Below are 49,873 nucleotides of genomic sequence, written 5' to 3'. Positions count from 1 at the left end.
AACACAGCCTCCGCCGCCCTGGGGCACGACGCTGCGCGGGGGCGGGCCGCTGCCCGACAGCGGGCGCAGATAGCCGTCGGCGTAGCCGGTCGAGCAGATGGCAATCCGGGTGTCGCGTTCCAAGAGCGCGGTGGCGCCGTAACCAGACGTCTCGCCCTTGGGGCTAGTGCGGATCTGCACGATGCGCGCTTCCAGCGTCACCACGGGGCGCATGGGATTGGCGACGCCGGCCAGCGCCTCGCCGCCATACATGGCAATGCCCGGACGGCTCAGGTCGCCGCCATTGCTGATCGTGTGAAAAATGCCGGAGGAATTGGACGCGCTTGATTCAATGCCTGCAAAAGCGGTGCGAAGCGTTTGAAATGACTCGATCTGCTGCCGGGTGAGACGATGGCCGGGTTCATCGCCTGTCGCCAGATGCGTCATCACCAGCACCGGCATTTCGCGGCCAGCGGCAGCAAAGTCGAGTGCTTCGGCCATGGTCAGTCCCAGCCGGTTCATGCCGGTATCCACGTGCAGGGCATAGGGTAGCGTCAATCCGCTCGCGGCATTGGCGCGGCTCCACAGGCCGATTTCGTGCAGCGAGCCGAGGACGGGGATCAGTCCGGACGTTTCGAACACCGGGCGCGCGTCGGCAAACAGGCCGTTCAGAACGAAAACCCGTGCATCCGGCGCGGCGGCCTTGACCCGCAGGCCTTCCTCGACCAGCGCCACGAAGAATGTCCGGCAGCCGGCGTCGCGCAGGACAGGCACGACATGATCGATGCCGAGCCCGTAGGCGTCGGCCTTGACGACGGCGCTCGCCTGCGCCGGTTTCGATTTTTCCGCAAGGAACGTCCAGTTGGCCACGAGCGCATCGAGATCGATGGTAAGCCGCCCGCCCGCAAGACGGGGATCGGCGCCTGCGGTGGTGACGTGAGGTTTTGTGCTGTTCAATTGATTACTCGAAGCGTTCTGGCAGGTGTGAATCTTCCGCAAGGTCGGTGAACCGGGTGAATTCCGCCTGGAAGGCCAGCTTCACCGTGCCCGTCGGGCCGTGACGCTGCTTGGCGATGATGACTTCCGCCTTGCCCATGGCCTCCTTGAGGTCGGCCTGCCATTTGAAATGCTCCTCGGTGCCTTCCTTCGGCTCCTTGTTCTTGATGTAGTATTCGTCGCGATAGACGAAGATCACAACGTCGGCGTCCTGCTCGATCGACCCGGATTCGCGCAGGTCGGAGAGCTGCGGCCGCTTGTCTTCGCGGCTTTCCACCTGACGGGAGAGCTGTGACAGCGCGATGATCGGCGTGTTGAGTTCCTTGCCGAGTGCTTTCAGGCCCGTGGTGATTTCGGTGATTTCCTGAACGCGGTTTTCCGAAGCCTTTTTGGACGAGCCCTGCATCAGCTGGATATAGTCGATGACCAGAACGTCGAGGCCGCGCTGGCGCTTCAAACGCCGGGCACGGGCGGCCAGCTGCGCAATGGAAATACCACCGGTCTGGTCGATATAGAGCGGCACCTTCTGCATGTGCTGCGAGCAGGCGACGAGCTTTTCGAATTCGGCCTCGTTGATTTCACCGCGGCGGATTTTCGATGAACTGATCTCCGACTGCTCGGAAATGATACGCGTCGCCAGCTGTTCCGACGACATTTCGAGCGAGAAGAAGCCGACAACGCCGCCATTCTTGGCCTTGATCGTTCCGTCCGCCAGCTGCTCGGACTCGTAAGCCGCCGCGATATTGAAGGCGATGTTGGTGGCAAGCGAGGTCTTGCCCATGCCGGGTCGTCCTGCAAGCACGATCAGATCCGACGGCTGCAGGCCGCCCATGCGGTTGTCGAGCGCATGAATGCCGGTTGAAACGCCGGACAGGTGACCATCGCGCATGAAGGCGGCGTTGGCCATGTCGACAGCGGTTTTCACCGCATCGGTAAAGGTCTGGAAGCCGCCATCGTAGCGGCCGGTTTCCGCCAGTTCGAACAGGCGGCGCTCGGCATCCTCGATCTGGCCCTGCGGCGCCACGTCCACCGGCGCGTCATAGGCGATATTGACCATGTCCTCGCCGATGGTGATCAGCGCGCGGCGCGTGGCAAGATCGTAGATGGCGCGGCCGTAGTCCTCGGCATTGATGATGGTCACGGCTTCGGCGGCAAGGCGCGCCAGATACTGCATCACCGTCATCTCGCCGACTTTTTCCTCCACGGGCAGGAAGGTCTTCAGCGTCACGGGATTGGCCATCTTGCCCATGCGGATCATGTCCGACGACACGTCGAAAATCTTGCGGTGCAGCGGTTCGTAGAAATGCACCGGCTTGAGGAAGTCGGAGACCCGGTAAAACGCATCATTGTTGATGAGAATGGCCCCGAGGAGCGCCTGTTCGGCCTCGATATTGTTCGGCGCCTCGCGGTAGAGCTTGTCCGCGTTTTCCCGTACCTCGATGAATTTGCGTGCTGCCTCAGCCATGGTATTTTTTCCCGTTCGAATTAACTATGGCCTGCGCCGCGAATCCTAGGCAATGCAGGTAACAACCTTAGACCCCGCTATCCACAGAGGGGAAAAAGATTGGCCACGTCTCTTGCGCGATTCGCATTTGCTGATTCTAGGCTATTCGGCAGCCCGTGGGGAGGCTTAAGCGCGTTCTCCTGCCGATGTCCACCGCGTACTTGCCAGAATGCGCGATCACGATGCGAAAACCGGGCGCGATTCATGCTCTGGCCCGCCGCGATCAGCACAATCACGGCGGGCCAATGGGTTTGCGGCGGCGGGCGTCAGCGTCCGGCAGCCGATTCCCGGTTGTCGACCTGGGTATTGGCGCAGCTGCGCTCGCTTTCCAGCCGCTTCAGGCGCTTTTCTTCCTTCTCGATATAGGTGCGCGTCAGCGGCACCGATTCCTGCCGGTGCGCCAGCTGGATCTGGAACACCATCAGGTTCTGCCAGCGGAAGGCCGATTCCGACGCGGCGAGATAGAATTCCCACATGCGGCAGAAGCGCTCGTCATAGATCGCCTTGGCCTTGTCGCGGTTCGCCATGAACCGCTCGCGCCAGATGCGCAGTGTGTCGGCATAGTGCAACCGCAGGATTTCGATGTCGGTGATGACCAGCCCCGCCTTTTCGATCTGCGGAAGCACTTCCGAGAGCGCGGGGATATAGCCGCCCGGAAAGATGTACTTCTGGATGAACGCATTGGTATAGGACGGCCCGTCCGACCGTCCGATCGAATGCAGGAGGAAAACCCCGTCCTTCTTCAACAGCCGCGCCGTATGCTGGAAATACTCGGCGAAATGCCCGACGCCGACATGCTCGAACATGCCGACGGAGACAATCCGGTCGAAACTGTCGTCGATGGTCCGGTAGTCGCGCAGGTCGAAGCGAGCCTGTGTCGACAGGCCCTCGTCGATGGCCCGCTTGTTGGCGATGCCATGCTGTTCGTGCGAGAGCGTGACGCCCAGCACATTGGCATCGAGATGACGGGCGAGGTAAAGCCCGAGACCGCCCCAGCCGCAGCCGATATCGAGGGTCTTGTGGCCCTTTTCGACCAGAAGCTTGGCCGCGATATGCCGTTTCTTCGCCAGTTGCGCCTCTTCGAGGGTCGCGTCTGGATGCTCGAAATAGGCGCAGGAATACTGCATGTCCGGGTCGAGAAACAGGCGGTAGAGCTCTTCCGACAGGTCGTAGTGCCGCTGCACATTGCTGGATGAACGGGTGAGATTGTTCATCTGGTGCAGGCGGCGGGTGGCACGGCGAATGCCCTCCAGCGCCAGCATCCATGGCTCGCGTGCCGCGGTGGCGCCGGTGTTTTCAAAGATGATCTTCAGGACGTCGTAGATATCGCCGTCGAGAACATCGAGTTCGCCGTTCATATAGGCTTCGGCGAAATGCAGGGAGGGATCGAAGGCAATCCGCCGTTCGGCCGCAGCCGTGTTGATGCGGAAGTGGATCGGATCTCCGGTCCCGTCACCAAAGGTGCGCTTCTGGCCGGATGAGTCAGTAATCGAAAGTGTACCAGTGTGGATGAGCCGCGAAAGCGCAGCCCTAAGAATGGCATTCATGAACAATCTCCATCATTGACGATAGAGCTCGGCCATTATGAGGCTCGGGATTGAGCCAAGGTCGGGCGTGGGTAGGATAAACAAATTTACCCGTTTTTTTGATTCTGCAAAGCAAAAAAACACCCGGCATCTCTGCCGGGTGTTTCATGGTAGAGCAAACACCACTCCTGCGAGCGGTTTTTGCTTTGAAATCAGGCGTTTTCTTCGCCTTCTTCGTCTTCGTCGAAGAATTCGTCGGAAAGCGGTGCTTCTTCAATGCCATAGATCGCTTCGGCGGAGGTGAGGTCTTCACCCTTTACCTGACGCTCGGCTTCATCGGCCGTACGGGCAATGTTGATCGTAACGGTTGCTTCAACTTCCGGATGCAGAACCAGAACGATCTTGTGCAGGCCGATCGTCTTGATTGGCGTGTTCAGTTCAACCTGGTTGCGGTTGATCGAGAAACCTTCCGCCGTGATCAGGTCGGCAATGTCGCGGGTCGTTACTGAACCGTAGAGCTGACCGGTTTCACCGGCGGAGCGGACTGCAACGAATGTCTTGCCGTCGAGCTTGTCGGCGATTGCCTGGGCTTCGGTCTTGCGCTCGAGGTTGCGGGCTTCGAGCTGGGCGCGCTGGCCTTCGAACTTCTTCTTGTTGGCTTCGTTGGCACGAAGCGCCTTGCCCTGCGGCAGAAGGAAGTTGCGGGCAAAGCCGTCCTTTACCTTGACTGTTTCACCCATCTGGCCGAGGCGGCTGATGCGTTCGAGAAGAATGACTTCCATGTGAGTTTTCCTTTCAAGTTCAATTGTCGTTATTGGGTGGGGTATCGGTATTCACAGCCTTCGAAACCGGCGCGTTGCGCGATGTGTCAAACAGACCGGCGAGAAGGAAGACGAGAAGCGCAAAAACAAAGAGAAACACGGCGAGATAGGCAAACCACAGGGCAAACGGTCGCCAGGTGGCGCCGCGCGTGCGGGCATGCAGCATGCCGAAGCCGGCCAGGACGAACCCGGCGCCGAGGGCACCGGCAACCGCCGTTGCCGCGTAGCCGGGACCGCCCGGCAGGAACGCAGCGGCGCAGGCGACGGCAAACACGACAAGCGCCGGGCGCGGCATGCGCAGGGCACGCGGCCAGTCGTCCCGCGGGCGGCGCAGCTTGCCCGAGGCAGCCGTCAGGCGCAGGGCGATGTAGAGATTGGCGATGATGATGCACAGCCACGCGGCGGGCTGCAGGGCCGGCAGGACGCGCACGACGAACTGCGCCATGCTCTGCGTCAGGTCGGCATTGGCCGCCAGTTCCGGATTGCTCACGGCCAGCTGCTGGGTCAGCGACTGCGCCAGCTGGCGGGCAAAGTCTTCGCTGAAGCCGATCATGACGCCGATGACGATGAAGCCGGCGGCGACAACAAGCGCCAGCCGCAGCAATGTATCGGCGAGGGGATACCAGACATAGACGTCCTTCGGTCCGCCAATCTCGGCGGCCGGACGGGCAAGGCCGGTGAAATAGGCGCCGACGGCGGCGGGCAGGGCGGTGATGAGCACGACGACGATGGCGGCCGTCGGGGCGGCGATGACGGACACGGCAACAGCTACGGTAAGCGCGGCGATGAAGCCGCAGGCCGTGCCCCAGCCCAGCGCCGCGACAAAAATCGGCAGCGGCGAAAACAGCAGCAATATCATGGCAAGGCTGGAATTCACGATAACACCGGTCGTCAGCAGCGCAGCCGCAAGGCCCGCCAGCACACCAATGCCGATATCTGTTCCAGTCAGTTTCATGTCACTCGCTGTCCTGCTTGTTGAAGCAGTTAGAGGTGGTTTTTCAACCGATCCCTCAACTTGGGTTTTCTAGTATGCCTGACCACGCCCATCGCGGAAGGCTTTATTGCCCCGCAGGGCAGAAGGCGGCGGGACGAAATCCTGCCGCCTCCGAGTGTCTTACTTCACAACGTATGGCAGCAGGCCGAGGAAACGGGCGCGCTTGATCGCCTGGGCGAGTTCGCGCTGCTTCTTCTGGCTGACAGCTGTGATACGGGAAGGAACGATCTTGCCACGCTCGGAAATATAGCGCGACAGGAGCTTGATGTCCTTGTAGTCGATCTTCGGCGCATTGGCACCCGAGAACGGGCAGGTCTTGCGGCGGCGATGGAACGGACGGCGGGTCGGGATCTGATTGATATCAACCATTATTCTGCTCCTTCACCGGCTTCGTTGTCACGCGGGCGGCGTGGACGGCGCGGACGATCGTCATCACGGCCACCGAACTTGTCGTCGCGTTCGCGGCGATCGTCACGGCGTGCAAGCATGGCCGACTGGCCTTCTTCGTGCTCTTCAACGCGAATGGTCATGAAGCGCAGAACGTCTTCATTGATGCGCTGCTGGCGCTCAACTTCGGCAACGGCGGCTGCCGGAGCATCGATGTTGAGAAGCGAGTAATACGCCTTGCGGTTCTTGTTGATGCGATAGGTCAGGGCGCGGAGGCCCCAGCTTTCAATACGCCCGACTTTGCCGCCATTGGCCTCGATGATACCCTTGTACTGTTCTACAAGCGCATCGACCTGCTGCTGCGAAATGTCCTGTCGAGCAAGGAACACATGTTCATAAAGAGCCATTGTCTTTGCCTTTCTTCGTTAATATTGCCCGGAATCAACGGTAAACCTCTGCGAATCTCTCTGCCGGGTGACCGGGGAAGAAAGGACGCTGATGGAGACGATCGAGAGCGGAGACACGGGAGGCTGAAGCTTTTACGCTTCCACGGATCGAAATCCGGCCCTCCGTTCAGCCCCCAGCTGACGCCGAGCAATGAACGGGCGGCTTATACGGGCAAATGGCAAGAGACGCAACCCGCCATGGACGTTTTATATTGCAACGCGACATGCCGGGCGGTTTATGGGGATTTGTAACGCGTGGTGCGTGGTTCGACAAGCTCACCATGAGGGAGGCCGGTGATTGCAGCCCATCCAGTTCCCTCATGGTGAGCTTGTCGAACCACGCACCGCTGTTTTGCCACCCCAAATAAAAAACACACCAACTTATCCAACACGTCCCGTCCTCGCTTATTCTTCTCGTGTCCTTTCCGGCGGGAATGCTTCCGGAAACCTTCGCAAGTCGGGAAAGGATCGGCGCTTCGGCTTCACAGGGAGGAAAACCTGTGCGGCCGGGGAGGTTTGCCTCAATGGTTGCGCATTGGGTAAAACCCTCAAAAACGCCGGAGCGGGTGGTCCCCAGGATCGCAAGCATAGCATACCACATACCCCAAGACCCGCGTTCCAGGGACCGCCCGTCTTTCCCTCCTTCAACAGCCAGACGCGAAAGCGGGCGTGGCGCTGAAAACCCGTTATTCCGCCTATTATAATGTGCATGTGCGGCCGCTAGGGCGCATGAAAGCTTGACTTCGGGCTTGCCGATAGGCACATCGCGCGGCAGATTGACGACGATCAAGCAGAAATCCGGAGGCACGCCCCATGTCCATAGCATTCACCTTCCCCGGTCAGGGCAGTCAGGCCGTCGGCATGGGCAAGGCATTGGCCGACAATTTTGCCGAAGCCAGGGCGGTGTTCGACGAGGTCGACGATGCGCTTGGTGAAAAGCTCTCCGCCATCATCTGGGACGGCCCGGAAGAAACCCTGACACTGACCGCCAATGCGCAGCCGGCCCTGATGGCGGTGTCCATCGCCGTCATCCGCGTGCTGGAAGCGCGCGGCATATCGATCAGGGACAAGGTCGCCTATGTCGCCGGTCATTCGCTCGGCGAATATTCGGCGCTGTGCGCTGCCGGAACATTCTCGCTCGCCGATACGGCGCGGCTCCTGCGCATCCGCGGCAATGCCATGCAGCAGGCGGTTCCCGCCGGAGCCGGCGCGATGGCCGCCATTATCGGGCTTGAGCACGAGGTTGTCGCCGCTGTCTGCGCCGATGCCGCGCTCGAAGGCCCGGTGCAGATCGCCAATGACAATGGCGGCGGCCAGATCGTCATTTCCGGCTCGAAGGCGCCGGTCGAGGCGGCCGCGGCGCTGGCGACGGAACGGGGCGCCAAGCGCGCCATCATGCTGCCGGTCTCCGCACCTTTCCATTCCGCGCTGATGGCACCGGCCGCCGATGCCATGCGCGAGGCGCTGGCAAATGTGGCCAAGCACGATCCTGTCGTGCCGCTGATCGCCAATGTGCGCGCGGCTCCGGTGACGTCGGCCGATGTGATCGCGGCGTTGCTGGTCGAGCAGGTGACGGGCCAGGTCCGCTGGCGCGAAACGGTCGAATGGTTCGGCGCCAATGGCGTAACGACACTCTACGAGATTGGTGCGGGCAAGGTTTTGACCGGCCTTGCGCGCCGCATCAACAAGGACATTTCCGGTGTCGCCGTCGGCGCGCCGGATGATATTGACGCGGCCGTTGCCGCGCTGAACGTGTGAACGGAAGGGATTGAGCAATGTTTGACCTGACAGGCCGCAAGGCTCTCATAACCGGCGCCAGCGGCGGTATCGGCGAATCCATTGCCCGGGCGCTGCATGCGCAGGGCGCCATTGTCGGCCTGCATGGCACGCGCGTCGAAAAACTCGAGGCGCTGGCAAACGAGCTTGGCGAACGGGTCAAGATTTTCCCGGCCAACCTGTCGAACCGTGATGAAGTGAAAGCGCTGGGCGAAAAGGCCGAAGCTGATCTCGAAGGCGTCGAAATTCTCGTCAACAATGCCGGCATCACCAAGGACGGCCTGTTCGTGCGCATGAGCGATGCCGATTGGGACAATGTGCTGGAGGTCACCCTGACCGCCGTGTTCCGCCTGACCCGCGAACTGACCCATCCGATGATGCGCCGCCGCTATGGCCGCATCATCAACATCACCTCGGTTGTCGGCGTGACCGGCAATCCGGGCCAGACCAACTATGTCGCGTCCAAGGCCGGCCTTATCGGTTTTTCCAAGGCGCTCGCGGCTGAGATCGCCAGCCGCAACGTCACGGTCAATTGCGTTGCGCCCGGTTTCATCGAATCGGCCATGACGGACAAGCTGAACGACAAGCAGAAGGAAGGCATCATGTCCGCCATCCCGATGCGCCGCATGGGGACAGGCGAAGAGGTGGCATCCTCCGTGGTCTATCTCGCCAGCAACGAGGCTTCCTACGTCACCGGCCAGACGATCCACGTCAACGGCGGCATGGCGATGATCTGAGCCAGGTCAGGCCAGCCAGTATTCCAAAGCCCCGGGCGGAAACGTCCGGGGTTTTGTTTTTCACGGCACCAGGGTCCTGACCCTGAAGGGCCTGACCCTAGACTATTGTAGAATTGATCTTTGCCCGAATTATTTCGACCATCAAAACAATTATACCAAGAACATTTCGAGGAGGAAATTGTTTTGAAAAAATCCCTGTTGAACGCTTTCGTTTTATCTCTCATTCCGATTTTCACGTCCGCCTGCAACAACGACGAAAAATCAGCAAGCGCTGGTACGGGAACCTATTCGGCCGGCGCGACGGCTGAAGGCAGCCAAAACACCGCTGTTCCGGAGATCATGCAACCTCCCGCAGGGGGCGGTGAGCCTAAGCCGAACAATGCGGATGCCCGGAAAGCAGACACAGGCAGCGACGAACAGCGTGCAGTTGACCCTGCCGATGTTCGTGCCGCCAATCTCGTTGCGCAAATGTCGCTCGATGAGAAGCTGCAATTCATCCGCACGGATCACAAAAATATGGGTGAAACCGGCGGGGGCGGGGCTGGGCACATTCCGGGGCTGCCACGACTCAATATTCCGGAGCTGACGATAGTCGACTCATCGACGGGCTCGGGCGCGACAAAGTTCGCCAGCACGACTTTCCCGGCAACGCTTGCTGTTGCGGCAAGTTGGGATGAAAAACTTTCTTATGATTACGGTGTTGAAATCGCCAAACAACTGCGCGCGCAGGGTTATGGCATGGGGTTGGGTGGCGGCGCCAACATGGTCCGCGATCCACGTTCGGGTCGCATGTTTGAATATCTGGGAGAGGATCCGGTCCTTGCAGGCAAGCTTTTGGCATGGCGTACAAAAGGCACCCAGAGCCAGCAGGTAATTGCAACGATCAAACATATGGTGGGTGATGAACAGGAGGCTTATCGCACGACAGGCAGCAGCGCGATCGGCGAACGCACGCTGCGAGAGATTTACATGCTGCCCTTCGAGATTGCCGTTCGGGAGGCCGAGCCGGGCAACGTCATGTGCTCATACAACAAGCTCAGACTTGATAAATATCCCGCTGATATATTTGCTTGCCAGCATTATCACACGTTGACAGAAATTCTCAAGAATGAGTGGGGGTTCAAGGGGCAGGTTCAGACTGATTGGAAAGCCATACATTCTACCGCTGACGCGATCAATGCTGGTGTCGATGAGGAAGAGGATTATCTGGCGGCTGAGTGGTTTCTTCCCGCTAAAGTGAAGCCGCTTCTGAATGACGGAATCATCTCCATATCCCGTCTGGATGATATGGTACGGCGCAAGCTGCGAACGATGATTAAGGTCGGTGTTATGGACAATCCGCCAGTCGATAACAAAGTCAAAGACTTTGAACCAAAAATCGATTTCGAAAGCGGTGCAGCAGTCGCGCAAAGAGTGGCTGAAGAATCGATCGTTCTGCTTAAAAATCAGCAATTAGACCAGCCAGCCAGTGCCGCACCCAATACACACCTCCTGCCATTGAACGCAGTGAAACTGAGAAAGATCGCGGTTATTGGCGCCCATGCCGATGACGCAGTCTTGTCAGGTGGTGGTTCTGGAAGTACCAGGCACCCAGTTTGGGGCAGTTACGACACGTGCGGGGACGTGAAACTACATGAAGGACGTTCAGGATGCTTCTGGTGGCCTGTTCCGTGGGCGCTGGTACGAACGTCGATCGTTCGGGCAATCAAGGATGCCGCACCGAATACTGAAGTACGTTATGGCGGACACGACGACCGTCTACAGCCGTTTCGTCCCTACACGGCACAAGAAATAGATGCTGCCGTCGAGCTGGCGAAAACATCAGACGTGGCAATTGTCGTTGTCGATCAGCCCTCAGGTGAGGGAGTGACGTCGCTCTCGCTCAGTTTGAGCGTTGTTCGCGATGGCAAAGACAAACCCAGCAATCAAGACGACTTGGTAACGAAGGTAGCCGCTGTCAATAAAAACACGATCGTCATTATCGAAAGTGGAAATCCTATCCTGATGCCTTGGATCGAAGATGTGGCAGCTGTTGTGGAAGCTTGGTATCCTGGTGAAAACGGCGGACCGGCTATTGCGAATATCTTGTTCGGCAAGATCAACCCTTCAGGAAAACTGCCGATTACCTTTCCGAAAAAGGAAACTGACACCCCGACAGGTGGTGGAAGCTGGCCTGAAAATCCGGTTTATTCCGAAAGACTTGAGGTCGGGTACCGCTGGTACGATGCGAAAAGCGTAGCGCCGTTGTTTGAATTCGGCTTTGGTCTGTCTTACACCAGTTTTTCGTATTCGGATTTGCGGGTGGACACGGACGGCACGGACGGCACGAAAACAGTATCCTTTTCCGTTGAAAATACCGGTACGGTTTCCGGAAAAGAGGTGCCGCAAGTCTATATTCAGTTTCCTTCAACGGCAGAGGAGCCACCTAAACGGCTTGTCGGTTGGGAAAAAGTGGATCTGAAGTCTGGTGAAAAGAAAAAAGTGACTGTTAAAATTCTGCCTCGAATGCAGAGCATCTGGGATACTGACAAGGAAACATGGAAACTGGTGCCGCCCAGCAAAATTATGGTGGGTGCTTCATCCCGCCAGATCAAACTGGAGCTTTGAACGGGAAGAACCACCGGTCAAGTCCGCTGGTCGCCTGCTTGTGTCGACAGAACCATCCCGCCCGGCTGCACCTTTGCGCCGGGCGTTTACGTCGCAATCACATTTATGCGATTGAGACCGTGAATAAAGCGTGATAAGTCGCGCACCAAGTCAGGGTGTCAAATCGATTTGATGCCTTTTCCATTCCGTGAGGAAGAAGTGGCTGGGATGAGGGGTTTTAGCTGTTAAACAAGGCTGACCTGCCATCTTATTGCTTGATTAGAGTCATCCGTGCCGCTAACCAAGGCATGGAGAAAAACAAACAGGTTGAGGTTTCCACATGAGTGATACTGCAGAACGCGTCAAGAAAATCGTTATTGAACATCTGGGCGTTGATGCCGAGAAAGTCACCGATGGTGCGAGCTTCATCGACGATCTGGGCGCAGACAGCCTTGATACTGTCGAGCTCGTGATGGCTTTCGAAGAAGAATTCGGCGTTGAAATTCCTGATGATGCTGCCGAGACAATTCTGACAGTCGGCGATGCCGTCAAGTTCATCGATAAAGCACAAGCCTGATTTTCATTCGGCCCGGCAGCGCAGGAATTTTGACAGGCGGCAGATTGCCTTTGTCGGAACCTGCGCAGGGCCCTTGGAAAATATCATGCTGAATATGACATTGAAGGATCGGCCATGAGGCGCGTTGTCATAACCGGCCTTGGGCTGGTTTCTCCTCTTGCATCCGGTGTTGAGCACACATGGTCCCGCCTCCTGGCTGGCCAGAGCGGTGCGCGGCGGGTCACAGAGTTTGAAGTTGAAGATCTGCCTTGCAAGATTGCCTGCCGCATTCCAGTCGGCGATGGCTCCGATGGCACATTCAATCCGGACGATTGGATGGAACCGAAGGAACAGCGCAAGGTTGATCCCTTTATCATTTATGCCATGGCTGCCGCTGACCAGGCGCTTGCCGATGCCAAATGGGCACCGGAAAGCGACGAGGACCAGATCGCCACGGGTGTTCTCATCGGTTCGGGTATCGGCGGTCTCGAGGGCATTGTCGAAGCCGGCTATACGCTGCGCGACAAGGGTCCACGCCGCATTTCGCCGTTCTTCATTCCCGGACGTCTGATCAATCTGGCTTCCGGCCAGGTCTCCATCAAGCACAAGCTGCGCGGCCCGAACCATTCGGTTGTCACCGCCTGCTCGACCGGCGCGCATGCGATCGGCGATGCATCGCGTCTCATCGCCTTCGGTGATGCCGATGTGATGGTTGCCGGTGGAACGGAATCACCCGTCAGCCGCATCTCGCTGGCCGGCTTTGCCGCCTGCAAGGCCTTGTCCACGGCCCGCAACGATGATCCGACAGCGGCCTCGCGTCCCTACGACGATGACCGCGATGGTTTCGTCATGGGCGAAGGTGCCGGTATCGTCGTGCTGGAAGAGCTGGAACATGCGCTGGCCCGCGGGGCGAAGATTTACGCCGAGGTTATCGGCTACGGCCTGTCCGGCGATGCCTACCACATCACCGCTCCGTCCGAGAGCGGCGAGGGTGCGCAGCGCTCCATGGAAATGGCGCTGAAGCGCGCAGGCATTACCCCGGATCAGGTCGACTACATCAATTCGCACGGCACATCGACGATGGCCGATACGATTGAGCTGGCGGCCGTTGAACGTGTTCTGGGCGATGCCGCTCCGAAAGTGTCGATGTCGTCGACAAAGTCTTCCATCGGCCATCTCCTGGGTGCAGCCGGTTCGACCGAAGCCATCTTCTGTGCGCTGGCCATTCGCGACAATGTCGCTCCGGCCACGCTCAATCTGCACAAGCCATCGGTCGAGACAAAGATCGATCTGGTCCCGCACAAGCCGCGGCATCGCACCGTCGATGTGGCTCTTTCCAATTCCTTTGGTTTTGGCGGTACCAACGCTTCGCTGGTTTTGCGGCGTTATCAACAGTGATTGAAGCAGTGGCGGAAGCGTTTTCGCGCTTTCGCCATATTCGCAATCAAAATAATACCGGTTCCAACCGGAAAAACATGCTCGAGGTGCCCGTGTGAGCTCAGATCAGCAGTCTGAAGAGACGAACGGTTCAGCCGCCGCCAGCGCGCCGGAGCGCAATCCGATTGTCCCGCAGTCGGCATCCGAGGCCCTGCGCCCCGAACCGGGCACGCCGCCGCCCGCACCCCGGCGCCGCTCGCGCCGGGCGCGCAGCCAGATCGTTGTCTTCGCCAATTTCATGCTGTCGCTCGTGGTGCTTCTGGTGATTGCCGCCGCTGCCGCGGTCTATTTCGGCAAGGTCGCCTTCAACGAACCCGGCCCGACGGAAGTCACCACCAATTATGTCGTCAAGAACGGCAGCGGCATCGTCGAAATCGCCGATGGCCTCGAACGCCGCGGCATCATCACCGATGGCCGCGTGTTCAAATATGGCGTTCAGGCCTATGGCTTTCAGCGTGACATGAAGGCCGGCGAGTACGAGATCAAGGCGCACGCCTCGATGCGTGACATCATGGACCTTCTGCGCAGCGGCAAGTCTGTCCTGCATTCGCTGACCGTTCCCGAAGGCCTGACCGTCGACCAGATTCTGCAGCGTGTCAGCGAGGACGATGCGCTGGTGGGAGCATTGCCGGCGGTCGTTCCGGCGGAAGGCACGCTGTTCGCCAACACGCAGCGCTTCTCCCGCGGCATGACGCGCGAGGAAATCATCAAGAAGATGCAGGCCGACCAGAAGAAACTGGTCGAGGATATCTGGGCGCGCCGCGACCAGAGCATTCCGCTCAAGACCATCGAGGAATTCGTCACGCTGGCGTCCATCGTCGAGAAGGAGACCGGCAAGGCCGATGAGCGTCCGCGCGTCGCCGCCGTGTTCATCAACCGCCTGAACAAGCGGATGCGCCTGCAGTCCGATCCGACGATCATCTATGGCCTGTTCGGCGGCAAGGGCAAGCCGGCCGACCGCCCGATCCTGAAATCGGATCTGGAGAAGCCGACGCCCTACAACACCTATACGATCAATGGCCTGCCGCCCGGTCCGATTGCCAATCCGGGTCGCGATGCGCTGGAAGCGGTTGCGCATCCCTCGCAGACCAAGGACCTCTACTTCGTGGCTGATGGAACCGGCGGGCATGTCTTCGCCGAAACGCTGGATGACCACAACGACAATGTGAAGCGCTGGCGCACCGTCGAGAAGAACCGTGTCGACGAGGCTGCCAAGGCCGCCACCGGCGACAAGAATGCCAAGCCGTCTGCGGCGGACGACAGCGCGCCGACACAGGAATAATATCGGAAGGCCTGGTTTCGATCAGGCCTTTGTCCTTTCGGACTTTGGGGGAAAAATGTCATTGCAAAGCATGACGGGTTTTGCCCGTCACCTCCGGAACAGCGCCGGGGCGCAGATTTCATGGGAAATCAAATCGGTGAACGGCAAGGGGCTCGATGTGCGGTTCCGGCTGCCCGCGGGGTTCGAAGCCGTGGAGCAGAAGGCGCGCGCGCTGTTCAGCCAGCATTTCAAGCGTGGCAATTTCCAGGCGGCCCTGACCGTTGACCGCAGCGCCGGCGATGCCAGGGCGCTCATCAACGAACCGCTGCTGAGGGAATTGGCAGGGATCGCCGCCCAGCTGCGTGCGGACTTCGGTCTGGCACCGTCCACCCCGGAAGGCCTGATGGCGCTGCGCGGCGTTCTGGAAGCGCCGCAGGACGTGTTGACGGATGAAGACCAGGCCGAGATCGAAGCGGCCGTGCTGGCGGTCCTCGACGAGACGCTGGTGCAGCTTGCGCGCAACCGCGAGACCGAGGGCAAGGCGCTCGGCGATATACTGAGCACCCAGATCGATGCGGTGGAACGGCTGACCGGGGAGGCGCGGCGCGATCCGAGCCGGACGCTCGACGCCGTCCGGTCGAGATTGGCGGCACAGGTTGCACTGCTGCTCGATGCATCTCCGGCTCTCGATGAAGCGCGGCTGCACATGGAGGCGGCGTTTCTCGCCACCAAGGCCGATATCCAGGAAGAGCTGGACCGTCTGGAGATGCATGTGGCCGCCGCCCGCACGCTGCTGCGCGATGGCAACGGTGTTGGGCGCAAGCTGGATTTTCTGACACAGGAATTTAACCGCGAGGCGAATACACTCTGCTCCAAGTCCAATGCGGCCTCCATCACGTCGATTGGACTTGACCTCAAGGCGGTTGTGGATCAATTGCGCGAGCAAATACAGAATCTGGAGTAAACATGCTCAACGCCTCAAACAGCATCAAGCGCCGCGGCCTCATGCTGGTGCTGTCGTCGCCATCGGGTGCCGGCAAGTCGACCATTGCCCGTCTGCTGCTCAACGACAAGGAAAAGCTGGAACTGTCCCTGTCGATCAGCGTCACCACCCGTCCGCGCCGCGCCAGCGAGATCGACGGCGTGCATTATCATTTTATTTCGGTGCGCGAATTCGAGCGCCTGCGCGACAGCGATGAACTGATCGAATGGGCCGAGGTGCATGGCAATTTCTATGGCACGCCGCGTGAGGCGGCGGAAAACGCCCTTGCCGACGGGCAGGATATGCTGTTCGACATCGACTGGCAGGGCGCGCTGCAGTTGCAGGACAAGATGAAGGGCGATGTCGTCAGCATCTTCATTCTGCCGCCGTCCATGGCCGACCTGAAGCTGCGGCTGCACCGCCGCGCCGAAGACACGAAAGAAGTCATCGACATGCGCCTGCACAATGCGCGCAACGAGATCGAACGCTGGCGTTCCTATGATTACGTCATCGTCAACAAGGATCTGGACCGTGCCTATCACGAGGTCCAGTCCATCGTGACGGCCGAACGCCTGCGCCGGGACCGGTGTCCCGGCCTGTTCGATTTCGTCAGTGCTCTGTTGGATGAAAAGCTAGATTGACGGTGCAGGTCATCTGATATCTGCAGGAACATTGTGCGTGGTTCGACAAGCTCACCATGAGGGAGAGTGAGGATTGCAGGGAGCTTTATTCTGCAATGTTTCCGGCTAACCCTGCAGCCCACCCATCTCCCTCATGGTGAGCTTGTCGAACCACGCACAATGGTTATGCAAGATTTACCAACGTTTTCCCCTAACCCACACCTAAACCGCGTTGGCCAGCGCTACAAACTCATCAATGGACAGTGTTTCGGCGCGGCGTGTGGGATCAATCCCGACTTTGGCCAGCAGCGCTTCACCGCCGAGTGGCTTGATGCTCTGGCGCAGCATCTTGCGGCGCTGGCCGAAGGCCGCCTGCGTGACACGGCCGAGCATGGTCGCATCGCAGGCCAGCGGGCTTGCGCGCGGAACAAGGTGGACCACCGAGGACGTCACCTTCGGTGGCGGGGTAAAGGCCTGAGGCGGCACGTCGAAGGTTATTTTTGCCTCCGTGCGCCAGCCCGCCAGCACGCCGAGGCGGCCATAGGCATCAGAGGCCGGCTTTGCCACGATGCGCTCGGCCACTTCGCGCTGGAACATCAGCGTCAGCGAGGCATAGAAGGGCGGCCACGGCTCGCTCAAGAGCCAGCCGATCAACAGCTGCGTGCCGACATTGTAGGGCAGGTTGGCGACGATCTTGACCGTGCCGTCCCCCGCCAGCGCCTTGAAATCCGTCTCCAGCGCATCGCCTGATATGACTTGCAGGCGGCCGGGATAATGATCGGAAATTTCCTGCAGTGCCGCCAGGCAGCGCTCGTCGCGTTCAATGGCAATCACATGGGCACCCTGCGCCAGCAGGGCGCGGGTCAGGCCGCCGGGGCCAGGGCCGACCTCGATGACGGTCTGTCCCTTGAGATCGCCGGCCTGCCGCGCGATCTTGGCGGTCAGGTTGAGATCGAGCAGGAAATTCTGGCCGAGGGATTTTTTGGCCATCAGCTCGTGCCGGTCGATCACATCGCGCAGAGGGGGGAGGCTGTCGATGCTCATGCGGCGTTGTTTTCCGGGCTGGAGCGATGGGAGGCGAGTTCACCCGCCAGGCGCAATGCGGCGATGAAGCTGTCCGGCTTGGCCTTGCCCGATCCGGCGATATCGAATGCCGTGCCGTGGTCGGGCGAGGTGCGCACGAAGGGCAGGCCGAGCGTTACGTTCACGCTGTCGTCGAAGCCCAGCGTCTTGGCCGGGATGAGCGCCTGGTCGTGATACATGCAGATCGCCGCGTCATAGCTGGCACGCGCCGCCGCGTGGAACATCGTGTCGGCCGGCAGCGGCCCGCGTGCATCGATGCCCTCATTGCGCAGGATTTCAACCGCCGGGCGGACGATCTCTTCGTCTTCCAGGCCCATGGCGCCGCCTTCGCCCGCATGCGGATTGAGCCCGGCAATGGCAAGGCGCGGATTGGCGATGCCGAACTGGCTTTTCAGCGCCTGCGCCGTGATGCGTGAAATGGTGACGATCCGGGCGGTATCCAGCACTTCGGGAACACGGGCAAGGGCAATGTGGATGGTCACGGGAACCGCGCGCAGCAGGGGCCCTGCCAGCATCATGACGGGTGTGACCTCGCGGCCGAGCTGTTCACTGGCCAGATGCGCCAGGAATTCCGTATGGCCGGGAAAGCGGAACCCCGCCTCATAGAGCGGCTTCTTGGCGATGGGGCAGGTGACAACGGCACTGGCACGGCCGGAAAGCGTGTATTCGACTGCGCGCTCGATCGCCTCGATCGTTCCGGCGGCATTTTCGGCGAGCGGAATGCCGGGGCGGTCGATTTGCCGGTTTTGCAGGGGAACAACCGGCAAAGCCCGCCCGAAAACCCTGTCGGCATCTTCCGGCGTGGTGATTTCGATGGGGCAATCCATGCCGAGCCGTGCCGCACGTGCGGCGATGAGCTTTTCGTCGCCAAGCAGAAAAAACGCAGGCAGACGCATCGACGCGCGCAATGCCCATGCGGCAAGCGCTATGTCAGGTCCGATTCCGGAGGGATCACCGGAGCTTACGGCGAGGATGCTGCTCATGGGAAGGCAATACCATCATCGATTGACGATGGATGCCTTTTTCCGGAGATCATCGAGATATTGCTTGTTGACCGCTTCCGCCGTGGCATCGGGCTTCTGGTTGGCCGCTGCCGCTTCCTGCGAGAAAACAAGGCGGGCGACGCGATCATCGGAAAGCTGGCGCGTTGCGCAGACACCGAGGAATTCGACGCCCTTGTCGGTGTCGAGCGTGGTGGTCGCGTGCCCGGCGGAGGTGGCGGTGACCTGCTTCGACCATTCCGGCGGCAGTTCCTGTTCGACGAAACGGCCGAGATCGCGGACGGTCACGTCCAGTATGCCCTTGGCCATATCGCGCGTTGAGTCACAGCCATTGAACTTGGCGCGCAGCGCATTGGCCTCGTTGCGGCGCTTGGCGATGTTGCCGCGATCGGCGGCCGGAACAACGAAAATGACCTGCTGCAATGTGAATTCGGTCGAGACGGGCTTCTTGCCGCCGTCCTTCAGCATACGCTGCACGGCATCCTGCTCGGACACGCGGCTGCCGCCCTGCGACCGGTTGCGGGTGCTGAGGGCACGGCCCCAGCCCATCTGCAGGCGGATATATTCCTTGAAATGGTCGGCAGTCACACCGGCCTTGTCGAGGACACCGGTGAGCTGGGCAAGGGTCATCTTGTTGTTGGTGGCAAAGCGCTCGAAGGCCTGATTCACTTCGGTGTCGGAAACGACGATGTTCAGCCGCCGCATTTCCTGGCGTTTCAACATGTCGTCGGTGAGTTCCTCCCGCGCCATCTGCGGCAGGTTGCCCTTCTTGTGCTGCAGCTTCAGAAAGGCCGCGCGCCGGGCAATGTCATAATCGGTAATCGGCATTCCATTGACGATTACCTTGACGTCGCTCGCTTGAGCAGGCAGCGAAATGCCGGCCGCCAGGCCCGAGCCCAAAGCGGTAACAATCGCCGCCGCAAGAATGTGCTTCCTCACCATCATGTTCCACATTATCCGATCATTATGGATCTCTTTTGACCATTTTGACAAAAATGACCGGTAAAATCCATTCCTGTGAGATTCATTTCCGTCTTATTGCCGTTTTACTAAGGCAAAAGCATGACTGGCCGCAAGGGCGGCCAGTTGAAAAGAAATAATCAAATGCCGCCAATATCGACAGGCTTGCCGAATTCCCACAGCGTACGGAAGGAAATCTGGAAACCGTACGTCGTTGTCGTGTCGCCGGCCGTACCAGTGCTGGTGATGGGCCGTTGCTGCGTATAGTACATCTGGTAGGTGAAGCACTCATCGTCATAGGCAATCGCTGCCGTACGCTTCACCAGCGTGTCATGCACGATATCGTAGGTGCCCGAGCCGAGAAGGCGCCAGTTCGGTGTCAGCTTGGCCGTGCCGCCAAGGGTGACTTCCTGCCTGTCCTCGGTGAAGCCATAGGTGGGCTGAGCGCCGATGAATGCGTATTTCCCGAAAACCGAGCCGTATTTGCCGGCGCCCGTCGCTGCGACTTCGGCACGATGAACCTCGAACGTATCCTTGTCGAAGCGGCCGCCCGTCGTCAGCGTATAGGCGCCGTAGTTGGCGCCGATCATCGCAACATAGTCGGAACGTGCTGTTTCCAGTCCCGACTCCGCGCCCGCATTGACAAAATCCTGCGAGGCAAAGGAATTCACGCCGCCAAGCTGGAACGATTGACCGGCAATGCCGTTGAGCGACAGGCCGTTGTTGAACGTGCCGGAATAGCGAATACCCAGATTGGCGCGTGTGCCGCCCTCGACGCGGTCGTAACCCGAGAACTTGTCCCGTTCGAACAGGCTTGATGCATCGAAGACGAAGCTTTGCGCATCTTCGTTCGGCATCTGGCCGGCATAGGGCTCGTTGTTGCGGATAAAGAGCTGTGCCGTCGGTTCAAGCACATGGGTTGAATTGGCTGCCGTGAACAGGATCGGGTATTTGGCTTCGAGCCCGGCGGTTGCCATGCCGCGGAAGGCCTGGTCGCGGGTGACGCCAACGGAATTCGAGTCGACATACATGCCATCGCCGCGCAGCGCGAGAATGGGTGTCAGGACAAGGCCGCTATCGGTAATGAATGTACGCTTCCACTCGACTTCGCCGGTGATGCGGCCGTCATTGCCCTTGATGCCCGAGAGATAGCCGGAGCGTGTCAGACCTGTCGACGCCGTGCCATCTTCCTTGTCGCGATACAGCGCCTGCACGTTCAAGTTGAAGTTCAACTCGCCGCCGGCAAGAGGCTGGGTGGGGATATAGGCATAGTCGAGACTTGGCAGAACCCAGGGCTGCTTGTTCTCAGACGAAGCCGAGTTTGAATCCGAGTAACCTTCCTGAACGTGAAACTTGTAGAGCCGCAGGTCAAAATAGTTTCGGTCATGCAGGCCGGTCAGGTAGATCTGGTCGGTCTTGTTGTAGTCCGCATAGCCTTCGAGGCCATAGCGATAGGCAAAGGCCTTGTCCGACTGCACCATCGCATCCCAGCCGAGGGTCCAGCGCGGGTTGATGTGAATAGCGCCTTTGGAACCGATCATGCCGCGGCCGGTATTGTCGTGGTCTTCCTGATCGTTAGTCGCGTCGAACTCACCGGGCTTCTGCTGGCTGATGCCGGCGACACGGATGCTGTACTCGCCGTTTTCCAGGCGATGGCGCCATTCCGCGTCGGCCAGGAAGCCCTGCTTCGTATAGCCGGTGCCGGTCAGGGTCAGGTCATAATTGGGTGCAAGCGCCCAGAAATAGGGAACGCTGACGCCATAGCCGAGATTCGTCTCGTATCTGTAACTCGGCATCAGGAAGCCGCTTTTGCGCTTCACGGTCGGATCGGCGATTTCAAACGCCGGCAGGAAGGCCAGGGGCATGCCGAACAGCTCGAAGCGTCCGCGTTCGAACCGGATGGTCTTGTTCTTGCCGTTCCAGACGATCTTCTGGGCGCGCACCTGCCAGAGCGGGGCCTTGCCCGGCTTGTCGCGGCAGGGCTCGCAGGCGGTATAAATACCGTTGTTGAACTTGGTGATTTCGCCGCCGATGCGTTCGGCGCTTTCCGCCGCGAAGCGCGTGTTATCCGCAGCCTCGACGCGCAGCGTGTTGACGAAACCTTCCTTGAAGTCATCGGTGACATCGAGATTTTCCGCATAGATGCGGTTGCCGTCCTTTTCGACGATCTCGACCTTGCCGACGGCCTTCAGGCGGCCGGTCTTCTGGTCATAGGTGACCTGACGGGCAACGAGGCGGTTGCCGTCATATTCGATCTTCACGCCGCCGACGGCTGAAATCGTCTTGGCATTGATATCATAGACGAGTTCATCCGATTCCAGCAGCATCTGCGCATTCGGATTCGTCTTGAAATTACCTGCGAGGGCATCATTTGTCTGGGCCAAGGCCGGGAACGAAATCCCGCCTGCAAGGCATAGCACGGCCGTCCCGCACATAAGCCGTGCGAGCCACGTCGGCAACACCGAGCGCGTTACATTCAATCCCACTCTAACCATCCTCCTTGTGCAGCAGAAAGGAGACCCCAAAAAAAGTTGCGATCAGGACCGGAGTCCAAGCGGCAACGAAAGGCGGAACGAATCCCGCATTTCCGAATGCCTTGACCACAACTGTGACGACATAAAGCACGAAGCCCGCGAGGACGCCACCCAGAATCATCGTCCCAGATTGGCCAAAGCGAACAAATTTCAGCGAAACCGTCGCGGCGATTAGGGTCATCGCCATTAAAAGGGCAGGCAAAGCCAGCAAAGACTGGAAATGCATGTCAAAAGCATTGGCTGGATAGCCAAAAGAGCGAGCTGCGGCAATTTTGTTACGCAGCTCAAAAAAAGGAATTGTCTCGGGCCGGGCCAGACTTTCTTCAACGAATTCAGGCCGAAGATGCGTTGCGATGCGGACATCGCCCGGTGAAACAGGTGTCTCGCCCAGCACGAATTTCGTCACGTCCGTCAACTGCCAGTAGCCGTCTTCCAGGTCAGCGGTTTTGGCGTCGAGACGCTCGATAATGTCCTTGTTCTTGTCCAGCCGGATGAAGGAAGCATCGACCAAACGCAACCCGCGGTTGACGATATTCTTGGCACCGATGATGGTCTCGCCTTCATCGGTTTTCTGGCGCAGCCACGGCACGCGATCGTCGGTTGTATCGTTGGTTTTTCCACTGCGCCAGGCCGCCTGAACAGCCTCGCTTTTCTCAAAGCCATAGGCGGCGAGGGGATTGACGATCAGGACGGCGAGAAGGCCGAACAAAAACGCACCGGTGCAGGCGGGCAGGAGAAACTGCCAGGCCGAGACACCGACGGAGCGTGCCACGACAAGCTCGTATTTCCGGTTGAGCGAGATCAGCGTGGTCATTGCCGAAAACAGCGCGATGAACGGAAACACCTGCTGCATGATGTAGGGAATGCGCATCACGGACAGGCCGAATGCCTGAATGGAGGAATATTCCGGCAGGGCGGCCAGCTTGCTCGACAGCTCGGTGAAATCGAGGATGAGGGCGAGCGCAAAACTTCCCATGAGGAAATAGCAGGTGATCGTCACGTAGCGGAGAAAGAAGTAACGTCCGAGTGTCCAGCCTATCATTCGTCACGCGCTCCACGTCCGGAGCGGGGATTTAGCAGCTTTGTCTTGGCACCTGCAAGGGCCGCCTGTGGTGACGAAAACCCGTTCTTGAAGAAGTCGGCCAGCTTTGCCGGCATGCCGATCTGACGATTCGTCGCCAATGCATAGATGGCCGACAGGGTAACAAGAACCGGGAAAACAAAGAGGAAGGGAATGACGCTTTCATTCTTTTCCGAAGCCTGTCCGCTGGAATAGCTGATCCAGAAGACGATCAGGCTCAACGTGATCGCCGTGAAGGAGGCCGAAATGCGCGCCTCCCGATGCGAACGCGAATCCGCGGCGGCGGCCAGCGAAATGAAGGCGAAAACGATGGGATACATCCAGTCGGTCAGCCGTTTGGCCAGCTCCGAGGTGTAGCGCAGCGGTTTCTGCTGATAGACCGTATCGTTCGGGTCCGGGTTCATCAGATAGTTCAGCGGACGATCCTTCGGGAAGATGGTGACGTCCTTGTCGTCCGATGGCAAAAATTCAGCAAGATCAAGAGCATAGGTGTTGAACTTGATGATCGACACATCGCCGGTCTTCACGTCGCGGCGGTCGATTTCGCCGTCCTTCATGACCAAAAGGCTCTGGTTGCCCTTGTCGACGACGAGGCCGTCCTTCGAATAGTAGAGGAGGTCGGTCACCGGATCGCGCGAATCGGACACGAACAGGCCCTTGATGGCGCCGTTGGCATCGCGGCTTTCAATCTGCAGATAAAGATCCTTGTCCAGCCGCTGGAACGAGCCCTGCTGCACGACGAGATTGATCACGTCGGAGCGGGCGTCGGCCAGCATCTGCCGCATGCTCATCTGCGAATACGGGGCGATGAAATTGGCGATGACGAATGAAAGACCGGCGACGACGACGGCAAAGAGCAGGACGGGCCGGATGACCGTGGAGCGCGGCGCGCCCGAGGCATTGATGACGACGAGTTCCGAATCCTGGTTCATCGTCGACAGCGTCTGCGTCACGGCAATGACCAGCGCGAACGGCATGACGACGGGAAAAGCGGCGGGAAGCAGGTTGGAGCTGAACTTCAGGATGTAGAAGAAGCTCTGGCCGCTGGTGGTCAGGAAGTTGATGCGGCCGAGGACCTGGACGATCCACGTAATGCCGACCGCTGACAGGAGGACTGCCAGAAACATGACGACGATGCGTCGCAAGATGTAATACTCAATCAGGCGCATGTCATGTTTCGCAAAAGAGTTCCGCCACCTTGTTTGTCGACTTGCCGCTCACGGATGAACGACCATTTGATGTATGCCATGCAATCCATGGCATTATTTTGCCGCACTATGGGACGAACCCGTTATATGTTCAATCTAGTCAGGCTTGGCTAAAAATAGGCGAAGAAAGCTGGTTAACAAGGTGTTAGCGCCCGATACCTATCGTTACCCACTTCATTCATCAACTTTGATGAATTAGGAAGTCACAATTTGTTCAATCTGGAGATATCATGTCCAAACGACCATCCATCAGTTTTGCAAAGTTTGCTGCCGTCGAAAACGGAACCGCAATTTTGCTTCTGGCAGCCGAAGGCAAGGCCGCGCAGGAAGCCGAATCTGTCGTCGGGCAGGCGTTGCTGTCGCGTATCATCGATGTCTCGGATTTCAAGGGAAAACTTGCAGCGAGCCTGAGCACGCTTGCACCCAGCGGCACCGAGCTTGACCGCCTGGTGCTGGTCGGCGCCGGCGATCCGGCCAAGCTGAAAGCCGATGACTGGCTGAAACTGGGCGGTTCGGCCTTCTCGAAGATCGGCAAGGCCAAGCATGTTTCCGTGGTTCTGGCGTTGCCGGGTGCGGACGTGTCGGGTGAAAATGCCGCGGATTTTGCGCTCGGCATCCTGCTGCGCGCCTATACGTTTGACAAGTACAAGACGAAGAAGGGCAGGAATGACGAGAGCCGGGACGACAAATCCTCGGCCAAGATCACCCTTCTCGTGGCCGATCCGCAGGCGGCAAAGAAGGCCTTTGCCAATGCCGAAGCCGTGGCGGAAGGCGTTATCCTGGCGCGCGACCTCGTCAATGAGCCCGCCAATATTCTCGGACCGGTTGAATTTGCCGAACGTATCGAGGAACTGAAGAAGCTCGATGTGAAGGTCGAGATTCTCGACCCCAAGGACATGAAGAAGCTGGGCATGGGCTCGCTGCTCGGTGTCGCCCAAGGGTCGGTGCGCCCGGCGCGGCTTGCGATCATGGAATGGCAGGGCGGCAAGGGCAAGGAAGCGCCCATCGCCTTCGTCGGCAAGGGCGTGGTGTTCGATTCCGGCGGTGTCTCGATCAAGCCAGCCGCCGGCATGGACGAGATGAAGGGCGACATGGGCGGCGCGGCCGCCGTCACCGGCCTCCTGCACACGCTGGCAAGCCGCAAGGCCAAGGTCAATGTGGTCGGCATCGTCGGCCTCGTTGAAAACATGGTCGACGGCAATGCCCAGCGTCCCGGCGATATCGTCACCTCCATGTCGGGCCAGACCATCGAGGTGCTCAACACCGACGCGGAAGGCCGGCTGGTGCTGGCGGATGCACTTTACTATTGCAACGAGCGTTTCCAGCCGAAATTCATGGTCAACCTCGCCACGCTGACCGGTGCGATCATGGTTGCGCTCGGCCAGTCGCATGCGGGGCTGTTCTCCAATGACGACACGCTGGCGGCGCAGCTGTTCGATGCGGGGCAGTCGACCGGTGAAAAAGTGTGGCGCATGCCGCTCGGCGCGGAATATGACAAGCTGATCGATACCAAGAACGCCGACATGAAGAACATCGGCACCCGCTTTGGCGGCGCCATCATCGCAGCGCAGTTTTTGAAGCGGTTTGTCGGGGACACGGCCTGGGCGCATCTGGATATCGCCGGTACCGCCATGGGCACGCCGGCCAGCGAGTACAACCAGTCGTGGGCGTCCGGTTTCGGCGTCCGCCTGCTTGACCGGCTGGTCCAGGACAATTTCGAAGGCTGACGAGACTGTGGTGCGTGGTTCGACAAGCTCACCATGAGGGAGGGCGTGGATTGCGGGGAGCCTTGTTCCGCGACGCTCGCGATTGGCATTGCAACCAAACCACATCCCTCATGGTGAGCTTGTCGAACCACGCACCACGAGACACCCACTCTTTGACGAATCGGTCAAGGACTGCTTGAACGAAGTGACACTGGCGCGTTTTTGAGCCAAGAGAGACAATGACCGAAATCCTCTTCTACCACCTGACTGAATCGACACTGGAAAACGCGCTTCCGGGTCTGGTCGAGCGCTCGCTGAGCCGCCAGTGGAAGGTGGTCATCCAGACCGGATCGCAGGAGCGGCGCGACAGTCTCGACAATCATCTGTGGACCTGGTCGGATGCGTCCTTTCTGGCCCATGCCACGGATCAGGAGCCGCACCCGGAGGAGCAGCCGGTCATACTGACCACAGGCGAGGGCAATCCGAACGGGGCCACGGTGCGCTTTCTGGTGGATGGCGCGGTTCCGGCGCATGTCGAAGCCTATGAACGGCTGGTGCTGATGTTCGACGGGCACGACCAGATGCAGCTCGAACAGGCGCGAGAGCAGTGGAAGCAGTTGAAGGCCGGGGGGCACACGCTGACCTATTGGCAGCAGAATGCCGAGGGGCGCTGGGAAAAGAAGGCCTGAGAGATGCGCAAGCTGCTGCTGTTGCTCCTGCTCGCCGGTGTGGCGCTTGGAATTGGCTATCCCTGGTACGCCTATAATTTTTCCGGCAGCGATCTGGGGTCGTGGCGGGTGTTTGACCGGCCCGGCCCCTACAAGCCCGTGACGGTTTCGCTGAAGGCCAGCGATGGCCCGGTGCGAATCTTTGCCGACATGCAGCCGCTGCGCAGTTTCATTCCGGCCGAAGGGCGCACCGCCCTGACCTCGGTCGTATCGCGGGACGGCCGGGACGTGCTGGTCAAGACGCTTTCCTATGTCAATGCGCAGGCCGCCAACCGGGGATCGCCGCAGGGGCCGCGTTTCTATCGCGACCGGATCGGCGATATCGATCCCGTGGTATCGGGTGATTATACCATCAGGATCGGACCCGGCGATGCCGATGGCCTCGAAGTGGCGCAGGTGGATATCGTCCTGCGCAAAGGGGCGGTGAGCACCGACAAGCGCTTCGTTCCGGCTGGCCTGACCATGATCGCCGCCAGCATTTTCGGCCTGATCCGCCTGGGACGCCGCAAGGCCAACCCCAACAGCACGCCGCCAGCGCCCAAATGGGGACGATGATCGTGTCGCCGAGCAATGCCTGCCCGACACTGCTAACGCCGCGCCTGCGCCTGCGTCCGTTCGAAAGCCGCGATGAAGCCGGGCTGCACGCCTGCCTCGCGAACGAAACGCTGACGCAGTATTGGGGCTTCACCGCCTGCACGACGATGGAAGAAACGCGGCGATGCCTGCGCATCCTGGCAAAGACCACATCCCCCTACGATTCGATGGCCTGGGCGGTGGCCGACAGGACCACGGACGAGTGCATCGGCATGGTGAACTATCATCACCGCGAGGTCAGCAATCACCGGCTTGAAATCGGCTACATCCTGCGCCGCGAGTGGCACGGGCAGGGGCTGATGAGCGAGGCGGTCAAGACCCTGATGGATTACTGCGTGGCCCATCTGAAGGCGCATCGCATCACGGCGATCATCCATCCCGACAACACCGCTTCGATCCGGCTGGCCAAACGGCTCGGCTTTCAATGCGAGGGCGGGCCGATGCGCGATTATTGGCGCGTCGGGAAAGGCTATATGAGCCCGATGCTCTACAGCTTCATTGCCAGCTGAGGGCTGTCGCCCGGCCTTTCCGTGATCCGGTAGGCGCAGCGCCGGGCGCCCTTCAATATATGCTCGAAGCGCCTGATCTCGACATCGGGACCGAGCGCCGCCTGAAACACATCGAGCTCCGACCGGCACAGTTTCTGGCATGCCCTGGCGGCCACGCAGATCGGGCAGTGGTTTTCCACCAGAACCAGCGCACCCGCCGCATCCCGTGTGGTTTCCGCCATGTACCCTTCGGCGGAGCGTATTTCCGCCAGACGCTGCACCCGTTGCTCGAGGGAGCCCGCGTCGGCGAGTTCCGTGCGATAGTGGTCGAGCGTGGCGGCTTCGCGGTGCGCGATCAGCTTGTCGAGCCCCGCATCGCCAAACACGGCTGACACGGACGCCAGGATATCGGCCGTCAGCGCCGCATGATTGTCGGGAAACTGCCCGTTGCCTTCCTCGGTCAGGTGCCAGAAGCGTTTCGGGCGGCCAACGGTCTCGCGGCTGTCTTCAAAGGCGACGAGGCCATCCTCATGCAGCCGCCCAAGCATCTGCCGCACCGCGACGGAGGTAATGCCGAGACGATCCGCCAGGGACGCGGCGGTCTGCGCGCCGGCGACTTTCAGGGAATAGAGCATGCGATTTGTCGTTCGATCCTGCATATCGGCAATGTAACAAAATTCTTTTTAAAAAGCGATTGCTTATTTTATTAAGCGGAATATAAAAACATAAAACTTATTTAATTGAGGTGACGCCATGCAAGACCCCGACGATACAGCCAGCGATGCCCGTTGGTCCGAGCTGCTGACCCCGCAGTTTTCCGCCGCAACCACGACGCTTTGCCTCGGCGTGGCGCTGTTTGCCTTCAACGGGTTTCTCGTTTCCACCTCCCTGCCGACGGCGGTGCGCGAGATCGGCGGGCTGAAGCTGATTTCCTGGGCCTTCACGCTCTATCTCGTCCTGTCCATTGTCGGCGGTGCCAGCGGCGCGCTGCTGAAGGGCAGGCTCGGCCCGCGCCGGGCGCTGGTCGGCGCTGCCATCGTCTTTCTCGCGGGCACGCTGATCGCCGCCTTTGCCTCGTCGATGACGGAAGTGCTTGTCGGCCGCGCCCTGCAGGGGCTGGGCGAGGGCGTGATCGCCGCCATCTGCTATGCCCTCATTCCCGACCTGTTCCCGTCGCGCCTGGTGGCAAAAGTGTTTGGCGCCGAAGCCGTCGTCTGGGCCATTGCGGCCTTTGGCGGTCCGTTGGTTGCCGGGCTTTTGACGGAAACTGTATCCTGGCGCGCGGCATTTCTGGTCAATGTTCCCATGGCGTTCATTTTCATTGCGCTGGTGTTCCGCATCGTGCCGCGTTCGGCGGCCGAAGCCGCACCGCTGTCCGTGCCTTTCCTGCGGCTGGGCGCGATTGGCGGCGGCATCATGCTGGTGGCGCTTGCCGGCATCATGCAGACTCTGACGCTGGAAGTCCTGTGTGTCACCGGCGCTGCGGCCGTTCTTGTTGCCGTCGTTGCGGTTGACCGCCGCAGCCGCACGCCGCTGTTCCCGTCCGATGCCTTTGCCCTGACGTCGACGGTTGGCATCGGCCTGTGGATCGTGCTGCTGATGCCCGTCGCCCAGGCGTCCACCTCGGTCTATCTCGTCATGACCCTGCAGAGTCTCTGGGGTTATGGCCCGACCATGGCCGGTGCGTTCAGTGCCAGCTTTGCCGTGGCGTGGAGCACCATTGCCATTCTGGTGGCCAATGTGCAGGACCCGCGCCGCCGGTCGCGGATGATCCGGCTCGGACCGGTACTGCTGGTGACGGGACTTGCGGTGCTCGTGCTCGGTTTTTCCGCCGATCTGCCGGGTGTGGTTCTGGTCGGCCAGATGAGCATCGGCGCCGGGTTCGGGGTCAGCTGGGGCTTCCTGAGTCAGAGCGTGATGGAATCGGCGCGCGACGGCGAGCGTGACCGGGCCTCGGCCCTGCTGCCGACCCTGCAATCCGCCGGTTATGCCATCGGTGCTGCGGTGGCCGGTCTGGTCGCCAATGCCGCCGGCTATCCCCAGGCAACAAGCCCCGAAGCCTTGCGCGACGCGACGATGATCATCTTTGCGGTCTCGACGATGATCGGTCTTGCCGCCATGATCGCCGGTTTCGCCCTGCCGTTGCGCAGGAAGACGGTGTTCGCGGCTGATCTGCCGTAGCGGCACGAAAAAGCCCGCCCTGACGAGGGGCGGGCGACAGTTCCGGACGATCCGGAAAATCCAGGAGAGGGGAGGATTTCGACCTGCAAATCCCCTCTCTTGCGATTTTTGCCGTTGGTGAGAAGGGGTGATGGTGCGTGGTTCGTGGTTCGACAAGCTCACCATGAGGGAGGTGGTTTGGTTGTAAAGCTAGTCACAGGCGTTGCAGAATATGGCTCCTTGCAGCCCACCCACCTCCCTCATGGTGAGCTTGTCGAACCACGCACAATGGCAATGCAATCTCTTAGATTCTCAAATTTTGCTATGGTTCTTTGAAAGTTGTGGCAAGCGCTCGTATTCCAACGCAATAAGGGCCTGTTTCTTTACGCGCGACCAACCTTTGATTTGCCGCTCCCGTGCTATGGCATCAAGGATACGGTCATAAGTCTCAGTAAAGACGAGTTGGACCGGGCGGCGATATTTTGTGTATCCATCGCAAATGCCCGCATTGTGCTCCCAAACGCGCGCTTCAATCTCCTGTTTTGTCAGTCCCGTATAATAGAATCCATCCGAGCACAGCAGAATATAGACCGTGACCTCCATGCCAGCCTCTCAACATTTGAGGCAGAATGCTAGAAGACCGGGTCACGGCAGACAATTCAACAAGAGTTGCATATAGCTCGTGCGTGGTTCGTGGTTCGACAAGCTCACCATGAGGGAGGTGGTTTGGTTGTAAAGCTAGTCACAGGCGTTGCAGAATATGGCTCCTTGCAGCCCACCCAGATCCCTCATGGTGAGCTTGTCGAACCACGAACCACGCACTGAGGGGTAACGCTCCCGTTACAGATCGGCCATCGCCTCTTCATATTCGGTCGACAGCGTCAGCCATTCCTCTTCCGCCCGGGCGAGCGAGGATTTGGCATAGCCGATTTCCTTGCCGATCTGCGTCGCCTTGGCCGGCTCGCGGCTGTAGATGACCGGATCGGCCAGCTGGTCCTGCAGGGTCTCGATCTTCTTCTGGAAGCGCTGCACCATGGCATCGGCTTCCTGGATCTTCTTCTGCAGCGGCTTCAGCGCTTCGCGCTTCTGCGCCGACAGCTTGCGCTGCTCGGCCTTGCTCAGCTTCTGTCCGTCATCGACGTTGATCTTGCTGTTGCCGGAGCGCTCGGCCTTGGCATCGGCCAGAACCAGCGAACGATAGGCGTCGAGATCGCCGTCATAGGGCGCAACCGCACCGTCACGCACCAGCCAGAGCCGGTCCATGGTGGCTTCGATCAGATGCCTGTCGTGCGCAATCAGGATGACGGCGCCGTCGAAATCGTTGAGCGCATGCATCAGCGCTTCACGGCTGTCGATATCCAGATGGTTGGTCGGCTCGTCCAGGATGAGCAGGTTCGGCCCCTGGAAGGTTGAAAGACCCATCAAAAGACGCGCCTTTTCACCGCCGGAAAGGTCCTTTGCCGCCGTGTTCATCTTCACCGTGGCCAGGCCCATCTGCGAGACGCGGGCCCGCACCTTGGATTCCGGCGCATCGGGCATCAGCTTGCGCACATGCTCGATGGCATTGTCCTCGGGCACCAGATCATCGAGCTGGTGCTGGGCAAAGAAGGAAATCTTCAGGTTCGGCGCCACCGTCATCCGGCCGCTCTGCAGCGCGAGACGTCCGCTGATCAGCTTGGCCAGTGTCGACTTGCCGTTGCCGTTCGAACCCAGCAGCGCAATACGGTCATCCGCATCGATACGCAGGTTGAGATGCTTGAGCACCGGCTTGCCCGGTGTGTAGCCGACTTCACCGCTTTCAACGGCGATGATCGGCGATGCCACGACCTTTTCCGGCTCGGGAAAATGGAACGGCGCCACATGGTCTTCGATCACCGACGAAATCGGCTTCAGCTTCTGCAGCGCCTTCAGGCGGGACTGTGCCTGCTTGGCCTTGGACGCCTTGGCGCGGAAACGCTCGACGAAGGCCTCCATATGTTTGCGGTGCGCTTCCTGCTTGGTGCGCTGCTTCTGCTGCAGCTCCAGCGCCTCGCTGCGCAGGCGCTCGAACTGGTCGTAATTGCCCTGCCACAGCGTCAGCTTGGTCTGGTCGAGATGAATGATCGAATTGACGGCTGAGTTGAGAAGGTCGCGGTCATGGCTGATCAGGATGACCGTGTGCGGATAGCGGCGGACATAATCCTCCAGCCACAGCGTGCCTTCCAGATCGAGATAGTTGGTCGGCTCGTCCAGCAGCAGAAGGTCCGGCTCGGCGAAGAGCACGGCCGCCAGCGCCACGCGCATGCGCCAGCCGCCGGAGAAGGATGAGGCCGGGCGCTTCTGCGCTTCGGAATCGAAGCCGAGGCCGGAGAGGATCGCACCGGCGCGCGCTTCGGCCGAATGCGCGTCGATATCGACCAGGCGAATGTGGATTTCGGCGATGCGGTGCGGGTCCGTGGCGGTTTCGGCCTCCGCGAGAAGGGCGGTGCGCTCCTGGTCGGCGGCCAGCACGATCTCGAGCAGGGAATCTTCCGTTCCCGGCGCTTCCTGCGCCACCTGGCCGATGCGGATGTTCTTGGGCAGGAAGAAATCGCCGGTTTCCGCCGGCATCTCGCCGGTGATCACCTTGAACAGGGTGGATTTGCCCGCGCCATTGCGCCCGACCAGACCCGCCTTCGTGCCCGACGGCAGGTTGAGGTTGGCGTGATCGATCAGCAGGCGTCCGGCCATACGCACGGATATGTCGTTGAGAATAAGCATGGCCGCGCTTTTGCACGGGAAATGCGCTTTTCGCAAGCCGTGCATGCAGCAGATATCGCCCGATTGCGCGGGAAAGTGGGGTTAGGCGATATCTGTGTCCGATTGGGCACGTTCGAACGGAGCGGCGGGCATGCGAAAATACTGTTGCAGCAAATTGACTTTCTGCCGAAATGCGTCAGTCTTGCTGCCATAATATCCAAACAGAGGCGCCTTTCCATGGGAATCATTCTGCACGAACTCGTCGGTACGGATCTGAACAGGCCATTCAGCCCGCATTGCTGGAAAACCGTGATGTCGCTGGCCCATAAGGGCCTGCCGTTCAACCGCAATCGCGTGTCGTTCAAGGGAATTCCGGCGCTCGAAGGCGCGTTCTCGCCAAAGGTGCCCATCATCCGCGATGGCGACAAGCGGGTGGCGGATTCCTTCGAGATCGCCCTGTATCTGGAAGACACCTATCCCGACCGGCCGTCGCTGTTCAAGGGCGAGGGTGGCCGGGCCATGGCCCGCTTCGTCGAGGGCTGGTCGCAGATGACGCTGCATCCCTATCTGAATCTCGTCATCCTCATGCCGGTGCACGATATTCTTGATGCGCCGAACCAGGCCTATTTCCGCGAAAGCCGCGAGAAAATCTTCGGCCGTCCGCTGGAGGAGGTGGCTGCCGAACGTGACGCCAGGCACGACGCCTTCACCAAGAGCCTCGAACCCCTGCGCAAGATGCTGCTGTCGCAGCCGTTCATCGGCGGCGAGGGCCCGCTGTTCAGCGATTACATCGTGTTCGGCGCGTTCCAGTGGGTGCGGGTGCTGACGCCGTTCAAGCTGCTGGATGAGAAGGATCCGGTGCATGACTGGTTCGAGCGCTGCCTCGATCTGCATGGCGGCATTGCCCGCGAGATCAGCGCTGCTGCATAGGTCTGCAATTTGGGCATCAGGGTTGTGCGTGGTTCGACAGGCTCACCATGAGGGAGATTGAGGATTGCAGGGAGCCATATTCTGCAACATCTGAGATGAGCTTTGCAATCAAACCACCGCCCTCATGGTGAGCCTGTCGAACCACGCACCATGCCATTGCCTGTTTCTCGGCACAGCCCCTTGGCAAAGGGGCTGCCTGACGCTATAGAGCCGCCATCCAATTCCCCTAACGACAAGGTTTTATTCCATGGCGATTGAACGCACTTTCTCGATGATCAAGCCCGACGCGACGCGCCGCAACCTGACCGGTGCCATCACACAGAAGCTGGAAGAGGCTGGTCTTCGTGTTGTTGCTTCCAAGCGCGTCTGGATGAGCCGCCGCGAAGCCGAAGGCTTCTACGCCGTTCACAAGGAACGTCCTTTCTTCGGCGAACTCGTTGAGTTCATGTCCTCCGCACCGACCATCGTCCAGGTTCTGGAAGGCGAAAACGCCATTGCCCGCAACCGCGAAGTCATGGGCGCCACCAACCCGGCCAATGCCGATGAAGGCACCATCCGCAAGACATTCGCCCTGTCGATCGGCGAAAACTCGGTTCACGGTTCCGATGCGCCTGAGACAGCCGCTGAAGAAATCGCCTACTGGTTCTCCGGTACGGAAGTCGTCGGCTGATTGTTTCAGCTGAGACAGCAAGAAGCCGGGATTTTCCCGGCTTTTTTGTTTTAAAGGGCCGTGAATTCAGTCCTGCCGCGCCAGTTGCGCAATGGTTTTGCCCGATGCATCGCGCAAGGTGAGTTTGCCGCCGACGACCGAAAAGGAACGGGTGCGTTCCAGCGCCGCAAAGAACTTGTGTTCCTGATCCATCAGGGCAGGCGGGCAGAGTTTGCGCGTTGCCGCCGCCGGCTTGAATGTGAGCTTGCGGCCTTTGACCACAGCCTTGCTCATGAAGCGGTTGCAGCCGCCGGAACCGCTCACCGCACCGTCACGGCCGATCAGCAGGGTTGTCTGGGCGAAGTCGATGACGCCGCCGCCATTGATGTCTTCCGCCAGCCAGGACACATTAGTAATGACCGGCACGCGGCTTTCGCTGTGTGCCTTGAACGACAGGCCGAACAGCGCGATCACGCCGATGAAGCCGATAATGAGCGAGAGAATGGCAAGCCGTCTCATTCCTTTGCCTCGTGCCAGCGCTTGAGCGCCGCCGCATCGGTCGATTTGGCCTCGACCCAGCCGCTCGCCGCACCGCTGGCAAGGTGTTCCTTCTTCCAGAAGGGGGCGGCATTCTTCAGATAATCCATCAGGAAGGCGGCAGCGTCAAAGGCGGCGCGGCGATGGGCGGAGGCAGCCACGACCAGCACGATGTTCTCGCCCGGCCGGATCATGCCATAGCGGTGGATGACCGTGAGCCCCGTCAGCGGCCAGCGGCCGAGCGCTTCGCCGGCAATGCGGGTGATTTCGCGGGCGGCCATTTCGGGGTAATGCTCGATTTCAAGCGCCTGGAGCGTCCCGGCTTCATCCCGGCACAGCCCGCTGAAGGTGACGACGGCGCCAATGTCATGGCGTCCCGATGTCAGGCGGGCAATTTCAGCGGCCGTATCGAAATCGTCGCTCTGGATGGCGACGCGCGGTCTGATCGCGCCGGACATGGCTTCAGCCGCCGGTCATGGGCGGGAACAGGGCAATCTCATGCGCGCCGCCAATCGGCGTCTTGTGGTCGACATGTTCCTGGTTGATGGCCACGCGGATGACGTCCTGATATTCCAGCGCCGCCTCATATTCCTCGCCGCGGGTTTTGAGATGGCTCAGGAGATCGCCGACGGTCACGATGGAGGGCGAAAGTTCGATGATCTCCTCGCCCTTGCCGATCCGTTCGCGCACCCAGGCAAAATAAACAAGTTTTACGCTCATGAGCCTAGTCTACCACATGTTTGAGGCCGGCGCGGAAATAGTCCCAGCCGGTATAGAGTGTCACGAGGGCCGCCACCCACAACAGGGCGATGCCGAACTGCGTGGTATGCGGCACGATCTTGTCGCCGGCGGGTCCCGCCAAAAGGATGGCCACGGCAAACATCTGGATCGTCGTCTTCCATTTCGCCAGCTGGCTCACCGGCACGCTGACCTTCAGTTCCGCCAGATATTCGCGCAAGCCCGAAACGAGAATTTCGCGGCACAGGATGATGATCGCCGCCCACAGCGTCCAGCCGGCAATGGTTCCGTCTGCCGCCAGCAGCAAAAGGCAGGCCGATACCAGCAGTTTGTCGGCTATCGGATCGAGCATGCGGCCGATGGTCGAGGTCTGTTTCCAGATGCGTGCGAGATAACCGTCGAAGAAGTCGGTGATGCTGGCAATGGCGAAAATCGCCAGCGCGCCCCAGCGCGCCGCATCGCTGGATTGCAGGCTGCCTTCAAGGAAAAAGCACAGCACGACCAGCGGCACCGCAAGAATGCGCCCATAGGTCAACAGGTTCGGCAAGGAGTAGGCGTTGTTCTTGGGCATATTTCCAACCAATCAAATCAGTGCCGATCAAACGGGCTTGTCCGCCAAACGTCAAGCTCATCATTCCGGAGTCGGGCGCAATTGTGTCCCGATTTCAATAAGTAAACCAAACTAGGTGCGAAAATGATCGCGAATGGTGATGGCCATTGCTTCCGATATCCCGTCCACCTTCATCAGATCCTCGACAGCAGCCTGCGATACAGCTTTAGCCGTGCCAAACTGATGAAGCAGTGCACGTTTGCGTGAAGGGCCGATCCCGGCGATCTCATCCAGCGGATTCTTGACCATTTCCTTCTTGCGCTTGGCGCGGTGCGTGCCGATGGCAAAGCGGTGCGCCTCGTCACGCAGCCGCTGCAGGAAATAAAGGACGGGATCGCGCGGCGGCAGGGTGAAGGACTGCTTGCCCTCCATGAAAAACCGCTCGCGCCCGGCATCGCGGTCCACGCCCTTGGCAACGCCGATGGCCGTCACCTTGTCGGCAATCCCCATCTCCTGCAGAATGCCGCGCACCGCGCTCATCTGGCCCTGACCGCCGTCGATCAGGATGATGTCAGGCCATGCGGGGAAGGCATCGGACTCCTCGTCGAATTCATCGATCTCCTCATCCGCCGGTGCATCCGGCATGTCCTTGTTTTCCGGCGTGCCGTGTTCCTTGACGAGGCGGCTGAACCGGCGCTCGATCACTTCGCGCATCATGCCGAAATCGTCGCCCGGTGTGATCTCCGTCGAGCGGATATTGAACTTGCGGTACTGGTTTTTGACAAAACCCTCCGGCCCCGCGACGATCATGCCGCCGATGGCATTGGTGCCCATGATGTGGGAGTTGTCATAGACCTCGATGCGGCGCGGTGTTTTTTCCAGACCGAAGGTTTCGGCGACCCCCTTGAGCAGGCGCGATTGCGACGAGGTTTCGGCAAGCTGGCGGCCAAGCGCCTCGCGGGCATTGCTGAGCGCGTGTTCGACAAGATCCTTCTTCTCGCCGCGCTGCGGCACGGTGATCGTCACCTTGCGGTCGGATTTCGCCGTCAGGGCGACGCCGAGCAGCTCCTGATCCTCGACCGTTTCCGACAGCATGATCAGCGAGGGGCAGGGTTTGTCGTCGTAGAACTGCGCCAGAAAGGCGCCGAGCACCTCGGCGCTCGACAGCGACGAATCGGCCTTGGGATAATAGGCGCGGTTGCCCCAGTTCTGGCCGGTGCGGAAGAAGAACACCTGAATGCAGGTGGTACCGCCGTCCTGGTAGATGGCAAAGACATCGGCCTCTTCAACCGATTGCGGGTTGATGCCGGAATGCGACTGGACGTGGGAGAGAGCAGACAGGCGGTCGCGATAGACCGCCGCGCGCTCGAAATCGAGTTCGGCGGAGGCTTCGCGCATGGCATCGGACAGATGGGTTTTTACCGCCTGGCTCTTGCCGGACAGAAACGCCTTGGTCTCGGTGACCAGCTCGTCATAATCCGCTTCGCTGATTTCACCGGTGCAGGGACCGGAGCAGCGCTTGATCTGGTAGAGCAGGCAGGGGCGTGTGCGGTTTTCGTAGAACGAATCGGTGCAGGTGCGCAGCAGGAAGGCGCGTTGCAGCGCGTTGATCGTGCGCCCGACAGCACCCGCCGAGGCAAAGGGGCCGAAATAATCGCCCTTCGAGGAGCGGGCGCCGCGATGCTTGAAAATGCCGGGTGCCAGCCGCCGGTCGGTCTGCTTGGGCGCCGTCAGCAGGATATAGGGAAACGACTTGTCGTCCCGCATCAGAACATTAAAGCGCGGGCGCAAGCGCTTGATGAGATTCGCTTCCAGCAGCAGCGCTTCGGTCTCGGTGCGGGTGACGACGAATTCCATTTTCATGGTTTCGCGGATCATGCGGGCGATGCGGTTGTTGTGGCCCTGGCCGCGCGCATAGTTGGAAACGCGCTTCTTCAGGTTGCGGGCCTTGCCCACATAGAGCACATCGCCGTCCCCATTGAACATGCGGTAGACACCGGGCTTGTTGGGCAGCCGCTTGACCAGTTCGCCGATGACATCGGCACCGCTCGTTCCATCGCTTTCGACGCTGGAATCCCATTCGATCGCATTGATCAGCGCGGCGACGTCACGGATCGGCTCGCTGTTTTCCTCGGCGAGCGGACCGTCATCATCCAGCATCACATCGGTATCCTCCGCGTTCCCGTCGGGGGAAAGCGGCGGGGCCGGGTCGATTGCCGGATGATTGCGTGCGTTGGTCATTCTGCCATTCCCGTGACATCCGGCGTCTCCCACGCCAGATGCTGCCCGCCATCCAGGGCAATCATTTGCCCGGTGATGGAGCGCGTCTGCCAGAGATAGCGGATCGTGTTGCCGAATTCTGCCAGATCGGGCCCGTGTTTCAACAGCAGGCCGTCAACTTGTTGTTCAAAATCGATTCTCTCCTGACGTTCGCCCTGCATGGTCGGGCCCGGACCGATGGCATTGACCCGGATATGCGGGGCCAGCGCCTGCGCCATGGTCTGGGTCGCGGCCCACAATGCGGCTTTCGACAGGGTGTAGGAGGTGAATTTGGGCGTGAGCCGCCACACGCGCTGGTCGATAATATTGACAATGAGGCCGTTCTCCCCGTCGGGAAGCGCCGATTTCATCGCATCCGCCAGCAGGACCGGGGCCTTCACATGCACGGCGAAATGCCTGTCCCAGACGTGGTCGTCGAAATTGCCGAACCCGTCGTCATGAAAGATCGACGCATTGTTGACAAGAATTTCCACCGGACCGAGCGCATCCTCGGCGCTGCCGATCAGGCCGCGAACCGCGTCGCCGTCGGTCAGATCCGCCTGGACCACCGCCGCGGTGCCGCCGGCCGCCTCTACTGCACGCAGCAGGGCCTGGCCCTCTTCGAGCGAATGATTGCAATGAATAGCCACAGCAAAACCGTTGGCGGCAAGATTCTCTACAATCGCCTTACCAACGCGCCTTGCGCCGCCTGTGACAAGGGCAACGGTCTTATCTCTGTGCAAATGGCTCTCCCAGTCCTGCGATTCATGCTCGAATATTGGCCTGAATATAGGGAGGATATCGGCAAAGCGCGAGGGTTTGGCGGCATCTGCACTGACAAATGAGAAATTCCAGTTGTTCATCTCATTCAGGCATTTTCGCCAGATGAAGGTGCGTATAGCCACGAAAACCGACTGAAAAATGCAAGCATAATGCAGAGTTTAAGTATCGGTTAAGTATACTATATTGAAACTGACGGATTGCGGACTTTTCAATAAAATTTTCTCAAATATTTCGTAAAATCTATTTTGTCGTACTATTTTTACATCGTTGAAATCATTGACTAATTCAAAATGTTGCATAATGAACACATCGCATTTCTGCCATTTTCTCGACAGTTTCTTTTCACAGTCTGGCGCGAGTGCCGCCACAATGAGAAGCGAATGTTCCTCTCGTTCAGCGGACGCAAATTTTGGTTTATCCCCCCGACCAAGTGCCCGCTCCGTGTAGAAGAGTTTAAAAAAAGGAGATTGCCATGCGCACTCTTAAGACAATGATCCTCGCTTCGGCGGCTGTGCTGACGCTCTCCGCCCCAGTTCTCGCTGCTGACGTCATCACCGAACAGGCTCCTGCGCCTGAAGCTGCGTACCAGGCGCCCCAGGCCGATTGGTCCGGTGCATACCTCGGTGTTTACGGCGGTTATGGCTGGAACAAGAACAAGACCAGTGTTGGCAAGCTCGATGCCGACGGCCTGAAGGGTGGCGCTTACGGCGGCTACAACCTGCAGAACGGCCAGTTCGTATACGGTGCTGAAGGCGACATCGGCTACTCCGGTGCCAAGGAAAACAACTTCGGCTACAAGGCCAAGCAGGGCGTAGAAGGTTCTATCCGTGCCCGTGCCGGTATCGCTCTTGATCCGGTCCTGCTCTACGGTACAGGCGGTGTTGCCATTACCGACAGCAAGCTGTCCGGTCCTCTGGGCAGCGAAAGCAAGACGCACGTCGGCTGGACAGCCGGTGCCGGTGCGGAAGCCAAGATCACCCAGAACATCGTTGGTCGCGTTGAATATCGCTACACCGACTTTGGCAAGAAGGACTATGATCTGGGCGGCATCGACAGCGTATCGAACAAGATCACCACGAACGAAGTTCGCGTTGGTGTTGGCTACAAGTTCTAATCTGGACTTGACCTCCAGAAAAAGCCGGGCAGGAAACTGCCCGGCTTTTTTGTTGTTCCGGATTCACTTCGGCAGAAGCGCCGCAAGCTCGGGATGCAGTTCTTCGAACCGCTTCTGCCAGCGCTTGAGTTTCGAACGGCCCTTTTCCCATTTGCCTTCGAACCGCAGGGTCGCATAGGCGAGGGCGGCGGCCAGCGCGATATGGCCGCCATGCAGCTTCTTGCCGAGGCGCGGCGGCGCCGCATTGAGATAGTCGAGCACGCGGATCGCCTTGGCCCACTGCCAGTCGAGCCACGGCTGATGGATTTTTTCTTCTGGGTGAAAACGCCGCTCATAGACATGGGCAAGCAGCACATCGCACAGGCCGTCCGCAACGGATTCCAGCTGTTCCGCCTCCAGCCGCTTTTCGGCATTGCGCGGGAAAATCTTGTTGCCCGACACGCGGTTGAAATACTGGGTGATGACGCGGCTGTCGTAGAGCGCCTTGCCATCGTCGAGAATGAGTGTCGGAATCTTGCCGAGCGGATTGGCGTTGATCAGTTCGGCCGGGGCCGAATTGGTGTCCACGAGGACACTTTCAATCGGAATGCCGGCATAATGGGCAGCCATGCGCACCTTGGTGCTGTAGGGCGAGGCGGGGGAATACAGAACTTTCGTCACGATGACGCTCCTCGGTTGACGATTCGATGGCGAACGGTAAACGCCCGGCGGGTTTTCGCAAAGCGGTCAAAATTGTGCGTGGTTCGACAAGCTCACCATGAGGGAGGTGGTTTGGCTGCAGGACTCATCACAAACGTTGCAGAATAGTGCTCCCTGCAATCCCCAGTTTCCCCTCATGGTGAGCTTGTCGAACCACGCACGACAAATCATGCAGTGCAGGAATGGATGTTCTACCGCGTTCCCGGCATGTCGACGGAGCGTCTGCGGCAGGAGGAGCGGTCAACCTCCGGACAGCTGCGGAACTGCAGGTCCTTGGTCAGGCAGACGCGCACCTCACGCAGGTATGTGCTGTCGCAGGTGACGGAGACCGCATCCCGCGTCATTCCCGGATTGGCCGCGACAAAGGCCTGTTCGACAAGCTGCGGATTGACGGGCGCCCGCTGGGTGGGCTGGCTGTAGGCGGACGGGATGGCAACGCGCGATACCGCCTGCCGCATCACGGAAAAATAGTCTTTCTGCGTCAATCCGGTGCAGGTGCCGTGCTTGCGCCATTCATAGGTGACGAGCCCGGCGGACGGCATGATGTCGGAGATCTGCCTGGCCTGGCTGAACGGCACGTCGCGCGGCTCGTCGGTGGTGCAGTCCTGCGGATAGCCCTGCTCATATTGCGGCCAGAGCCCGTGCACGACGAAGCCGTAGGGGCGCCCGGTCGAGCATTGCTGCCGGTTGGCATTCGAGCCCTCGGCGGCGCAATAGCTGGGCGACCAGGACAATGCGAGAACGTAGAAATCAAAACCGCTGCCCGCCGGCACGGGTGCGGCGGGCGCGCCGGTTGTCTGGCGTTCGCCCGTTGCCACGGCCTCGGGTGTTTGCGAGGGAACAAGACTTTCGCGCGGCTGCTGCTCACGCAGATAGGTCAGTACCGACACGCCGAGAAGCGCTGCAAACAGGGCGTAGCGCGCCAGGCTGCCGAGCTGCATCAGCGGTCACGGATCATTTCAGGCTGCGGCAGCTGCCATTGTAAACGTTCCAGCGGTCGAACCCGGCCACGCAGAACTCGACATTGTTGCCGATGGAAGCGTAACCCAAGCCGTCTTCGACCACGTACCAGACCGGACGCTGCCTGCCATCGGAGAGATGGGCGGTCGCCTGGCAATAATAGCGCGGGACGGCGGACATTTCCGGATTGCGGCTCGGCTCATAGCGCTGCTGATGAACGTCGCTGAAATCCTGGATCGCCACCTGCTGCAGGCCCGGAACGTGATGCACCTGATAGGAGAACCGGTTGACGATGCGATTGAGGACGCCGGATTTGCCGCAGGTATCGTCATAGGTCTGGCTGGGCGCGCGTTGCAGGTAATCGGCGGAAAACGCCGGAACGGCGGACGAAATTGCCAGTGCAGCGCCAAGGGTCGTGGCGAGAAGGGTGGAAACGCGTGCCATAGGGGTCACTCTCCATGAGGTATCGATTTGCGACCAATGTCGGACAGCCGGTGCGCGCGGTCAAGCACCAACTTGCTCGCCGCGGATCCAATCGACGGTGAAACCGGCATTCTGCCCGTCACTGAGGACTTTTGACAACGCCGGGAAAACGCTGCGCAGCTCGCCCTCCAGCGTGAAAGGCGGATTGACGATGATCATGCCGGTGCCATCCAGCCGCGGTTCCGGCGAGGGCGCTCGAATCATCAGCTCCGCGCGCAGGATTTTGGGAATGCCGGTATCGTGCAGGAGGGAGGCGAAACGCTTGACCTCCTGCCGGTCCTTGACCGGATACCAGAAGGCATAGGTGCCGCCGGCAAAACGCCGGTGCGCCTTGACCAGGCCTTCCGCCAGACGGTCGAATTCGCCGCCGATTTCAAACGGCGGGTCGACGAGGATGAGGCCGCGCTTTTCCTTGGGCGGCAGGTGGGCGCCCAGTGCCAGCCAGCCGTCCAGCTGTGTCACGCGCACCTGCACGTCGCCTTCGAACAGCTCGGCAAGGAGCCGGGCATCGTCCGGATGCAGTTCGAGTGCCGACAGCCGGTCCTGTTTGCGCAGCAAGTGCCGCACGATCAGCGGCGAGCCGGGATAGTGGCGGATGGCGCCCTCGGGGTTTTCGGCGCGGGCAATATCCAGATAGGGCTGAATGAGAGCGGCGACATCCGGAGCCAGTGTGGCCTCGAGCAGTCGGCCGATGCCGCTCTGCCATTCGCCAGTCTTGCCCGCTTCCGTTCCCTTCAGATCATAGCGGCCGATACCCGCATGGGTATCGATGACGCGAAAGCCATGGTCCTTGCGCTGCATATAGAGCACAATCCGCGTCAGGATAATGTGTTTGACGACATCGGCGAAATTGCCGGCGTGATAGGCGTGACGGTAGTTCATGGCCCTGCTTGTTTCACGATGTTGGTGCTATCGCAAGCATCTCGCTATGCTGATTGTCAAATTGATTCCCGAAGGTCTTCCAATGACAAAACTTCTCGCCATGTCCGGCAGCCTGCGCGCCGTTTCCATGAACAAGTCGGTGCTGGAGGCCTGCAGTCAATTGGTGCCCGCCGGTGTCAGCGTGTCGCTTTATGCGGGGCTCGCGGGGTTGCCGCCGTTCAATCCCGATCTCGACGGCGACAACCCGCCCCAGAAGATTGTGGCGTTGCGCAAGCAGGTCGGTGCGGCGGATGGTCTGATCATTTCCTGCCCGGAATATGCCCATGGCATTCCCGGCAGCTTCAAGAACATGCTGGATTGGCTCGTGTCGTGCATCGAATTCCCGGGAAAGCCGGTGCTTCTGATCAATATTTCGCCGCACTCGGAGCGTATCACGCCGCTTCTCATGGAAGTCCTGATGACGATGTCGGCGCATGTGGTCACGAGTGCGTCGCTCACCCTGCCGCTCAAGGGCAAGAAGCTGGACGCGGACGGCATCGCCAAAAGCGCGGAATTCGGTGCGCCGCTGCGCGCGGGTCTTGCCAGTTTTGTCGACGGCATCAATGCCGTTTAGAACTTCTAACGTTAAAGATGAGATTATCGAATTTGCCTTATGACCCAAATGTGTCATTGAGCGCGGAGAGCACGCGCATTTCGGGCGTGCCGGGGTCTGATCATGTCCGGAACGGTTGTTCTCGTTGTCCTGTTTGCGGCTTTCCTGCACGCAAGCTGGAATGCTGTCGTCAAATCCGAGGGCGATAAATTCCTCAACACCGTCGTGGTCGTGACTTCGGCGGGGGTGATCGCCATGGTTTGCCTGCCATTCCTGCCAGTACCGGCGCGCGAGAGCTGGCCGTTTCTGGCGGCATCGGGCGTGGTCCAGCTCATCTATCTCGCGCTTGTCGCGGCGGCCTACCGCAGCGGCGACATGAGCCAGGCCTATCCCATCATGCGCGGCACGGCGCCGCTGTTCGTCGCCATTGCCAGCGGTCCGCTGGTCGGCGAGTTCCTGTCTGCGCAGAAATGGTCGGGCATTGCCCTGATCTGCTGCGGCGTGCTGGTGCTGGCGCTGGAGGCGCGGCGGCGGGCAGGGGCCAACCGCGCCACGACGGTCTTTGCTTTGATCAATGCTTTGGTCATTGCCACCTATACCCTGATCGACGGCATCGGCGTCCGGCATTCCGGCGCACCGGCGGCCTATACGATGTGGGTTTTCACCCTCAACGCCATTCCCCTGTTTCTCTGGACCGTGGTGACCCGCAAGGGCGACCTCTGGCCGCATTTCCTCAAGCGGACGCGGCTGGCCACGGTCGGCGGCGTCGGCACGCTCGGCTCCTACGGTCTTGCCCTGTGGGCGATGACCATGGCCCCGGTCGCAGCCGTTGCCGCCTTGCGCGAAACGTCGATCCTGTTTGCCGTCGCCATCTCCGCCCTGGTTCTCAAGGAGAATGTCGGCGCCAAGCGCCTGATCGCCGTGGCGCTGATCGCCGCAGGCGCCGCCGTGATGCGTCTCGCCTGACGCCTATTTCGGCACCATGTCGAAATAGGGCTTTGCCTCTTCCAGGGCGCGGGCAAAGGATGGCCGGTTCATCAGGCGATCGCGATAAGCGGTCAGCACGGGATATCCTTCGCCGATCGGCACGGCCATGTCGCCATAGAAAAGCGCGGGGGAAGCGGCGCAGTCCGCCATCGTATAGGTGTTGCCTGCCGCCCACGTCCGGCCTTTGAGACGGTCCTCGAGCACATCATAGGCGGTTCGCAGCTTCTGTCTGGCATGTTCAACGCCCAGCGCATCGTTCTGGCCCGCGGGACGCAGCCTGTCGGTGACGACCTTCTGCATCGGCACTTGCACGTGCAGATCGAAGAAGCGGTCGTAGAAGCGTGTTTCCAGTGCCGGCTCCCGCTCGGAGGGTAAAAGCGGCGTCCTGCCGGGAAAATGCTCGGCGAGATATTCGATGATGATGCTGGATTCAGGAACGGTCTGGCCCCTGGCTTCATCGCGCAAGACCGGAAACTGCCGGATCGGCCACATCTTGCGGAATTCGGCACTTGCCTCTTCGTTCATGAAATCGACCATGCAGGGCTCGAAGGGCGTGTCGTTCTCGTACAGTGCGGTGAGCACTTTCATGCAGAACGACGATAGCGGGTGAAAATACAGTTTCAGTGACATTTCGGGCCTCCCATGCAAAGCTTGACCAGTATTCAATACTAAAGTGATTACTTAAGTATCAAGTCCGCTCGCCAGCGTCAAGCGTGGTCGCGACATTTTGCGTCTGCAGCCGCTATCCAGCCCATTCCGGCGGCGCGAAAACTGCGCTATGGATAGGCCATGAACAAAGCTGTCATTCTCCGCACGGGCCATTCGGCCTGTCCTCACGATTGCCCTTCGACCTGCGCGCTGGATGTCGAAGTGCTCGATTCCGGCCAGATCGGACGCGTGCGCGGCGCCAAGGACAACACCTATACGGCCGGTGTCATCTGCGCCAAGGTTGCCCGCTATGCCGAGCGCATCCACCATCCCGACCGGCTGCTGAAGCCGCTTGTCCGCGGCGGTTCCAAAGGCGAGGGCGTGTGGAAAGAGGCAAGCTGGGATGCGGCGCTTGATCTTGTTGCCGAGCGCTTCCTCAAGGCCGAAGCGGAATACGGCTCGCAAAGCATCTGGCCTTACATCTATGCCGGTACGATGGGGCTGGTGCAGCGCGATTCCATGCACCGCCTGCGGCACGCCAAGAAATATTCCAACCAGTTCGACAGTTTTTGCACCAACATGGCCTGGACGGGCTTCTTCGCCGGGACCGGCAAGCTTGGCGGCGTTGACCCGCGCGAAATGGCCAAGTCCGATTGCGTGGTGATCTGGGGCACCAATGCGGCGGCAACGCAGGTCAATGTGATGACCCATGCGGTGCGTGCCCGCAAGGAGCGCGGTGCCAAGATTGTTGCCATCGACATCTATGAAAACGCCACCGTGCGGCAGGCGGATCTCGGCCTCGTGCTGAAGCCGGGAACCGACGGGGCGCTGGCTTGCGCCGTCATGCACGTGCTGTTCCGCGATGGTCTTGCCGATTGGGATTATCTCAACGCCTATACGGACGATCCGAAGGGGCTGGAAGCGCACCTTGCCGACCGCACGCCGCAATGGGCGGCGGCGCTGACCGGCCTGACGGTCGCGGAGATCGAAGCGTTCGCCCGTCTGGTCGGCACGACAAAGAAGACGTTCTTCCGGCTTGGCTACGGCTTCACCCGCCAGCGCAATGGCGCGGTCAACATGCATGCGGCCCTGTCCATTGCGGCCGTCACCGGCGCGTGGAAACATGAAGGCGGCGGGGCGTTCCACTCCAACTCCGGCATTTTCCGCATGGACAAGCGGGAAATCGAAGGGCAGGCCTTCAAGGATTCCTCCGTTCGCCATATCGACCAGTCCAAAATCGGTCTGGCGCTGAATGGCGACAAGGATACGCTCTATGGCGGGCCGCCCGTCATGGCGATGCTGATCCAGAACACCAATCCCGCCAATGTCGCGCCGCAGCAGCGCCTGATCAAGCAGGGCATGCTGCGCGAGGACCTGTTCATGGTCGTGCACGAACAGTTCATGACCGACACGGCAAAGCTGGCCGACGTGGTGCTGCCGGCCACCATGTTCATGGAACATGACGATATCTATCGCGGCGGCGGCCAGCAGCACATCGTGCTCGGCCCCAAGCTGATCGACGGTCCGGGCGAAACGCGGCCCAATCTCTACGTCATCAACGAACTGGCAAAACGCCTCGGTGTCGGCGACCTGCCGGGTTTTGATCTCGATGCCCGGACGCTGATCGACCATATGATGGCGGCGAGCAATCTGCCGGGCTATGACGTGCTGAAGGAAATCCGCTGGCTCGATGTACAGCCGGACTATGAAACCGCGCATTACGAGAAGGGTTTCAACTGGCCCGACGGCAAATTCCGCTTCAAGCCGGATTGGACCGGCAGCCCGTCGCCGAACCGTCCGCCGCAGTCCATGGGCACGCAGGGACCGTTCGCGACTCTGCCGCAGTGGCCGGATTATTGGGAAGCCATCGAAGTCGCGGATGCAAAACATCCGTTCCGGCTGGGCACGTCACCGGCGCATAATTTCCTCAACTCGACCTTTGCCGAAACACCGACGTCGATGCTGAAAGAGGGCCGCCCGGAACTGCTGATCCATCCCGACGATGCAGCGGCGCTCGGCATCGAGGAGGGCATGCGTGTCGAAATCGGCAATGAGCGCGGCGAGGTGGTGGTGCATGCCCGCCTGAATGCCGGTCTCAAGCGCGGCGTCGTGATCTCGGAAGGTCTGTTCCGCAATTCGGCATTCGAACGCGGCGAGGGCATCAACGTGCTGACGGGCTCGGATGCGTCGGCGCCCTATGGCGGCGCAGCCTTCCACGACAGCAAGGTTTGGGTTCGCCCGGCAATGAATTGATTTTATTGATATTTTTGACTGTTTTTTGAATCTGCAATTTTGAATATCTATACATTTTGACAACTATGGTTTACAAGACTGATGAAGAACTTTCTGGAAACAGAGGTGTTCACCGCGTGGCTTGACAAATTGCGGGATGGCCGTGCGCGCGTGCGAATAGTGGAAAGATTGCGCCGGTTCTCCGGCGGTAACCCCGGCGACGTCAAAGCCGTGGGTGAAGGTGTGAGTGAACTCCGAATTGACTATGGGCCCGGCTATCGAGTCTATTTTTGCGTGTGTGGCGACATCGTCATCATTCTGCTCTGCGGCGGTGACAAAGCCTCGCAAGATCGGGATATCAAAAGAGCAAAAGTATTGGCGCGGGAATTCAAGGAGCGTAGATCATGACCAAGCTGCGGAAATTTGATCCGGTGCGGTATCTCGATTCCGACGACATGATTGAGGAATATCTGCTGGCAGCGTGTGAGGGCGGAGATGCCTCCCATATAGCCCGTGCGCTGGGCGATGTGGCCCGTGCACGGGGTATTGCCGATCTTGCCCGCAAAACCGGGCTTACGCGTCAGGCACTTTACAAAGCCTTGAGCGGTGAGGGCAATCCGGAACTGGCGACGATTACCAAGGTCGCCGACGCACTTGGCCTTCAATTGACCATCGTGCCTGCGACAAAGAACAAGAAAGATGCTGCGTAAGCAGCGGCGTCACGTGATCAATCGCTGAAAACCGTGCGTCCGTCCTGCATGGCAGCCTTGCCTGATGCCACCTGCGCCAGGGCGCGGGCATAGGTCTCGTGTTCCACGGAAAGCACCCGCAATGCAAGACTGTCTGGCGTATCGCCGTTGAGCACCGGCACGGCGGTCTGGGCGATGATCGGACCTTCATCCATGCCCGCCGTGACGAAGTGCACGGTGCAGCCATGCACGCGGACACCGGCTTCAAGCGCCTGTTCATGCGTGTGCAGGCCCTTGAACAGCGGCAGCAGCGACGGGTGGATATTGATCATCCGGCCCTCCCAGGCCTGAACGAACTCCGCCGACATCAGTCGCATGTAACCGGCGAGACAGACGATTTCCGCTCCCGCTGCATGCAGCGCAGCGGAGACGGCGGCCTCATGGGCCTGCTTTGTCGGATAATCGCGATGCGCAATGGCATGGGCCGCAATGCCATGCGCCTTTGCCGTTTCCAGTCCGCCGGCATCAATCTTGTTGGCGATCACGGCGACGATCTCGGCGGGATAGTCAGCCGCCTTGGCTGCTTCAATCAGAGCGGTCATGTTGGAGCCGCGGCCCGAAATCAGGACCGCGACGCGCTTCTTGTGGGCTGCGCTGCTCACAGCGCCAGGTTGCCCTGATAGACAACACCGCTGTCGGCGCGGGCAACCATGGTGCCAAGACGCACGGCATCCTCGCCCTGCGCCTTCAGCGCAGCGAGCACGGCATCGGCATTTTCGGGGGCAACAACGGCGATCATGCCGATACCGCAATTGAACGTGCGCAGCATTTCATCGCGTGCGACGCCGCCAACCTTGGCCAGCCAGGAAAATACCGGCGGCACCGTGATGGCGGAAAGATCGATGCTGGCCGTCAGCTCCTTCGGCAGAACGCGGGGAATATTGTCGGGGAAGCCGCCGCCGGTGATGTGGGCAAGCGCCTTGATCGCATTGGTTTCGCGGATCGCCGCCAGCAGCGGCTTGACATAGATGCGCGTTGGCGTGAGGAGTGCCTGTCCGAGTGATGTGCCCGGTTTGAACGGCGCGTCCGCATCCCAGCCAAGGCCGGAGAGCTCGACAATACGGCGGACCAGCGAAAAACCGTTGGAATGAACGCCCGAGGAGGCAAGGCCGAGAATGACATCGCCTTCGGCCACATCGCCCGACGGCAGCAGCTGGTTGCGTTCGGCGGTCCCAACCGCACAGCCGGCCAGATGGCAATCGCCCTCCCGGT

Annotated in this window: 50 protein-coding genes; 21 read left to right on the top strand and 29 right to left on the bottom strand. The window is 60.0% G+C overall.

The genetic code is table 11. The features are described from left to right. From RDL77_RS18240 to rpsF, 7 genes are all read right to left on the bottom strand, one after another. Nucleotides 1-936: alanine racemase (locus RDL77_RS18240; RefSeq protein WP_288194114.1), on the bottom strand; the 936-nt coding region annotated here is incomplete at its 3' end. Nucleotides 937-940: 4 nt separating this feature from the next. Continuing rightward, nucleotides 941-2,440, bottom strand: coding sequence for a replicative DNA helicase (locus tag RDL77_RS18235; protein ID WP_223611248.1), 1,500 nt, complete (start codon nt 2,438-2,440; stop codon nt 941-943). Between the two features lie 305 nt (nt 2,441-2,745). Further along, nucleotides 2,746-4,026: a cyclopropane-fatty-acyl-phospholipid synthase family protein gene (locus RDL77_RS18230; RefSeq protein ID WP_288194112.1), complete on the bottom strand. Its 1,281-nt coding sequence runs from the start codon at nt 4,024-4,026 to the stop codon at nt 2,746-2,748. 191 nt (nt 4,027-4,217) lie between these two features. Next, entirely contained in the window at nt 4,218-4,787 is a 570-nt protein-coding gene (rplI, locus tag RDL77_RS18225) for a 50S ribosomal protein L9 (protein WP_288194111.1), read from the bottom strand. Between the two features lie 19 nt (nt 4,788-4,806). After that, nucleotides 4,807-5,781 carry a DUF2232 domain-containing protein gene (locus RDL77_RS18220; RefSeq protein WP_288194110.1) on the bottom strand — a complete coding sequence of 325 codons (975 nt, stop codon included), beginning with the start codon at nt 5,779-5,781 and terminating at the stop codon, nt 4,807-4,809. Nucleotides 5,782-5,940: 159 nt separating this feature from the next. Continuing rightward, on the bottom strand, nt 5,941-6,189 hold the full coding sequence (gene rpsR, locus RDL77_RS18215; protein WP_027229803.1) for a 30S ribosomal protein S18: 249 nt from the start codon (nt 6,187-6,189) through the stop codon (nt 5,941-5,943). Next, the gene (gene rpsF / locus RDL77_RS18210; RefSeq protein ID WP_105735802.1) at nt 6,189-6,614 is read right to left on the bottom strand and encodes a 30S ribosomal protein S6; all 426 of its coding nucleotides are present in this window, start codon (nt 6,612-6,614) and stop codon (nt 6,189-6,191) included. The genes rpsR and rpsF overlap by 1 nt, the downstream gene beginning before the upstream one ends. 852 nt (nt 6,615-7,466) lie before the next feature. Here rpsF and fabD point away from each other — a divergent pair. The 8 genes from fabD (at nt 7,467) to gmk (ending at nt 16,629) form a co-directional block, all read left to right on the top strand. Further along, on the top strand, nt 7,467-8,411 hold the full coding sequence (fabD, locus tag RDL77_RS18205) for an ACP S-malonyltransferase (RefSeq protein ID WP_288194106.1): 945 nt from the start codon (nt 7,467-7,469) through the stop codon (nt 8,409-8,411). Between the two features lie 17 nt (nt 8,412-8,428). Then, nucleotides 8,429-9,166 (top strand): 3-oxoacyl-[acyl-carrier-protein] reductase, encoded by a 738-nt coding sequence (fabG, locus tag RDL77_RS18200; RefSeq protein ID WP_288194104.1) that lies wholly within the window; start codon nt 8,429-8,431, stop codon nt 9,164-9,166. Between the two features lie 120 nt (nt 9,167-9,286). After that, nucleotides 9,287-11,773 carry a glycoside hydrolase family 3 protein gene (locus RDL77_RS18195; RefSeq protein ID WP_288194103.1) on the top strand — a complete coding sequence of 829 codons (2,487 nt, stop codon included), beginning with the start codon at nt 9,287-9,289 and terminating at the stop codon, nt 11,771-11,773. A 319-nt stretch (nt 11,774-12,092) separates the two neighbouring features. After that, entirely contained in the window at nt 12,093-12,329 is a 237-nt protein-coding gene (locus tag RDL77_RS18190) for an acyl carrier protein (RefSeq protein ID WP_008128530.1), read from the top strand. A 114-nt stretch (nt 12,330-12,443) separates the two neighbouring features. Continuing rightward, entirely contained in the window at nt 12,444-13,706 is a 1,263-nt protein-coding gene (gene fabF, locus RDL77_RS18185) for a beta-ketoacyl-ACP synthase II (protein ID WP_223611243.1), read from the top strand. 94 nt (nt 13,707-13,800) lie between these two features. Beyond that, a complete protein-coding gene (mltG, locus tag RDL77_RS18180; protein ID WP_223611242.1) occupies nt 13,801-15,027 on the top strand; it encodes an endolytic transglycosylase MltG in 1,227 nt (408 codons plus the stop codon). A gap of 55 nt (nt 15,028-15,082) precedes the next feature. Then, entirely contained in the window at nt 15,083-15,970 is an 888-nt protein-coding gene (locus RDL77_RS18175) for a YicC/YloC family endoribonuclease (protein ID WP_288194099.1), read from the top strand. 41 nt (nt 15,971-16,011) lie between these two features. Beyond that, the gene (gene gmk / locus RDL77_RS18170; RefSeq protein WP_223612360.1) at nt 16,012-16,629 is read left to right on the top strand and encodes a guanylate kinase; all 618 of its coding nucleotides are present in this window, start codon (nt 16,012-16,014) and stop codon (nt 16,627-16,629) included. A gap of 201 nt (nt 16,630-16,830) precedes the next feature. On the opposite strand, the gene rsmA is transcribed toward gmk, so the two are convergent. From rsmA to RDL77_RS18140, 6 genes are all read right to left on the bottom strand, one after another. Continuing rightward, nucleotides 16,831-17,652 (bottom strand): 16S rRNA (adenine(1518)-N(6)/adenine(1519)-N(6))-dimethyltransferase RsmA, encoded by an 822-nt coding sequence (gene rsmA, locus RDL77_RS18165; protein ID WP_288194098.1) that lies wholly within the window; start codon nt 17,650-17,652, stop codon nt 16,831-16,833. Beyond that, nucleotides 17,649-18,674 carry a 4-hydroxythreonine-4-phosphate dehydrogenase PdxA gene (gene pdxA, locus RDL77_RS18160; RefSeq protein WP_288194097.1) on the bottom strand — a complete coding sequence of 342 codons (1,026 nt, stop codon included), beginning with the start codon at nt 18,672-18,674 and terminating at the stop codon, nt 17,649-17,651. The genes rsmA and pdxA overlap by 4 nt, the downstream gene beginning before the upstream one ends. A 15-nt stretch (nt 18,675-18,689) precedes the next feature. Beyond that, nucleotides 18,690-19,637, bottom strand: coding sequence for a peptidylprolyl isomerase (locus tag RDL77_RS18155; protein ID WP_288194096.1), 948 nt, complete (start codon nt 19,635-19,637; stop codon nt 18,690-18,692). 155 nt (nt 19,638-19,792) lie between these two features. Beyond that, nucleotides 19,793-22,138, bottom strand: coding sequence for an LPS-assembly protein LptD (locus tag RDL77_RS18150; RefSeq protein ID WP_288194095.1), 2,346 nt, complete (start codon nt 22,136-22,138; stop codon nt 19,793-19,795). A gap of 1 nt (nt 22,139) precedes the next feature. Then, entirely contained in the window at nt 22,140-23,228 is a 1,089-nt protein-coding gene (gene lptG, locus RDL77_RS18145; protein ID WP_223611236.1) for an LPS export ABC transporter permease LptG, read from the bottom strand. Continuing rightward, entirely contained in the window at nt 23,225-24,436 is a 1,212-nt protein-coding gene (locus RDL77_RS18140; RefSeq protein ID WP_223611235.1) for an LptF/LptG family permease, read from the bottom strand. Before RDL77_RS18140 ends, lptG begins: the two co-directional genes overlap by 4 nt. A gap of 269 nt (nt 24,437-24,705) precedes the next feature. On the opposite strand from RDL77_RS18140, the gene RDL77_RS18135 reads away from it, so the two are divergent. The 4 genes from RDL77_RS18135 (at nt 24,706) to RDL77_RS18120 (ending at nt 28,012) form a co-directional block, all read left to right on the top strand. Beyond that, nucleotides 24,706-26,202, top strand: coding sequence for a leucyl aminopeptidase (locus tag RDL77_RS18135; RefSeq protein WP_288194094.1), 1,497 nt, complete (start codon nt 24,706-24,708; stop codon nt 26,200-26,202). A gap of 218 nt (nt 26,203-26,420) precedes the next feature. Further along, a complete protein-coding gene (locus tag RDL77_RS18130) occupies nt 26,421-26,870 on the top strand; it encodes a DNA polymerase III subunit chi (protein WP_105735768.1) in 450 nt (149 codons plus the stop codon). Nucleotides 26,871-26,873: 3 nt separating this feature from the next. After that, entirely contained in the window at nt 26,874-27,464 is a 591-nt protein-coding gene (locus tag RDL77_RS18125; RefSeq protein WP_288194093.1) for a hypothetical protein, read from the top strand. Between the two features lie 2 nt (nt 27,465-27,466). Next, nucleotides 27,467-28,012, top strand: a complete 546-nt coding sequence (locus tag RDL77_RS18120) for a GNAT family N-acetyltransferase (protein WP_223611232.1) — start codon at nt 27,467-27,469, stop codon at nt 28,010-28,012. Here the strand turns inward: RDL77_RS18120 and RDL77_RS18115 are convergent. Further along, nucleotides 27,991-28,626: a metalloregulator ArsR/SmtB family transcription factor gene (locus RDL77_RS18115; RefSeq protein WP_288194091.1), complete on the bottom strand. Its 636-nt coding sequence runs from the start codon at nt 28,624-28,626 to the stop codon at nt 27,991-27,993. The genes RDL77_RS18120 and RDL77_RS18115 overlap by 22 nt on opposite strands. A gap of 118 nt (nt 28,627-28,744) precedes the next feature. On the opposite strand from RDL77_RS18115, the gene RDL77_RS18110 reads away from it, so the two are divergent. Continuing rightward, nucleotides 28,745-30,172, top strand: coding sequence for an MFS transporter (locus tag RDL77_RS18110; protein ID WP_288194090.1), 1,428 nt, complete (start codon nt 28,745-28,747; stop codon nt 30,170-30,172). A gap of 291 nt (nt 30,173-30,463) precedes the next feature. On the opposite strand, the gene RDL77_RS18105 is transcribed toward RDL77_RS18110, so the two are convergent. Together RDL77_RS18105 and RDL77_RS18100 are read right to left on the bottom strand one after the other, a co-directional pair. After that, complete coding sequence (locus RDL77_RS18105) at nt 30,464-30,754, bottom strand: GIY-YIG nuclease family protein (RefSeq protein WP_288194089.1); 291 nt, start codon at nt 30,752-30,754, stop codon at nt 30,464-30,466. Nucleotides 30,755-30,991: 237 nt separating this feature from the next. Beyond that, nucleotides 30,992-32,890 carry an ABC-F family ATP-binding cassette domain-containing protein gene (locus tag RDL77_RS18100; protein WP_288194088.1) on the bottom strand — a complete coding sequence of 633 codons (1,899 nt, stop codon included), beginning with the start codon at nt 32,888-32,890 and terminating at the stop codon, nt 30,992-30,994. A gap of 216 nt (nt 32,891-33,106) precedes the next feature. Between RDL77_RS18100 and RDL77_RS18095 the strand changes: the two genes are divergently transcribed. Further along, nucleotides 33,107-33,799: a glutathione S-transferase family protein gene (locus RDL77_RS18095; RefSeq protein ID WP_288194087.1), complete on the top strand. Its 693-nt coding sequence runs from the start codon at nt 33,107-33,109 to the stop codon at nt 33,797-33,799. A 247-nt stretch (nt 33,800-34,046) separates the two neighbouring features. After that, nucleotides 34,047-34,469: a nucleoside-diphosphate kinase gene (gene ndk, locus RDL77_RS18090; RefSeq protein WP_077114036.1), complete on the top strand. Its 423-nt coding sequence runs from the start codon at nt 34,047-34,049 to the stop codon at nt 34,467-34,469. Nucleotides 34,470-34,535: 66 nt separating this feature from the next. On the opposite strand, the gene RDL77_RS18085 is transcribed toward ndk, so the two are convergent. The 6 genes from RDL77_RS18085 to RDL77_RS18060 all read right to left on the bottom strand — a co-directional run bounded on the left by RDL77_RS18085 (nt 34,536) and on the right by RDL77_RS18060 (nt 39,275). Continuing rightward, nucleotides 34,536-34,967 (bottom strand): META domain-containing protein, encoded by a 432-nt coding sequence (locus RDL77_RS18085; protein ID WP_288194082.1) that lies wholly within the window; start codon nt 34,965-34,967, stop codon nt 34,536-34,538. Next, nucleotides 34,964-35,443: a molybdenum cofactor biosynthesis protein MoaE gene (locus RDL77_RS18080; RefSeq protein ID WP_288194081.1), complete on the bottom strand. Its 480-nt coding sequence runs from the start codon at nt 35,441-35,443 to the stop codon at nt 34,964-34,966. Before RDL77_RS18080 ends, RDL77_RS18085 begins: the two co-directional genes overlap by 4 nt. Nucleotides 35,444-35,447: 4 nt before the next feature. Next, the gene (moaD, locus tag RDL77_RS18075) at nt 35,448-35,705 is read right to left on the bottom strand and encodes a molybdopterin converting factor subunit 1 (protein ID WP_288194079.1); all 258 of its coding nucleotides are present in this window, start codon (nt 35,703-35,705) and stop codon (nt 35,448-35,450) included. A gap of 4 nt (nt 35,706-35,709) precedes the next feature. Continuing rightward, nucleotides 35,710-36,294, bottom strand: a complete 585-nt coding sequence (gene pgsA, locus RDL77_RS18070; RefSeq protein ID WP_223611225.1) for a CDP-diacylglycerol--glycerol-3-phosphate 3-phosphatidyltransferase — start codon at nt 36,292-36,294, stop codon at nt 35,710-35,712. Between the two features lie 111 nt (nt 36,295-36,405). After that, on the bottom strand, nt 36,406-38,514 hold the full coding sequence (gene uvrC / locus RDL77_RS18065; protein ID WP_374042748.1) for an excinuclease ABC subunit UvrC: 2,109 nt from the start codon (nt 38,512-38,514) through the stop codon (nt 36,406-36,408). After that, entirely contained in the window at nt 38,511-39,275 is a 765-nt protein-coding gene (locus RDL77_RS18060; protein WP_223611224.1) for an SDR family oxidoreductase, read from the bottom strand. The genes uvrC and RDL77_RS18060 overlap by 4 nt, the downstream gene beginning before the upstream one ends. A gap of 512 nt (nt 39,276-39,787) precedes the next feature. Here RDL77_RS18060 and RDL77_RS18055 point away from each other — a divergent pair. Further along, a complete protein-coding gene (locus RDL77_RS18055; RefSeq protein ID WP_223611223.1) occupies nt 39,788-40,429 on the top strand; it encodes an outer membrane protein in 642 nt (213 codons plus the stop codon). Nucleotides 40,430-40,492: 63 nt separating this feature from the next. Here RDL77_RS18055 and RDL77_RS18050 read toward each other — a convergent pair whose 3' ends face one another. From RDL77_RS18050 to RDL77_RS18035, 4 genes are all read right to left on the bottom strand, one after another. Further along, a complete protein-coding gene (locus tag RDL77_RS18050) occupies nt 40,493-41,089 on the bottom strand; it encodes a glutathione S-transferase (protein WP_223611222.1) in 597 nt (198 codons plus the stop codon). Nucleotides 41,090-41,319: 230 nt separating this feature from the next. Further along, a complete protein-coding gene (locus tag RDL77_RS18045; protein WP_288194077.1) occupies nt 41,320-42,069 on the bottom strand; it encodes a ribonuclease in 750 nt (249 codons plus the stop codon). 13 nt (nt 42,070-42,082) lie between these two features. Continuing rightward, nucleotides 42,083-42,532 carry a hypothetical protein gene (locus RDL77_RS18040; protein ID WP_288194076.1) on the bottom strand — a complete coding sequence of 150 codons (450 nt, stop codon included), beginning with the start codon at nt 42,530-42,532 and terminating at the stop codon, nt 42,083-42,085. Between the two features lie 60 nt (nt 42,533-42,592). Further along, nucleotides 42,593-43,453: a 23S rRNA (adenine(2030)-N(6))-methyltransferase RlmJ gene (locus RDL77_RS18035; protein WP_288194074.1), complete on the bottom strand. Its 861-nt coding sequence runs from the start codon at nt 43,451-43,453 to the stop codon at nt 42,593-42,595. Between the two features lie 82 nt (nt 43,454-43,535). Between RDL77_RS18035 and RDL77_RS18030 the strand changes: the two genes are divergently transcribed. Further along, nucleotides 43,536-44,066 carry an NADPH-dependent FMN reductase gene (locus RDL77_RS18030; RefSeq protein WP_288194073.1) on the top strand — a complete coding sequence of 177 codons (531 nt, stop codon included), beginning with the start codon at nt 43,536-43,538 and terminating at the stop codon, nt 44,064-44,066. Between the two features lie 102 nt (nt 44,067-44,168). Beyond that, a complete protein-coding gene (locus RDL77_RS18025; protein ID WP_288194072.1) occupies nt 44,169-45,011 on the top strand; it encodes an EamA family transporter in 843 nt (280 codons plus the stop codon). 3 nt (nt 45,012-45,014) lie between these two features. Here the strand turns inward: RDL77_RS18025 and RDL77_RS18020 are convergent, their stop codons facing one another. Beyond that, on the bottom strand, nt 45,015-45,662 hold the full coding sequence (locus tag RDL77_RS18020) for a glutathione S-transferase family protein (RefSeq protein WP_223611216.1): 648 nt from the start codon (nt 45,660-45,662) through the stop codon (nt 45,015-45,017). Nucleotides 45,663-45,821: 159 nt separating this feature from the next. Between RDL77_RS18020 and RDL77_RS18015 the strand changes: the two genes are divergently transcribed. The 3 genes from RDL77_RS18015 to RDL77_RS18005 all read left to right on the top strand — a co-directional run bounded on the left by RDL77_RS18015 (nt 45,822) and on the right by RDL77_RS18005 (nt 48,622). Beyond that, the gene (locus RDL77_RS18015) at nt 45,822-47,933 is read left to right on the top strand and encodes a molybdopterin-dependent oxidoreductase (RefSeq protein WP_288194070.1); all 2,112 of its coding nucleotides are present in this window, start codon (nt 45,822-45,824) and stop codon (nt 47,931-47,933) included. Nucleotides 47,934-48,014: 81 nt separating this feature from the next. After that, nucleotides 48,015-48,320 (top strand): type II toxin-antitoxin system RelE/ParE family toxin, encoded by a 306-nt coding sequence (locus RDL77_RS18010; RefSeq protein WP_288194068.1) that lies wholly within the window; start codon nt 48,015-48,017, stop codon nt 48,318-48,320. Beyond that, nucleotides 48,317-48,622, top strand: coding sequence for an addiction module antidote protein (locus RDL77_RS18005; RefSeq protein WP_288194067.1), 306 nt, complete (start codon nt 48,317-48,319; stop codon nt 48,620-48,622). Before RDL77_RS18010 ends, RDL77_RS18005 begins: the two co-directional genes overlap by 4 nt. Before the next feature lie 17 nt (nt 48,623-48,639). On the opposite strand, the gene purN is transcribed toward RDL77_RS18005, so the two are convergent. Both purN and purM read right to left on the bottom strand, forming a co-directional pair. After that, nucleotides 48,640-49,263, bottom strand: a complete 624-nt coding sequence (purN, locus tag RDL77_RS18000; RefSeq protein WP_288194066.1) for a phosphoribosylglycinamide formyltransferase — start codon at nt 49,261-49,263, stop codon at nt 48,640-48,642. Further along, nucleotides 49,260-49,873 (bottom strand): phosphoribosylformylglycinamidine cyclo-ligase (purM, locus tag RDL77_RS17995; RefSeq protein WP_288194064.1); only part of this gene is annotated, 614 nt, incomplete at its 5' end. The genes purN and purM, both read right to left, overlap by 4 nt.

The organism is uncultured Phyllobacterium sp., assembly GCF_902479695.1.
In the GTDB taxonomy this organism is placed as follows: domain Bacteria; phylum Pseudomonadota; class Alphaproteobacteria; order Rhizobiales; family Rhizobiaceae; genus Phyllobacterium; species Phyllobacterium calauticae.
This window is presented reverse-complemented; position numbering and strand designations above follow the sequence as displayed.

What these genes read in the sequence shown, in the direction of transcription:
- RDL77_RS18235 (WP_223611248.1), bottom strand. Translation starts at nt 2,440, where the DNA reads ATGGCTGAGGCAGCACGCAAATTCATCGAGGTACGGGAAAACGCGGAC.
- RDL77_RS18230 (WP_288194112.1), bottom strand. Translation starts at nt 4,026, where the DNA reads ATGAATGCCATTCTTAGGGCTGCGCTTTCGCGGCTCATCCACACTGGT.
- rplI (WP_288194111.1), bottom strand. Translation starts at nt 4,787, where the DNA reads ATGGAAGTCATTCTTCTCGAACGCATCAGCCGCCTCGGCCAGATGGGT.
- RDL77_RS18220 (WP_288194110.1), bottom strand. Translation starts at nt 5,781, where the DNA reads ATGAAACTGACTGGAACAGATATCGGCATTGGTGTGCTGGCGGGCCTT.
- rpsR (WP_027229803.1), bottom strand. Translation starts at nt 6,189, where the DNA reads ATGGTTGATATCAATCAGATCCCGACCCGCCGTCCGTTCCATCGCCGC.
- rpsF (WP_105735802.1), bottom strand. Translation starts at nt 6,614, where the DNA reads ATGGCTCTTTATGAACATGTGTTCCTTGCTCGACAGGACATTTCGCAG.
- fabD (WP_288194106.1), top strand. Translation starts at nt 7,467, where the DNA reads ATGTCCATAGCATTCACCTTCCCCGGTCAGGGCAGTCAGGCCGTCGGC.
- fabG (WP_288194104.1), top strand. Translation starts at nt 8,429, where the DNA reads ATGTTTGACCTGACAGGCCGCAAGGCTCTCATAACCGGCGCCAGCGGC.
- RDL77_RS18190 (WP_008128530.1), top strand. Translation starts at nt 12,093, where the DNA reads ATGAGTGATACTGCAGAACGCGTCAAGAAAATCGTTATTGAACATCTG.
- fabF (WP_223611243.1), top strand. Translation starts at nt 12,444, where the DNA reads ATGAGGCGCGTTGTCATAACCGGCCTTGGGCTGGTTTCTCCTCTTGCA.
- RDL77_RS18175 (WP_288194099.1), top strand. Translation starts at nt 15,083, where the DNA reads ATGTCATTGCAAAGCATGACGGGTTTTGCCCGTCACCTCCGGAACAGC.
- gmk (WP_223612360.1), top strand. Translation starts at nt 16,012, where the DNA reads ATGCTGGTGCTGTCGTCGCCATCGGGTGCCGGCAAGTCGACCATTGCC.
- rsmA (WP_288194098.1), bottom strand. Translation starts at nt 17,652, where the DNA reads ATGAGCATCGACAGCCTCCCCCCTCTGCGCGATGTGATCGACCGGCAC.
- pdxA (WP_288194097.1), bottom strand. Translation starts at nt 18,674, where the DNA reads ATGAGCAGCATCCTCGCCGTAAGCTCCGGTGATCCCTCCGGAATCGGA.
- RDL77_RS18155 (WP_288194096.1), bottom strand. Translation starts at nt 19,637, where the DNA reads ATGATGGTGAGGAAGCACATTCTTGCGGCGGCGATTGTTACCGCTTTG.
- lptG (WP_223611236.1), bottom strand. Translation starts at nt 23,228, where the DNA reads ATGATAGGCTGGACACTCGGACGTTACTTCTTTCTCCGCTACGTGACG.
- RDL77_RS18140 (WP_223611235.1), bottom strand. Translation starts at nt 24,436, where the DNA reads ATGCGCCTGATTGAGTATTACATCTTGCGACGCATCGTCGTCATGTTT.
- RDL77_RS18135 (WP_288194094.1), top strand. Translation starts at nt 24,706, where the DNA reads ATGTCCAAACGACCATCCATCAGTTTTGCAAAGTTTGCTGCCGTCGAA.
- RDL77_RS18130 (WP_105735768.1), top strand. Translation starts at nt 26,421, where the DNA reads ATGACCGAAATCCTCTTCTACCACCTGACTGAATCGACACTGGAAAAC.
- RDL77_RS18125 (WP_288194093.1), top strand. Translation starts at nt 26,874, where the DNA reads ATGCGCAAGCTGCTGCTGTTGCTCCTGCTCGCCGGTGTGGCGCTTGGA.
- RDL77_RS18115 (WP_288194091.1), bottom strand. Translation starts at nt 28,626, where the DNA reads ATGCTCTATTCCCTGAAAGTCGCCGGCGCGCAGACCGCCGCGTCCCTG.
- RDL77_RS18110 (WP_288194090.1), top strand. Translation starts at nt 28,745, where the DNA reads ATGCAAGACCCCGACGATACAGCCAGCGATGCCCGTTGGTCCGAGCTG.
- RDL77_RS18105 (WP_288194089.1), bottom strand. Translation starts at nt 30,754, where the DNA reads ATGGAGGTCACGGTCTATATTCTGCTGTGCTCGGATGGATTCTATTAT.
- RDL77_RS18100 (WP_288194088.1), bottom strand. Translation starts at nt 32,890, where the DNA reads ATGCTTATTCTCAACGACATATCCGTGCGTATGGCCGGACGCCTGCTG.
- RDL77_RS18095 (WP_288194087.1), top strand. Translation starts at nt 33,107, where the DNA reads ATGGGAATCATTCTGCACGAACTCGTCGGTACGGATCTGAACAGGCCA.
- ndk (WP_077114036.1), top strand. Translation starts at nt 34,047, where the DNA reads ATGGCGATTGAACGCACTTTCTCGATGATCAAGCCCGACGCGACGCGC.
- RDL77_RS18085 (WP_288194082.1), bottom strand. Translation starts at nt 34,967, where the DNA reads ATGAGACGGCTTGCCATTCTCTCGCTCATTATCGGCTTCATCGGCGTG.
- RDL77_RS18080 (WP_288194081.1), bottom strand. Translation starts at nt 35,443, where the DNA reads ATGTCCGGCGCGATCAGACCGCGCGTCGCCATCCAGAGCGACGATTTC.
- moaD (WP_288194079.1), bottom strand. Translation starts at nt 35,705, where the DNA reads ATGAGCGTAAAACTTGTTTATTTTGCCTGGGTGCGCGAACGGATCGGC.
- pgsA (WP_223611225.1), bottom strand. Translation starts at nt 36,294, where the DNA reads ATGCCCAAGAACAACGCCTACTCCTTGCCGAACCTGTTGACCTATGGG.
- uvrC (WP_374042748.1), bottom strand. Translation starts at nt 38,514, where the DNA reads ATGACCAACGCACGCAATCATCCGGCAATCGACCCGGCCCCGCCGCTT.
- RDL77_RS18055 (WP_223611223.1), top strand. Translation starts at nt 39,788, where the DNA reads ATGCGCACTCTTAAGACAATGATCCTCGCTTCGGCGGCTGTGCTGACG.
- RDL77_RS18045 (WP_288194077.1), bottom strand. Translation starts at nt 42,069, where the DNA reads ATGCAGCTCGGCAGCCTGGCGCGCTACGCCCTGTTTGCAGCGCTTCTC.
- RDL77_RS18040 (WP_288194076.1), bottom strand. Translation starts at nt 42,532, where the DNA reads ATGGCACGCGTTTCCACCCTTCTCGCCACGACCCTTGGCGCTGCACTG.
- RDL77_RS18035 (WP_288194074.1), bottom strand. Translation starts at nt 43,453, where the DNA reads ATGAACTACCGTCACGCCTATCACGCCGGCAATTTCGCCGATGTCGTC.
- RDL77_RS18030 (WP_288194073.1), top strand. Translation starts at nt 43,536, where the DNA reads ATGACAAAACTTCTCGCCATGTCCGGCAGCCTGCGCGCCGTTTCCATG.
- RDL77_RS18025 (WP_288194072.1), top strand. Translation starts at nt 44,169, where the DNA reads ATGTCCGGAACGGTTGTTCTCGTTGTCCTGTTTGCGGCTTTCCTGCAC.
- RDL77_RS18020 (WP_223611216.1), bottom strand. Translation starts at nt 45,662, where the DNA reads ATGTCACTGAAACTGTATTTTCACCCGCTATCGTCGTTCTGCATGAAA.
- RDL77_RS18015 (WP_288194070.1), top strand. Translation starts at nt 45,822, where the DNA reads ATGAACAAAGCTGTCATTCTCCGCACGGGCCATTCGGCCTGTCCTCAC.
- RDL77_RS18010 (WP_288194068.1), top strand. Translation starts at nt 48,015, where the DNA reads ATGAAGAACTTTCTGGAAACAGAGGTGTTCACCGCGTGGCTTGACAAA.
- RDL77_RS18005 (WP_288194067.1), top strand. Translation starts at nt 48,317, where the DNA reads ATGACCAAGCTGCGGAAATTTGATCCGGTGCGGTATCTCGATTCCGAC.